This is a genomic window from Streptomyces sp. NPDC016459 (assembly GCF_040632845.1).
Classification (GTDB): domain Bacteria; phylum Actinomycetota; class Actinomycetes; order Streptomycetales; family Streptomycetaceae; genus Streptomyces.
Genome location: NZ_JBEYCR010000010.1, coordinates 113,025 through 170,252, shown reverse-complemented (window position 1 = coordinate 170,252; position 57,228 = coordinate 113,025). Strand labels below are relative to the sequence as shown.

Sequence of the window (57,228 nt, the reverse complement as noted above, 5' to 3'; positions counted from 1 at the left end):
CGGCCGGTCGTCCTGGTGCAGGTCGAGGGCCTCGATGGCGCTCGTGTACTCGTGGGCCAGCGCGAGGTGGCTCATCATCGCGCCCTTGGGGAGGGCGGTGGTGCCCGAGGTGTAGAGCAGTTGGGCGATGTCGCGGGCGTCGCGGTCGGTGAGGTACGTCTCCGGTTCGACGAGCGCGTCGAGCAGTGAACCGGGCGCGTCACGCAGGGCCTTGACCGCGTAGCCGTCGGGGACGCGGTCCGCGAGGGCCGGGTCGGCGAGGACGAGCGAGCTGTCCGACTGCTCCAGGACGTACGCGAGGTCCTCACCCGTCAGGTGGTGGTTGACCGGCACGTGGATCAGCCCGGACCGGGCGCATGCGAGGAACGCGATGAGGTAGGCGTCCGAGTTGTGGCCGTACGTCGCCACCCGGGCGTACTCCGGCAGGGCGAGGCCGTGCCGCCGCTCGCGCAGGACCGCGGCGGCGGTGGAGACGGCCGCGTCCAGCTCCGCGTACGTCCAGGTCCTGTCGGCGTACCGGACGGCGATCCGGTCGGGGACGCGCCGGGCGCTCGCGCGCAGGAAACCGTCGACGGTACGGCTGAGGAGTCGGTCCATGCGGTGATCCTCGGCGTGGCGGGACCGAGGGTCAAGTACCGCTCGGCGTGCCGCACTTGCTGAGGCCTCGGATACCGAACGGGATGTTGACACGGGGGCGCGTGGCTGGGTGCATGGGGCAACCAGCAGTGCACATCCGTCCGTCGGGAGACACGTTGCATCTCCGCACCCGTCTGAAACACCTGGCGCTCACCGGCGCCGCCCTCGCCGTCGTCACCGCCTCGCTGCCGGGCGCGGCGTCCGCGGACTCCGGCGGCCGGGGCCACCACCCCTCCGACCGGGGCCTGTCGGCCGTCATCCGGTACACCGAGTACGGCGTCCCGCACATCCTGGCCAAGGACTACGCGAACCTCGGTTTCGGGACGGGCTGGGCCCAGGCCGCCGACCAGGTCTGCACCCTCGCGGACGGCTTCCTGACCGTGAACGGTGAACGGTCCCGGTACTTCGGCCCGGACGCCGTCACGGACGGCTCGCTCTCCTCCGCCGCCACGAACCTCTCCAGCGACCTGTACTTCCGTGGGGTGAAGGACGCCGGGACGGTCGAGGAGCTGCTCGCGACCCCGGCACCGGCCGGGCCGAGCCGTGACCTCAAGGAACTGATGCGCGGCTGGGCGGCCGGGTACAACGCCTGGCTGCGGAAGAACCGGATATCGGATCCCGCCTGTGCGAAGGCCGCGTGGGTCCGTCCGGTGACCGCGCTCGACGTGGCCCGGCGGGGCTTCGCCGTGTCGGTGCTCGGCGGGCAGGGGCGGGCCGTCGACGGCATCACCGGCGCCCGGCCGCCGGCCACCTCGACGGGGGAACCCGTCCAGGCGCCCGACCCGGAGCGTGCGGCCGCGGCCGCGCGGGAGCTGTTCGCGGCCGAGAACGCCACCATGGGCTCCAACGCCGTCGCCTTCTCGGGCGCCACCACGGCGAACGGGCGCGGGCTGCTCCTCGGGAACCCGCACTATCCGTGGCAGGGCGGCCGCCGCTTCTGGCAGTCGCAGCAGACCATCCCGGGCGAACTGAACGTCTCGGGGGCCTCGCTCCTCGGCACCACCGTCGTGAACATCGGCTTCAACGACAAGGTGGCCTGGAGCCACACCGTCGCCACCGGGGTGCCGCTGAACCTGCACCAGCTGACGCTCGCGCCCGGTGACCCGACCGCGTACCTGGTGGACGGCCGGCCCGAGCGGATGACCCCGCGCACGGTGACCGTTCCGGTCAGGGACGGCGCGACCGTCACCCGCACCCAGTGGTGGACCCGGTACGGCCCGGTCGTCGGCGGCCTCGGCGCCCAGCTCCCGCTGCCGTGGTCCACCACCACGGCGTACGCGCTCAACGACCCCAACGCGGTCAACCTGCGCGGCTCCGACACCGCGCTCGGCTTCGGGAAGGCCCGGTCCACGCAGGACATCGCCGACACCCTCGAGCGCACCCAGGGCCTGCCCTGGGTCAACACGATCGCCGCGGACTCGGCGGGGCACTCCCTCTTCACCCAGGCGCAGGTACTCCCCCGCATCACGGACGAACTCGACCGGCGCTGCTCCACCCCCCTCGGCCGGGCCACCTACCCGTCCTCGGGTGTGGCGGTGCTCGACGGCTCCCGGTCGGACTGCGCGCTCGGCTCCGACCCGGACGCCGTACAGGCGGGGGTCTTCGGCCCCGCGCGGATGCCGGTCCTTCGGGACGCCCCGTACGTGGCGAACTCCAACGACAGTGCCTGGCTGACCAACGCCGACCGGCCGCTGACCGGTTACGAGCGTGTCTTCGGGACGATCGCGACCCCGCGTTCGCTGCGCACCCGGGGCGGGGTCGAGGACGTGGCGGCGATGGCGGAGCGCGGTCGGCTGACGGTGGCGGACCTCCAGCGCCAGCAGTTCGCCAACCGGGCGCCGGCCGGTGACCTGGCGGCCGCCGAGGCGGCGGAGGCCTGCGCGGGCGCGCTCCCGGGCGACCCGGAGGTCTGCCGGGTGATCGGCGCCTGGGACCGGACGGTGGACACCGGCAGCCGGGGCGCGCTGCTCTTCGACCGGTTCTGGCGGAAGTTCACCGGTACGGTGAGGCCGGCCGACCAGTGGAAGGTGCCGTTCTCGCCGACCGACCCGGTCCGTACCCCGCACACCTTGAACACGTCGGCGCCCGGGTTCGCGAAGGCGCTGACCGACGCGGCGGCGGAGCTGCGGGCCGCCGGGATCCCGCTGGACGCGCCTCTGGGCGCCCATCAGTTCGTCGTACGGAACGGGCAGCGGATCCCGGTGAGCGGCGGCACCGAGTCGCTCGGGATCTGGAACAAGACCGAGTCCGTGTGGGACGCGGCGGGCGGCGGCTACATCGAGGTCGCGCACGGGACCAGCCATGTGCAGGCGGTGGGTTGGGACGGCGGAAGGTGTCCGGTGGCCCGGACCCTGCTCTCGTACTCCCAGTCGTCGAACCCGGCCTCGCCGCACTACAGCGACCAGACCCGGCTGTACGCGGGCGAGCGCTGGGTGACCTCCCGGTTCTGCGAGAAGGACATCCTGCGCTCCCCGGCGCTGCGGGTGGTGGTCGTCAGGGGCTGATCGGTTCTTCCGGGCCCCGTCGTCACGGGCTGAACGACAGGAAGACGAAGGCGGCGAAGATCGAGAGGTGGACGCCGCCCTGGAGGAGGTTGGCACGTCCGGGCACCACGGTCAGGGCGCTCACCACACCGGTGAGGACGAGCAGGACCATGTGGAGCGGGCCGAGACCGAGCACGAGGGGCCCGGACAGCCAGATCGAGGCGAGCGCGATCGCCGGAATCGTCAGTCCGATACTGGCGATCGCCGAGCCGTACGCGAGGTTGAGGCTGGTCTGCACCCGGTCCCTGCGGGCCGCGCGGACGGCGGCGAGGGTCTCGGGCAGCAGCACCATCAGGGCGATGACGACGCCGACGACCGCCTTGGGCAGGCCCGCCGACTCGACGCCGTCCTCGATGGTCGGCGAGATCAGCTTGGCGTTGCCGACGACGGCGACGAGGGCGACCAGGAGCAGACCGAGGCTGGTCCAGGTGTCGCGCCGGGTGGGCGGCTCGGCGTGCTCGTCCGCCGAGTCGTGGCCGGGACGCGGCACCGGCAGGAAGTAGTCCCGGTGCCGCACGGTCTGGACGCCGACGAACACGCCGTACAGACAGAGGGAGGCGACGGCGGCGAAGGCGAGCTGCGCGGTGGAGAACTCGGCGCCGGGCCGGCTGGTGGTGAAGGTGGGCAGGACCAGCGTCATCGTGGCCAGGGTGCAGACGGTGGCGAGCGCGCCTCCGGACCCCTCGGCATTGAAGACCGCGACCCGGGTGCGGAGGGCGGCGACGAGGAGGGACAGGCCGACGATGCCGTTGCATGTGATCATGACGGCGGCGAAGACGGTGTCACGCGCGTACGTGGAGGTCTTCTCACCGCCTCCGGCCATCAGCGTGACGATGAGCCCGACCTCGATGACGGTGACCGCGACGGCGAGGACAAGTGAACCGTAGGGTTCGCCGACGCGGTGGGCGATGACCTCGGCGTGGTGGACCGCCGCGAGGACGGCGGCGATGAGGCAGAGCGTGATGAGCCCGACGGCGAAGCCCGGCAGATCCCGCCCCCAGGCCGCCCCGAGCGCAAGCGCCGCCACCACCGGCCCCCAGGTGGTCCACTGCCGTGCCGTCGCCGCCGTACTCGAACTCATGATCCGCATCCTGCCACAAAGGATGATTTCAGCCGTTTCGTTCCGTGGTCGCGGCCGGTGGACGAGCGGCTGGAGCGGGCGCTCCCGACCCCCCTCCCAGTACGGGTCGCGGAGGCGGCACTTGTACAGCTCGCCGTGGGGTTCGCGGGGCATGACCGGGATGAAGCCGACCGTCTTCGGGCGTGGGAAGCCCGCCAGGCGGTCCGCGCCGTGGGGCAGCATCGCGGCGACGAGCGCGGGTCCCGGCTCGTCGCCCTCGGTCGTCTCGACGACGGCCTTGGCCTCCTCGCGCCGGTCGGCGTGCGGGACGCCCAAGGCGGCGGCGTGCGGGACGCCGAAGGCGGCGGCGTCCGCGACGGCAGAGTGGGCGAGCCGCGCCGCCTCGATCTCGGCCGGGTGACAATCCTGGAAGGACTTCCGGAGCCGACCCCTTGGCCTGCGCCTGAGCCTGAGCCGGGTGCGGGGGAGATGACGGCTGCGGTCTTGAACGTGCGAAGGAGGCGTCGAGAGGGTGGCCATGGCGGAAGGCGCGGGCGGGGCCAGTGGGGCCGGCAGGGTCGGTGGGGGCGGCAGGGTCGGCGGGACCGGAAGGGTCGGGGGGAACGACAGGACCGGGCGACGCACCATCCTGCGGCCGGGCTCGGCCGAGGAGGCCGGGCTGCTCTGCCCGCACCTGGACGGGCTGGTCACGGAGGCGGAGAGGTTCCTCGCGCCCTCCCCCACGCACCCCTGGTACGCGGGCGCCGTCCTGCTCGCCGGCCGTGGCGGGATCGTCGCCCTGCACCGGGCGATCGGCTCGGCGGTGCGGTACTCGGCCTACGACCGGACGACGGACACCGGCGTCGAACTGCCGCCGGAGCGCCGGGTCCCCATGACCGAGGAGACCGTCTTCGACCTGGCGTCGGTCACCAAACTGTTCACCTCGATCCTGGCGGTGCAGCAGATCGAGCGCGGAACGCTGGACCTGGAGGCGAGGGTCACGGCGTACCTCCCGGAGTTCGGTGGCGGCGGGAAAGGGGAGGTCACGGTCCGTCAGCTGCTCACCCACACCTCGGGACTCCGGGCGTGGCTTCCGCTGTACGAGAAGCGCACGCGGGAGGGAAAGCTGCGGCTGCTGTGGGGCGAGGTCCCGGCGCACTCGCCGGGGACCGCGTACCTCTACTCCGATCTGAATCTGATCACACTTCAGCTGGTGCTGGAGGAGATCACCGGTCTCGGTCTGGATGTCCTGCTCCACGACGAGATCACCGCTCCACTCGGGATGCACCGCACTCGTTTCGCCCCACCGCTCTCCTGGCGGCCGGGAATCGCCGCCACCGAGGACGCCCGACCGCCGTGGTCCGGCCTCGACCGGGGCATGGTGCGGGGCGAGGTCCACGACGAGAACGCCCACGCCCTCGGCGGGGTCGCGGGCCACGCCGGGATCTTCTCCCGCGCCTGGGACCTCGCGATCCTCGCCCGCACCCTGCTGAACGGCGGGTCGTACGGCCCGGCCCGCATCCTCTCCCCCGCCTCGGTGGACCTCATGTTCACCGACTTCGCCGGCGCCTTCCCGGGTCACGCCCACGGCCTCGGCTTCGAGCTGCACCAGCACGGGTACATGGGCGCGATGGCCACTCCCCGTACGGCCGGGCACACCGGATTCACCGGTACCAGCATGGTTCTGGACCCGACGACCGACACGTTCCTGATCGTCCTCGGCAACTCCGTGCACCCGGTGCGCTCCTGGCGCTCGGGCTCCGCCCCGCGCGTCGCCCTCGCCAACCGGCTGGCCAGGGCCGTGCCCGTACGGTCGGCCGGGGGACGCGCGGCCTGGTTCTCCGGCATGACGAGCGGCAGCACCGGGACGCTCACCCTGCCGCCGGTGCCGGGTGCGGCGCGGTTCGAGTGCGCCCTGTGGTGGGACACCGTGCCCGACGCGGACGCGACCGCCCTGGAGGCCTCGGCGGACGGCGGCAGGACCTGGCGGCCGGTGCCCTTCACCACCGACGGGCGCACCGAGCACCCCACGGGGACGGTCGGCGGCTGGTCCGGGCGGGTATGGCACACCGTGTCCGCGCCGCTGAACGAGGCGGACGAACTCGTGCGCTGGCGGTACACCATGGACCGGCGGTACGTGGGGCGCGGCGTGTACGTGGACGGGCTCCGGCTCATCGACGGGGCGGGGCGCTCGGTGTTCGACGCCGCGCGGCCGGCGGACGAGGCACGGATCGAGGCGAACGGATGGAGCAGGTCGGTCGATTGAACACGCCGGGCGCAGCCCCCGCGGGGACCCCGGACACGTGATCACATGAGATACCGTCCCGGCGGGAGATCTCCTTCGTAGCGAGGTGTTTCCTTCGTGTCGTCCCTCCCCGAACGCCGTCCCCCGGGCGCGCGCCGCTTCCCCCTCTCCGCATGGCTGTGCGCTCTCTCCCTCGCCGTCCTGGCCACGGTCGTGCTCGCGGTCGCACCGCCGTCCCGCGCGGTGGCATCGGGGACGAGCGCCACCCCGGCGTCCACCGCACCGCTCACGCCCCAGGTGCTCAACACGCCGTTCAAGGCACGCGAGAACTACTTCTGCACGCGGATTCCCGCCCTCGTCACCAGCACCGACGGCGTCCTCCTCGCGTTCGCCGAGGGCCGCAACCGGCTGCCGACGACCGGTTGCCACGACGTCGGCGACAACGACATCGTGCTCAGGAGGTCCCTCGACGGCGGTGCGCACTGGGAGGACCTACGGGTCGTCATCGGCGCGGGAGACACGCGCGCGCACGGCAACCCCGTGCCCGTGGTGGACGCCGCCACCGGCCGGATCACCCTGCTGTACGCCAGCAGCGACTGGAACCGTGACGGGGCCAAGCCCGATCGTGACGGCTTCCCCCGTACCATCCACGCCGTCCACAGCTCGGACGGCGGCGTGACCTGGTCCGCGAGCGTCGAGCTGCCGCAGTTGAAGGCCCCCGGGTGGGGGTGGGTGTCCACCGGACCCGGCCACGGCATCCAGCTCACCCGCGGACCGCACCGGGGCCGGCCGATCGTGCCCGGCGACCACACGGCGGGGGGCAACACGACCGCGGGCGCCCACCTGTACCACAGCGACGACGGCGGCCTGACGTGGAAGCTCGGCGCCGTCACCCCGGCCGTGAGCAAGTCCGGAGCGTTCCCGGCCGAGTTGACGGTCGCGCAGACCACCGACGGCGCCGTCTACGTCAACGCGCGCAACTCCGAGCCCAGCCGCTGCGCGACCAACGAGCACCGGCTGGAGACCACGAGCGCCGACGGCGGCGCCTCCTTCGCCGCGCCCTTCACTCCCGTGGCCGGTCTGGACACCTCCCCGACGTTCGGCTCGCTGCTGCGGCTGCACGCACACGACCAGGACGGCAGGCCCGACCGGCTGCTCTACTCCGGTCCCTCCCGCCTGGGCCCGAACCCGCTGGAGGACCGGCGCGAGCTGGCCGTCCGCTCCTCGTACGACGAGGGGAAGACCTGGAAGACCGTGGGCACCCTGGTCTCGGGGGCCCGCACCGGCTACTCCGATCTGACCCTCCTGCCGGACCGCTCCCTCGGCGTCCTGTACGAGACGGCGGGCAACATCCCGCACGGCAACCTCGTCTTCGCGGCCTTCACCGAGAAGGACATGGACGACGCCGCGACCGAGCTGCGCCGCCCGCGCACCGCCGACACCCGGGTGCGGCCGCCCGGCGAGGCCGGCAACCACGCCGTCATCCACGGCGGGGCCGCACTCGGAACCCGCCTCGGCGGCAAGGCCATGGACTTCGACGGTACGGACGACTACCTGCGTCTGGTCTGCTCGCCGTCCCTGCGGGTCGACGACCGGGACTTCACCGTCACGGCCTGGTTCCGGCACTCGGCCACCACCGGCACGCTGCCGATCGTGTGGGCGTACGGCATGCCGGGCACGGACCCGCTGAAGAAGGGCCGGCACTTCTCGGTCAGGGCCGAACCCGGGGCGGGGAACGTCCTGCGCGCCACCGTCGGCACGGACATCGGCTCCACGGAGGTGACGCTCCCCTCCTCGTACAACGACGGCGCATGGCACCACGTCGTGTTCACCCGCGCCGGTCTCACCCTCGGCCTCGCGGTGGACGGCGGCGCCCCGGCCACCGCCGCCATGCCGCAGGGGGCGTCGGCGGCCGACAGGAACGTCACCCCCGCCGCCCAGTTCAACATCCACATCGGCGCCCGGCCCGACTTCCCCGACCAGCCGGCCGGGGTGGCGCAGCTCTTCCGGGGCACGCTGGACGACGTCCGGCTCTTCCGGCGCGCGCTCACCCCGGCCGAGGCCGCCCAGGTGAAGAGCGGCTCGCTCGACGTGGCCACCGCGGACGAACGTCTCCGCCTCGGCTTCTCCACCGTCTGGTAGAGCCGCTCACTCTCAGGCGCCCGGTTCCGAGGCCGTACGGAGGGCGGTGAGCACGGGGCTGATCAGGGGGTGCTCCTCCGCGCCGCGCCGGACGGCGGCGAAGACCCTGCGCGTCGGGGCCACACCGTCGATCGGGCGGACCTCCACCCCCGCGAGTTCCATGCCGCGCAGGGCCGAGCGCGGCACGAGCGCCACTCCCGCGCCCGCCGAGGCGAGGGCGACGACCGCGCGAAAGTCGTCGGACGCGTGCTCCAGGCGCAGGGTGAACCCGGCGTACTCGCAGGCCAGGACGGTGACGTCATGGCAGGGGTTGCCGGTGGACTGGCCGATCCAGGTGTCCTTGGCGAGGTCGGCGAGCGCGACCCGCTGCTCGTGCGCGAGCGGGTGGCCGGCCGGCAGGACCGCGTCGAAGGGCTCCGCGTACAGCGGGACGCGGGTGAGGCGCGCGTCGTCCTCGCCGGGAGCGCCCCGGTACTCGACCGCGACGGCCACATCCACCTGCCGGTCGAGGACCATGAGCAGGCTCTCGTCGCCCTCGGCGTCCCGGACCCGGACTCGGATGCCGGGCGCGGTGCGGGACAGGGCCGTGAGGGCGGGGGCCACCACGAGTCCGATGCCGGTGGCGAAGGCGGCGACCGTGACCGTACCGGCGTCACCGGAGCTGTAGGCGGCGAGTTCCGACTCGGCGCGCTCCAACTGGGCGAGGACGGCGTTGGCGTGGCTGAGCAGGATCTCGCCGGCCGGGGTGAGGCGGGCGCCCCGGGCGCTGCGGTCCACCAGGCGGTGACCGGTCTCCTGCTCCAGGGCGGCGAGCTGCTGGGAGACGGCGGAGGGGGTGAGATAGAGCGCGGCGGCCGCCGCCGTGACCGTGCGGTGGTCGGCCACCGCACGGAGGATGTGCAACCGCCGCGCTTCGATCATGCCCCTAGTCTCGCAGGCCGCGAGACCGGCTCTCGTCCCGGCCGCGCGGGGTCCGGGACCGGCCGGGCGCGCCGCCAGACCGCCCCCCGACCTGCCGCGCGGGCCGCGGGACCGGCCCCCGCCCCGGACGCGCGGGCGGCGGGGAACCCCTGACTCCGCACGCGAAGGGCGCGGGGAATCCCCGACCCGGACGCGCGGGTCGCGGGGCCTCGGACCCGGCGCGTGGGCCGCGGGGCCTCGGACCCGGCGCGTGGGCCGCGGGGCCTCGGACCCGGCGCGTGGGCCGCGGGGAACCCCCCGCCCCCGGACGCGCGGTCCGCCAGACCGGCGCTCGCCTCAGCCGCGCAGGGCGGTGCGGGTCTCGACGAAGGCGTCGACGGCCCGGTTCACGTCGTCCGTGGAGTGGGCGGCGGAGAGCTGCACCCGGATCCTGGCCTGACCCTGCGGCACGACCGGGTACGAGAAGCCGATCACGTACACACCGCGCTCCAGGAGCAGTTCGGCCATGCGGCCCGCCTCGGAGGCGTCGCCGATCATGACCGGGGCGATGGCGTGGTCGCCGGGGAGGACGTCGAAGCCCTCGGCCGTCATGCGGGTCCGGAACAGCTCGGTGTTGGCGCGCAGCCGCTCGCGGAGGTCACCGGCGGACTCCAGGAGGTCCAGGACCTTGAGCGAGGCGGCGGCGATCACCGGGGCGAGGGTGTTCGAGAAGAGGTAGGGGCGGGAGCGCTGGCGCAGCAGGGCGACGATCTCGGCGCGGGCGGCGACGTAACCGCCCGAGGCACCGCCGAGGGCCTTGCCGAGGGTGCCGGTGATGATGTCGACGCGGTCCATGACGCCGTGCAGCTCGGGGGTCCCCCGGCCGCCGGGGCCGACGAAGCCGACGGCGTGCGAGTCGTCGACCATGACCATGGCGTCGTAGCGCTCGGCGAGGTCGCAGATCTCGTCGAGCGGGGCGACGTAACCGTCCATGGAGAAGACGCCGTCGGTGACGATGAGCTTGCGCCGGGCGCCGCCCTCCGTGGCCTCCTTCAGCTGCTGCTCCAGGTCGGCCATGTCGCGGTTGGCGTAGCGGAAGCGGCGGGCCTTGGAGAGGCGGATGCCGTCGATGATCGACGCGTGGTTGAGGGCGTCGGAGATGACGGCGTCCTCGGCGCCGAGGATCGTCTCGAAGACTCCGCCGTTGGCGTCGAAGCAGGAGGAGTAGAGGATCGTGTCCTCCTGGCCGAGGAAGGCCGAGAGGCGCGCCTCCAGCTCCTTGTGCACCTCCTGGGTGCCGCAGATGAAGCGGACGGACGCCATGCCGTAGCCCCAGCGGTCCAGCGCCTCGTGGGCGGCGGCGATCACCTCGGGGTGGTCGGCGAGGCCCAGGTAGTTGTTGGCGCAGAAGTTGAGCACCTCGCCGGGGCGCCCTTCCCCAAGCTCTCGGCTTCGCTCGAGCAGGGGAGACCCCATCGCGGTCACGGAGACGGTGGCCGACTGGGGCGTGCCGATGACCCGCTCGGGCTTGTGAAGCCCGGCCTGCCGGATCTCGTCGAGGGTGGCGCGGATGTCGTCGCGTACGGAATCGAACATGGGTCAGGCTCCCGCAGTCCAGTCGAGGATGATCTTGCCGCTCTTGCCGGAGGCCGCGTCGTCGAAGGCGGTCTCGAAGTCGGTGTACGCGTAACGCCCGGTGATGACGGGGGCGAGGTCGAGGCCGCCCTCCAGGAGCACCGACATCGCGTACCAGGTCTCGAACATCTCGCGGCCGTAGATGCCCTTGACGGTGATCATGGAGGTGACGATCTTCGCCCAGTCGACGGCGAAGTCCTCGCTGGGCAGGCCCAGCATGGCGATCCTGCCGCCGTGGGTCATGTTGGCGACCATGTCGCGCATGGCGTGCGGGTTGCCGGACATCTCCAGGCCGACGTCGAAGCCCTCCTTGAGTCCGAGGGTGCGCTGGCCGTCGGCGATGGTCTGCTCGGTGACGTTGAGGGCGAGGGTGACGCCCGTCTTGCGGGCGAGGGCGAGACGCTCCTCGCTGACGTCGGTGATCATCACGCTGCGGGCGCCGGCGTGCTTGGCGACGGCGGCGGCCATGATGCCGATCGGGCCCGCGCCGGTGACGAGGACGTCCTCGCCGACGAGCGGGAAGGAGAGCGCCGTGTGCACGGCGTTGCCGAACGGGTCGAAGATCGCGGCGATGTCGAGGTCGACGGCGACGCGGTGCACCCACACGTTGGACGCGGGCAGCGCCACGTACTCGGCGAAGGCCCCGTCCCGGCCGACGCCGAGGCCGACGGTGGCGCGGCAGAGGTGACGACGTCCGGCCAGGCAGTTGCGGCACTTGCCGCAGACGAGGTGGCCCTCGCCGCTGACCAGGTCGCCGACGGCGATGTCGGCGACGTCACGGCCGACGGAGACGACCTCGCCGACGAACTCGTGGCCGATGGTCAGGGGCGTGGCGATCGTCTTCTGCGCCCAACCGTCCCAGGAGCGGATGTGCAGGTCGGTCCCGCAGATACCGGTCCGCTTGACCTTGATCAGTACGTCTCCGGGGCCGGTCTCCGGCTCGGGCACGTCCGTGAGCCAGAGTCCCGGCTCCGCCTTCAGCTTGACCAGCGCCTTCAATGCATCGGCTCCCGACGTGCGTGTCCTGTGATGTGGGGGCGCGGGCACGACTGAGTGCCCAAGATCCCTGGAAGAGAATCTTCCGTACGGAGCGCTCGCGGTCCATCGAGGATTTCTTAAGCGCGCTCGCAGATCAGCTTCACACCCCAGGCGGGGGCCCGGCGACGTCGACGCGCCCGAACGGCGGGGCCCCGTGCGGGGAGGCTCCGGGGGCCACCGTGGGACGGAACTCCCTCACCGGCCCAGGGCCGCCATCGCCGCGTTGTGGCCGGGGATGCCGCTCACTCCCCCGCCTCTGATCGCGCCCGCCCCGCACAGCAGCACGTTGGCGTGCCGGGTCTCGACGCCCCAGCGGCCCGTGCCGTCCTCCGCGTACGGGAAGGAGAGGTCGCGGTGGAAGATGTGGCCGCCGGGCAGGCGCAGTTCGCGTTCGAGGTCGAGCGGGGTCTTCGCCTCGACGCAGGGGCGGCCGTCCGCGTCGAGGGCGAGGCAGTCGGTGATCGGTTCGTCCAGATGGGCGTCGAGCTGGTCGAGGGTCGCCGCGAGGAGGGCGGCCCGGGTGCCCTCGTTGTCGGCGGTGAACAGGCGTGCGGGGGTGTGAAGCCCGAACAGGGTGAGCGTCTGGTGGCCCGTGGCGGCGAGGTCGCGGCCGAGGATCGTCGGGTCGGTGAGCGAGTGGCAGTAGATCTCGGAAGGCGGGGCGGAGGGCAGCCGTCCGGCGGCGGCCTCGGCGTGTGCGGTGGCCAGTTGCCCGTACCCCTCGGCGATGTGGAAGGTGCCGGCGAAGGCCTCGTGCGGGTCGACGGACCGGTCGCGGAGTCTCGGCAGCCGGGTGAGCAGCATGTTGACCTTGAGCTGGGCGCCTTCCGGGGCCGGCGGCGGCGTCTCGCGGAGCAGGGCGGCGAGGTCGCGCGGGGAGGCGTTGACGAGGACGTGGTCCGCCTCGACGGTGTCCTCGCGGTCGGCGGTGCGGTAAGTGATCGCGGCGCGGCTGCCGTCGGTCTCGATCCGGGTGACCTCGTGGCCGGTGCGGAGGTCGGCGCCCGCGGCGCGAGCCGCGTCGGCGAGGGCGTCGGTGAGGGCGCCCATGCCGCCGACGGGCACGTCCCAGTCGCCCGTGCCGCCGCCGATGACGTGGTAGAGGAAGCAGCGGTTCTGCGGGAGCGACGGGTCGTGGGCGTCGGCGAAGGTGCCGATGAGGGCGTCGGTGAGCACGACGCCGCGGACGAGGTCGTCGGCGAAGGTCCGTTCGACGCTGACGCCGAGGGGTTCCTCGAAGAGGATCCGCCAGGTCTCGGCGTCGTCGACGCGGTCCCGGAGCACGGCGCGGGTCGGGAGCGGCTCGGTCAGGGTGGGGAAGATCCGGCGGGCGGCCCGGCCGGTGCGGGCGTAGAAGTCCTGCCACGCCTCGTACTCGCGGTCGGAGCCGGTGAGCGCGGCGAAGGAGGCACGGGTGCGGTCGGGGCCGCCACCGACGAGGAGGCCCCCGTCGCCCTTCGGGGTGTACGAGGAGACGGACCGCTTCCGCACCGCGAACCGCAGCCCCAGCTCGCGCACGATCTTCTCGGGGAGGAGCGAGACGAGGTACGAGTACCGGGAGAGCCGCGCGTCGACCCCGGCGAAGGGCCGGGTGGAGACGGCGGCGCCACCGGTGGATCCGAGCCGCTCCAGGACGAGCACGGAGCGTCCGGCGCGGGCCAGGTAGGCGGCGGCCACCAGGCCGTTGTGGCCGCCGCCCACGACGACGGCGTCGTAGGAACGGGCGGCGGCGGACGGTGGGGAAGCGGTCATGGCTCATGCTCACACGGGGCGCCGGGCCGGGAAAGAGGGCGGTGGAGTGGGGCGGGGGGCCGGTCGCTCCAGTGAAGGATCAGGGCGGTGCGGGCGGCCGCTCCCAGGAGGACCAGGGCATGGGGCCGCTCTCGGTGGGATCGCAGTGGGGTGGGGCGGCCGCTCGCAGGAAGACCAGAGCCGGTGGTCGCTCTCTCGGGCGGATCACAGCGGGGCGGGGTGGCCGCTCGCAGGAAGACGAGGGCCGGGGGCGGATCACGGCGGGGGCGGGGTGGCCGCTCTCAGGAGGAGGGCCGCCGCTTCGGTGTGACGGCCCAGGCGGTCCAGACAGTGGGCCTCGTCGTCGAGCGCGGCGACGGTGTCGGGGTGGGCGGGACCGAGGAGGCGGGCCCGGGCGGCGGCGACCGCGCGGTGCGCCTCCAGCGCCTCCGCCCAGCGGCCGAGCCGGCCGAGGGCGACGCCCGCCTCACGGCGGCTCAGCAGGGTGTCCGGGTGGTCCGGTCCGAGGACCCCCTCCCGGTCCGCGTGGACGCCCTCGGACTCCGCGAGCGCCTCCGGCCAGCGGCCGAGGCGGCCGAGGTTGACCGCGAGGGCGTGGCGGGCGCGCAGGGTCTCGGGATCGTCGGCGCCCTGCGCGCGGGCGCGGGCCTCGACGAGGTCGTGGCAGACGGCCAGGGCGTCGGCGGCCTGGCCGAGCCGGCCGAGGCAGACTCCGGTCTCGTAGCGGGCGGCGAGGGTGTCCGGGTGATCGGGGCCGAGGGCGGCGGCACGCGCGTCGGCGACCGCGCGGTACTCGGCGAGCGACTCCCGCCCCCGGCCGAGGCGCCCGAGGGTGTACGCCACCTCGTGCCGGGTCAGGAGCGTGTCGGGATGGTCCTCGCCGAGCAGCCGAGCCCGTGCCTCCGCGACCTCGTGCGCCGTGCGGTACGACTCCTCCAGGCGACCGAGGCGGCCCAGCGTGAACGCCAGGTTGTGACGGCAGCGCAGGGTGTCGGGGTGGTCGGGGCCCACGGTGCGCTCGCGTGCGGCGAGGACGGTGACGTACACCTCGTACGCCTCGGGGTGCCGTCCGAGGCGCCCGAGGGCGTACGCCCGCTCCTGCCGGGCGGCCAAGGTGTCGGGGTGGTCCTCTCCGAGGACGCGGGCGCGGGTCGTGGCGACCCGGTCGAAGACGCTCAGGGCGTCGGCGGGACGGTCGAGCCGGGCGAGGGCGAAGCCCACCTCGTAGTGGCTGGCGAGGGTGTCGGGGTGGTCCTCGCCGAGGGCCGCCGCGCGGTGCTCCGCGACCGACCGGTGCACGGCCTCGGCCTCGTCCCAGCGGCCGAGTCGGCCGAGGCCCATCCCCGCCCGGTACCGGCCGGCGAGCACGGCGATCAGCTCGGCGGAGGGGGTGACGCGCGCGGGCACGCGCGCGTCCGGCGCGGGGCCGGCGGTGGTCCATTCGGTGGTGAGCACGGCCGCGGCGGGATCGTGGGCGATCGGGCGCGGCGCGGCTCCCGCGTCGGCGGGCCGGTGCCCGGGCGTGATCCCCCGTGCCCATGCGGGCGCGGCAGCCGGGTCGGGAGCGCCGGGGGCGGCGACGACGGCGACGGCAGGGCCGGGCCGCATGTCCGGACCGAGGACCGGCGCAGGTCCGGGCCCTGGACCAGGAGTCGGATCCGGACTCCCTCCCGGACCATGCCAAGGTCCCGGACCCGGACCCCCCGGATCCACACCGGGACCGGGCCACGGCCCCGGCCCCGGCCCCGGCCCCGGTCCCGGCACAACGATCCCCCCTGGAAGGGACATGCCGGCCGTGGTCCCGGGAAGAGACGGCGAGATCCGCCCCGAGACGATTCGGCGGCGCAGGTCACCCGCGTCGGCCGGTCGTTCCTCGGGCACCTTGGCGAGGAGGTCGACGACGATCCGGTCGAAGTAGTCGGGCAGCTCGGCGCGGTGCGCCCGCGGCGGGCTCGGCACCGTGTCCCGGTGTCCGATGAGGATGGCCCAGGAGTCGCCGAGGTCGAAGGGCGGGGCGCCGGTGGCCAGTTCGTACAGCACGCACCCCAACGAGTAGAGATCGCTGCGGTGGTCGATCTCGCCGCCGCCGATCTGCTCGGGGGACATGTAGTGGGGTGTGCCCATGGCGATGCCGGTCCCGGTGAGGCGGGAGGTGAAGCCCATGTCGGCGCCGAGGCGCGCTATTCCGAAGTCGCAGATCTTCACCGTCCCGTCCCGCAGCCGCATGATGTTCGCGGGCTTCAGGTCGCGGTGCACGATGCCGTGGCCGTGGGTGTACGCGAGGGCGTCGGCGACCTGGTCGGCGATCTCGACGACGTCCTGGACGGGCAGCGGATGCTGGGCGTTGGCGGTGAGGAGCTGGCTGAGGTTGCGCCCCTCCAGGAGCTCCATGACGAGGAAGAGCACGCCGTCGTCCTCGCCGAAGTCGTGCACGACGGTGATGCCGCGGTGCTGGAGCGCGGCGGCCACCCGCGCCTCGCGCCGGAACCGCTCGCGCACGATGGTGAGGACCTGGGGGTCCTGCTGCGGTCCGAGTGGTTTGAGGCACTTCACGGCGACCCCGCGGCCGAGCGCCTCGTCGGTGGCGCGCCACACCTCGCCCATGCCTCCGCGGCCGATGACCTCGTGCAGGCGGTACCGGCCCTGGATCAGTCTGGAGTCCCCCATCGTGTGCTGCCGCCCCCGTCGGTTTCCTACGCCTTCTCCGGCTGCTCCAGTATGGACGCCGGTTCGGACACTGGGTACGGGGCGGGGTACGCGTAAGGGTCGGGTCGCGTCTGCGGGCCGGGCCGGTCGGGGGCGCGGACGACGTGTCCCGGCGGGAAGGGCCCGGCGAGGCTCGCGGTCCGTGTGAGCCGGCCCCCGGGTCCCGGAAGCTGCTGTTGATCATGACGCCGCGCACGGCACCCCATCGAGCGTCACAGCCCGCGCGTCGGCCGGCGAGCCGACACGCGTAGGCGAGATCGGGCCGCCCCCGGACTGACGAGTTCTCGCCAACCACGTGAAGGCGGGAGCCCCGGACAGGGTGTTCCGGCGGCCGACGACGACCTGCCGGGGACCGCACCGCAGGACTCTCCGTATACATCGGCCGGTCACCGCCCGGCCTCGAAGTCGGGCCCAAGCCGTCCATCCACGGCAAAAGGACAGGCACCAACGCGCCACCTGGCTCATTTAATTCGTCCGAAACAACAGCGAAACGAATCACTCTTTACGAAAGAAATCAGCCTCGACCTGACGGCAATTCATGGTCACGCTTGATTGCCCGTACGAGGGAGTCCTAGGGTTCACTCCTGCTCAAGATCACCGGAGCTGAAGCGCCACCGTCGGCACCGTTCACCCATGCGCAGCCGACAGAAGAAGCCCGCGAATGGACGCCACAGAGGAGGTCGAGACATGAATACGGTCCGAATTCCTGACAGTGAAAAACAGGCACTCATGGCGCTCATTCCCACCGACGCGACACAACGCGTCGCGATCGGGACATTGGGCCCAAAGGGGACCAGTAGCGAGCACATCGCGCGACTGATGTTGCAGTGCGTCGGCGATCCCGAATCCTGCCGGATCGTCCTGAAGGACACCTTCGAGCAGTGCATGGACGCACTCGTCGGTACTCACATCGATCTGGCCCTGGTCCCGCACGCCTATGCCGATATCAACGCTTTCTACATGCATCCGGGTCTGGAGCCGGTGAGCGTCTTTCACGGGAGTACGCCGGAGTACGGCCTCGCGGCGCGGGCCGACTTCGCCTTCCACGAAGAACTGCTCAGCACCGAGACCGTAGCCACTCACCCGGCTCCCGTCCCGATGCTGCGGCACCACTTCGACCATCCCGTGAAGCTGGCCACCGTCAGCTCCACGAGCCAGGCGGCCGATCACGTCGCCAGCGGCCGCTACAACATCGCTCTCACGAACGAGCAGGCGGTCGAGGAATACAACCTGAAGTTCGTCTACAGGTTTTCACGGATCCCCATGACCTGGACGGTCTTCTCAAGGAGGAAGGATCTCCATGTCCGCTGAAGTGCGTGAGCACCCCTACTTCCCGGCTCCCGGAGTCACCCGACACGACGACGGGGTCCGAATCGAGTCCTACCGACGCGAGGACACGGAAGTCCGGCTCCTCTATATCGCCCCCGGAGCTGCCGTACGGAGCGATGAATCCCGGCAGGAAGCACACGTCGGAATGGTCATCCGCGGTGAGCTCTCCGCGACGGTCGGAGACGTGACGAGGCTGATGAAGCCCGAGCACGACGTGTACGTCGCGCCTCCCGGCATCGAGCTGTCGGCCGTGAACACGGACTCGGCCGAATCCATTCTCCTGGAGATCAGGCGCCGCAAGGCGGGCGAGTCCTACCCCGCGCCGAGCGGCTACTTCCTCGAACCGCTCGAATCGCGCAAGTTCGTCAAGATGGACGTCACGTTCTTCCTGGCCGACTGGATCGAGCTGATGATCGCCGACATTCCCGGCGGCGGCGAGATGCCGTACCACAAGCACTCCCACGAGCAGATCGGGACGTGCCTGGACGGTCGGTACGAGATGACGGTCGAGGGCTCGCGCCACGAGCTGCAGTTCGGCGCCACCTACTTCTGCGGGAGCCAGGAGGGCCACGGCGCCGCGAACCCGAACGAGGGCCTGGCCCGCTCCCTCAACATCTTCATCCCGCCGCGCTACCACCGGGTCCCCCAGCAGGAAGCCGAGCAGGAGTCCCGGTGACCCGGGTAGCGATCATCCTGGGCGCCGGCCGCGGCATCGGGAGGGCGACCGCACTGCACCTGAGCGCCAAGGGGTACGCGACCGTCCTGTGCGCGCGCAGCTCCCCCGACCTGGAGAAGGTCGCCGCGGAATCGAGGGCGGTGACGGCCGACGGCGGGCGGGCCACGTACGTCCTTCCGGGCGACGTCACCTCGCGGGCCTTCCGCGAGGAGCTGGTGCGGGACGTCGAACGCCGTTTCGGCAGGATCGACGTCCTGGTCAACAACGCCCCCGGACCGCCGCCCGGACACTTCGACGACATCATGGTCGACGACGTGCGTTCCGCGATGGATCAGAAACTCGTCCCGTACCTGGATCTGATCAAGTCCGTCGCCCCCGTGATGGTCCGCAACGAATTCGGCCGGATCGTCAACATCGTCGGCAACATCGGCAGGGAGCCGGCCGCCGGCATGTTTCTCTCCGGTCTGGTCAACGCGGCGGTCGCGAATGCCAGCAAGTACCTGGCGGGTCAGTACGCCAGACACCACGTGACCGTGAACTGTGTGCACCCCGGGGTCATCCGGACGCAGCGCTACGACAACGCCGTCGCCCATATGAGCCGGTCCGGCGCCATGTCACGACAGGAGGCGGAGGACCGCCTGCGCAGGGCCATCCCGATGGACAGACCGGGAGAGGCCGACGAGGTCGCCGCCCTCATCGGCTTTCTGGCATCCGATGAATCGTCCTACGTCACCGGTCAGCAGATCTCGGTCGACGGCGGTCAATTGACATGCGTGTGAGAGGAGACCTGCTCATGTTCGAGGACAAGGTGGTCATCGTCACCGGTGCCGCGTCGGGGATCGGCAGGCAGACCGCGATCGAGTTCGCGCGACAGGCCGCGAAGGTCGTCGTCGCGGACATCGACGAGAAGGGCGGGACCGAGGTCGTCGCCGCGCTCAGGAGCGACGGACACGACGCCGTCTTCGTGCCGACGGACCTGACGGTCGAGGCGGACTGCAGGAACCTCGTCGCCGCCGCCGTCGACGGTTTCGGGCGACTCGACGTGCTGGTCAACAACGCCGGCATAGAGATAACCACTCCTTTCCACGAGATGTCGGAGCACGAGTGGGACAGGTTGGTCGACACCAACCTGAAGAGCATGTTCCTGTGCTCCAAGCACGCGCTGCGCGAGATGATCACGAGGACGAGCGGAGTCATCGTCAACGTCTGCTCCGTGAGCGGTCTGGTGGCCTGGCCCGGCATCGCCGCGTACAACTCGACCAAGGGAGGTGTGATGATGCTGACGAAATCACTCGCCGTCGACTACGCGCGGTACAACATCAGGGCGAACTGCGTCTGCCCCAGCATCATCGACACCCCGATGACGGACGTGTCCAACGGACACGACGCGGACATCAAGGCCGAAAAGGCGAAACTGAACCCGATCGGGCGGCTGGGCACGCCGGAGGACGTCGCGAACGCGATTCTGTTCCTCGCCTCGGAGAAGTCGTCGTTCATCACGGGCAGCGCGCTCACCGTCGACGGCGGTTACACGGCGATCTAGCCGTCTCGTTCCACCTGCACGAATTGAAAGGTTGGCTGGAGTGTCGGACCGATCGACCGACGAGGAACACCCCGGTGGGTTCCCCGTCCTGACCGTCCTCGCACTGATGGCGGGAATCTTCGCCGTCGGTTCGGAAGAGCTGGTGGTCTCACCGCTGCTCGTGAACATGGCCGACTCCTTCGGCGCGACGGTGGCCCTGATGGCGCTGTCCGTCAGCGTCTACGGCATCGGTACGGCGGTCGGCGCGTTGCTCTTCGCTCCGCTCGGGGACAGGGTGTCGCGCCGCCTCAGCCTGGTCGTCGGGATGGTGATGTTCGTCCTGGGAACCATCCTGTGCGCGTCCGCCACCGGGCCGGGGATGTTCTTCGCGGGCAGGGTGCTGGCCGGCCTGGCGACGGGCGCCTTCGTCCCCACGGCCTATGCCTTCGTCGGTGACCGGATTCCGTACCGGCACCGCGCCAAGGCCATGGGCATCCTCGTGTCGAGCTGGTCGCTCTCCCTCGTCCTCGGTGTGCCCATGGGGTCCTTCGTCGGGGAATGGGCGGGCTGGCGCTGGACCTTCGGACTGCTCGCGATCCTGGGCGCCCTCGTCGTCCTCGTGCTGCTCCTGGTCGGAGGCGGGAAGCCCGCCGGGGGCGGTGCGACGGCGTCGGAGGAGGTCGCGGAGCCGGCGGAGCGGGGCTGGGTGCGCTCGACCGCCCAGGCGTTCCGCGCCCCGAAGGTGTCCGTCTACGTCCTGGCGACCTTCCTGAACATGTTCGCCTTCTACGGGATGTACACCTTCCTCGGCAGCGCTCTGCAGTACCGGTTCGGCTCGGGCAGCTCCTTGACCGGCGTCATGATCCTGCTCTACGGGCTGGGGTTCGCGACCAGTTTCGTCACCGGCAGGTGGGCCGACGAACTCGGCAAGGAGAAGGTGCTGGTCGCCCTTCTCGCGGGGCTGGTCCCGGCCCTGGTGGCCATCCCGCTCGTCACCGGGTGGACGGCGCTCCTCGTCGTCTGCCTCTTCCTGTGGGGCGCGATGCAGAGTCTGGTCGTCACGCTGCTCAGCACGCTGCTGAGCGAGTGTTCACCCCAGCACCGCGGCGCCATCCTGGCGTTCTACAGCCTCGCGACCAACCTCGGCGTGGCCCTCGGGGCGGCCCTGCTCGGCCCCCTGTTCACCGCGTACGGATTCTCCGCCGTGGGCTGGGTCTGCGCCGGGATCACGCTCATCGCATTCGGTCTGAGCGGATGGGTGTACCGGCGCCGCCACGAGGGATCCCCCGGCGCCCGGGGCGCGGGCAAGGACGGCGCGGGCAAGGACAAGGCTCACGAGACGAGGGTCGCGGCACATGAAGACTGAGTTCGCGCGACGGCTCCTCGACCTGCCCAGGAGTTCCTTCGCGACGACCGTGGGCAGGATCGACCAGCTCGTCGGAGCGGGTGAGGACGTCGTCAACCTGTGCCAGGGGAATCCTGACCTGCCCACCCCGCCGCACATCGTGGAGGCGCTGCGCCGTGAGGTGCTGGACCCCGACACCCACCGCTATCCGTCCTTCTCCGGACTGCTCGAACTCAAGGCGGCCATCGCCCAGTGGTACGAGGCGAACCACCAGGTCCGGCTGGACCCGGAGACGGAGGTCGCGATCCTGTTCGGAGCGAAGGCCGGTCTCGTGGAGATCAGTCAGTGCTTCCTCAACCCGGGCGACGTCTGCCTGATGCCGGACCCGGCCTTCCCCGACTACTGGGCGGGCGTAGTCCTCGCCAGGGCCCGCATGCACACCCTCCCGCTCCTCAGGGAGAACGGCTTCCTGCCGGACTACGCCGCGCTCGACCCGGCGACGTGTGACCAGGCCAAGCTGATGTTCCTCAACTACCCCAACAACCCCACCTCGGTGACGGCGCCGCCGGAGTTCTACGAGGACACGGTCCGCTTCGCGGCCGAGCACGACGTGATCGTGGCGTCCGACTTCGCGTACGGGGCCCTGGGCTTCGACGGCCAAGTCCCCGTCTCGTTCCTCGCGACGGAAGGCGCCAAGGACGTGGGCGTCGAGTTCATCTCGCTGTCGAAGATGTTCAACATGGCGGGATGGCGGATCGGTGCCGTGGTCGGCAACCGTGACGTCGTCGCCGCGATCAACCTCATCCAGGAGCACTACTACGTCTCGCTCCCGCCGTTCATCCAGCGGGCCGGCGTCGCGGCCCTGTCCGGACCGCAGGACTGCGTCCGGGAGCTCACGGGGATATACGAGCGCCGCAGGGACGTCTTCGTGTCCGGGATGCGCGAGACCGGCTGGCGGATCGACACCCCACGGTCGATCTTCGCCTGGCTGCCGATACCCGGCGGCACAGACTCCGTCGCGTTCGCCGACGAGCTGCTGACACGGGCGAAGGTCGCGGTGGCACCCGGCCGTTGGTTCGGGGCGTACGGCGAGGGTTACGTGCGGGTCAGCCTGCTCGCACCGGAGGAACGACTCCGGGAGGCCGTCGTCCGACTGTCCGAGTTCCGTAACGCCGAGGGAGAAGGAACCCCCCATGACTGACACGACCGCGAGCACGAACGGGATCGACCAGGAACGCCTGGCTATCGACGAGCTCGACGGGCACATCATCGAGCTGCTCTCCCGACGCGCCCGGATCTCCGACCGCATCCAGCGGAGCCGCATGGGCTCCGGCGGCCCACGGACGGAGCTGAACCGGGAGATGGACGTCCTCGCGCACTACCGGGACGGCCTCGGGCCGTACGGCACCCAGGTCGCCATGAGCGTGCTCAAGCTGTGCCGGGGTGCCGGTCCGCGGGAGCTTCTCGCGCTGGCCGGGGAAGCGAACGACCGGTCCGCCTGAGCCACATCCCCCTCGATCCGCAGGAGATCCACCGTGATACGTCATGTCGTGCTGTTCAAGTTCAAGCCCGGGATCGACTGGAACGACCCGCGCGCCGTGGAGGCGGAACGTTCCACCGCCAAGGTGGGCGGCGAGGTGCCCGAGCTGCGTGCCTGGCGCTACGGGCGCAACGTCTCCACCCGGCCGATCGCCTACGACTTCCTCGCCGAGGGGCTCCTGGACGACATGGAGGCGGTCGACCGGTACATCGTGCACCCGTTCCATCAGGAATCGGTCCGTCTGTGGCGTGAGATCAGCGAATGGGTCGTCGTCGACGTCGAGGACTGAGACATACCGGTCGAGGTCCCCTCGGGCATCGAGCCCCTGTCCGGTCCCACCGCCGACCCGTGGGCCCGCATGCGGGGCCCTGTCACCCCCGCCGGGCAGCTCCGGGCCGCCCGCGGCCGGCACCGTCTCCTCCGGTCGTTCCCGGCGGAGGCCGACGCCCGTCGGGCGCGGACCGTCCCTGATCCGGCCGGCTGCCTGGCCCTGCGCCGGGAGACCATGGCGATGCACGTCTCCCTGGACGTCGCGGAACGGACCGGCCGCTACGAGGTGCCCGACCGGTCCTCACCGACGAGATGATCTCGGATGAGGTGTCAGTCCTTCTTCTTCATCCATGCGGAAGCCTGGGGACGGCTCGGTTCACGTCGGCTCCGCTCGCTCTGCTCGGCTCCGGGCGGTCCTCGGCCCCGGTGCGGGGCTGCCGAACCGGGGCCGAGGGGGTAGGGAGGAGCAGGGGAGGGGGGTACGGAGAGGGATGCCGCGGGCGAGTACGGGCGCGGGCCGATGCCCCGGGCCCGGCCGGCCTACGGCAGGAGCTCGTCCATGGAGGCGCGACCCTTCTCCGCCATACGGCGTTCCGCCCAGGCGAGGCTCTTCGGATTCACGTCACGGCCGGAGGCGAGGACCAGGTCCTCGGCCGTGAACTCGCCCTCCGACCCGGCGTGGAGCAGCCGGTCGGGCGTCGGGAAGTCCCCCAGGGACGTCTTGTCGGGCTCAGCGTTCATGCCGCCTCCTACGTGTTCTTCCGGCACTGGCCATTCTCGTGTCCGGCCCCCGGGACCGCATCCGGGCGAGGCCGGGGCGGGCGGTGGGGGGCGGGCGGTGGTGCGGGGCGCGGGGGCACCCGGGCGCACCCCGGGATCCCTGAGACCCCTGGAGCACCTGGGGTCCCTGGGGTGCCTTTCCGGCTCCCGCTTCCCTACGCGTCCGCCCCGGCGCGGCGAACTCGCGCCACGCCGTGTCATCGCCATGGCGTCGGCGGGGTGCGGGTTCGACAATGGGGGGGATGACCGAGGAAGACCGGCATACGCGCAATGGCGAGATCGGGCCCGCCGAGTGGCTCGCCATGAACCGGACCGGCAGCTTCGACTGGGATCTCGACACGGGCACCATCGATGTCGACCCGTCCGGGCTGCTGGTCTTCGGGCTGTCGCCGGACGCCTTCGACGGGCGTCCTGAGACCATCGTCGCGCGGCTCGCTCCCGAGGAGCGGGCCCGGCTCGACGACGTCGTACGGCAGGCGGTCACCGGCGGCGAGGTCTCGTACACCGCGCACTTCCCCATTCCGCAGGACGACGGGCCACCCCATTGGACCCATGTGCAGGCCCGGATCCTCCGCTCGCCGAGCGGCTGGGCCCGGCGGATCGTCGGCTTCGTGCGGGACACCACCGCCGAGGTCACCCGCTTCGCCTTCGTCCAGGAGCTGGAGAAGCGGCGCGAGGTCCAGACGAGCATCGTCGAGCGGACGACGAACGCCCTGTCGCGCGCGGTGACCGTGGACGACGTGACGGCGGCGCTGACAGGCCCCGGCGGGCTCGCCAGGCTCGGTGCGGACGGGCTCGCCCTCGGCCTCGTCGAGAACGGCTCGCTCAACATCATCGCGCTGAGCGGCGAGTCCCTCGACGTGCTCGACGACCTCCGCGTCCGCCGCCTCGACCGGGGGTTTCCACTGGCCGAGGCCGTACTGAGCGGGCGGCCCCGATTCGTCTCCTCGTTCCCCTCGCTCGGGCGGGACTTCCCCCAGCTCGCCCCCTACCTGGAGCGTCTCGAGTTCCGGGCCGCGTGCTACCTGCCACTGGTGGCGCAGGCCCGCTCCCTCGGCGGCATGGTCCTCTTCTACCGGGGCCGCACCTCCTTCAACGCCGACGAGCGCAATCTCGCCCTCGGTCTCGCGGCGATCGTCGCCCAGTCGCTCCAGCGGGCGATCCTCTTCGACGAGGAACGGGAGCTGGCGACCGGACTCCAGGCCACGATGCTGCCGCGCCGCATCCCGGCGATCACCGGCGGAGAGATCGCCGTGCGCTACCACGCGGCGTGGAGCGGCCGGCAGGTCGGAGGCGACTGGTACGACGTGATCCCGCTGCCCCGGGGCCGGGTCGGGATCGTCGTGGGAGACGTACAGGGGCACGACACCCACGCCGCCGCCATCATGGGCCAGCTGCGGATCGCCCTGCGGGCGTACGCGGGCGAGGGCCACGCCCCTTCGACGGTCCTGGCCCGGGCCTCCCGGTTTCTGGCCGAACTGGACACCAACCGCTTCGCCACCTGCACCTACGCCCAGGTGGACCTGGGGAGCGGCACCCTGCGCGCGGTGCGGGCCGGACATCTGGGGCCGCTGATCCGGCACAACGACGGCCGGGTCGGACAGCCCAATCTCCGGGGCGGGCTGCCGCTGGGGCTCGCGACGGTGTTCGGGGACGAGGAGTTCCCGGAGACACGGCTCGACCTCGTGCCCGGAGAGACCCTCGTTCTGTGCACGGACGGTCTCGTCGAGCAGCCCGGCTCGGACATCGAAGCGGGTCTCGCCGCGCTGTCGGAGGCCATCGCGAGCGGTCCGCCGCAGGCCGAGGCGCTCGCCGACCACCTCTCCGAGCGGCTGTGGGAGCGCTGGGGCTCGGGCGACGACGTGGCGCTGCTCGTGCTGCAGCGCAGCCCGGACCCGGGCACACCGAAGGCCCCGCGCATCCACCAGTACATCCACCAGGCCGATCCGCAGGGCCTCTCGGACGCGCGCGCGGCCGTGGGACAGGCGCTGCGGGACTGGGGCATGCCGGAACTCGCCGACGACGCCGAGCTGATGACGGGCGAGCTGCTCGTCAACGTGCTGCTCCACACCGAGGGCGGTGCCGTGCTCACCCTCGAAGTGCTGCCCGAGCCGGTGCGCCGGGTGCGGCTCTCGGTCCAGGACCGGTCGAGTGCCTGGCCCCGGCGGCGTACCCCCGGGGAGGCCGCCACCTCGGGGCGTGGACTGATGCTGCTCGACGCGCTGGCCTCCCGGTGGGGGGTCGAGCCGCGCGGCGAGGGCAAGGCGGTGTGGTGCGAGATCGGTCCGGCGACGGTGCCGACCGGCACCACGGCGAACGGCGCCTGAGGAGGAACGTCATGGACCCTGTGGCCGCCCTGAACCGGATCGCGTTCCTCCTTGAGCGGGCTCAGGCGCCGGGATACCGGGCGAAGGCCTTCCGTACGGCCGCCGCCGCGGTCGCCTCCCTGCCGGAGGGCGACGCGGCGCGGCGCGCGGCCGCGGGATCCCTTGAGGCGGTGAAGGGTCTCGGGCCGAAGACGGGGGCGGTGGTGCGCGAGGCGCTGGCGGGGCAGGTGCCGGAGTACCTCGCCCGTCTGGAGGGGGAGCTGCGGGAGTCCCTGCGGACCGCGGAGCCGGGGACCGGCGGCGAGGCGCTGCGGGCGGCGCTGCGCGGGGACTGCCATCTGCACTCGGACTGGTCCGACGGCGGCGCCACGATCGAGGACATGGGCCGGGCGGCGGCGGAGTTGGGTCACGAGTGGGCGGTGCTCACGGACCACTCGCCCAGGCTCACGGTGGCGCGCGGTCTGTCGCCGGAGCGGCTGCGGGAGCAACTGGACGTGGTGGCGCGACTGAACGAGGAGTGGGCGCCGTTCCGTCTGCTGACCGGGATCGAGTGCGACATCCTGGACGACGGCTCGCTGGACCAGGAGCCGGAGCTGCTCGACCGGCTGGACCTGGTGGTGGGTTCGGTCCACTCGAAGCTCCGGATGGACGCGAGGTCGATGACCCGGCGCCTCGAACGGGCGGTGCGCGATCCGCTGATGGACGTGCTCGGTCACTGCACGGGCCGTCTGGTGGCGGGTGGGCGACTGCGGCCGGAGTCCGAGTTCGACGCGGAGCGGGTGTTCGCCGCGTGCGCGGAGGCAGGAACGGCCGTGGAGATCAACAGCCGCCCGGAGCGGCTCGATCCGCCCCGGCGACTGCTGCGGCTCGCGGTGGCGGCGGGTGCGTACGTCGCGGTGGACACGGACGCGCACGCGCCGGGTCAGCTGGAGTGGCAGATCCTCGGCTGCGCGCGGGCGGAGGAGTGCGGGGTGCCGGAGGACCGGGTGATCAACACCTGGCCGGCGGAACGGCTGCTGGAGTGGACGCGGGCCTGAGCGAGAAAGGCGGGCGGGGCTGGGGGGGGGAAGGCGCGGTGGGTGGTCAGGCGCGCTGCCAGACGGTGGTCGCGTTGCAGAACTCGCGGATGCCGTGGCCGGCGAGCTCACGTCCGTATCCGGAGCGCTTGATCCCGCCGAAGGGCAGCGCCGGGTGCGAGGCGGTCATGCCGTTGACGAAGACGCCGCCGGCCTCCAGGTCCCGGACGAAGAAGGCGATGTCCTCGGGGGACCGGGTCCAGACGTTGGAACTGAGTCCGAACGGGGAGTCGTTGGCGACGGCCACGGCCTCCTCGATGTCGCTGACCGGGTAGACCGTGGCGACGGGCCCGAAGGTCTCCTCCTGGTGGATCCGCATGTCGGGGGTGATGCCGGTGAGGACGGTGGGCCGGTAGTACCAGCCGTTGCGGAGTTGCGGCATGTCGGGACGGTGGCCGCCGCACAGGACGGCGGCGCCGTGGCGTACCGCGTCGTCGACGAGTTCCTCCAGGTCGGTCCTGCCCTGTTCGGTGGCGAGGGGGCCGACGTCGGTGGACTCGTCGAGGGGGTCGCCCACGGTCAGGGCGTTCATGGCGGCCGTGAAGCGTTCGGAGAAGTCGTCGTAGACGTCCCGGTGGACGATGAACCGCTTGGCGGCGATGCAGGACTGCCCGTTGTTCTGTACGCGCGCGGTGACGGCGGTCTTCACCGCTCCGACGATGTCGGCGGAGGGCATGACGATGTACGGGTCGCTGCCGCCGAGCTCCAGGACGGTCTTCTTCACCTCGTCGCCCGCGACGGCGGCGACGGCCCGGCCGGCCGGTTCGCTGCCGGTGAGGGTGGCGGCGGCCACCCGGGGGTCGCGCAGCACGGCCTCGACGTCGCCGGAACCGATGAGGAGGGTCTGGAAGCAGCCTTCGGGGTACCCGGCGCGGCGGAAGAGGTCACCGAGGTAGAGCGCGGTCTGCGGCACGTTGGAGGCGTGCTTGAGGAGGCCGGTGTTGCCCGCCATGAGGGCGGGCGCGGCGAACCGCATCACCTGCCAGAGCGGGAAGTTCCACGGCATCACGGCGAGGATCGGGCCGAGGGGCCGGTAGTGGACGCGTGCCATGTCCGCGCCGGAGTCCTGCACGTCGCTCTCGGCCGGGTGCTCGTCCGCGAGCAGCTCCTCCGCGTGGCGGGCGTACCAGCGCATGGCCTTGGCGCACTTGGCGGTCTCGGCGCGGGCGGCGACGATCGGCTTGCCCATCTCGACGGTCATCGTGCGGGCGATGTCCTGGGTGTCCTCGTCGAGCAGGTTCGCGGCGGCGCGCAGGAGGCGGGCGCGTTCGGCGAAGGATGTGGTGCGGTACTGGCGGTACGCCTCGTGGGCGGCGCTGATCCGCCGCTCGACCTCCTCGGGCCCGTGGGCCTCGTAGGTGCGCAGCGTCTCGCCGCTCGCGGGGTTCACGGTGGCGATGCCCATGCCCAGCCTCCTCCTGCCATCGGCCCCCGTCTGCAACCTTGCGCCTGGCACGGCGGAACGCAACAGGGGCGGGGCGGTGGGGTGACCGGTACCCGCCGGGGGCGCGTCGGTCAGGAGGTCAGCCAGACGAGGGCGCCGGAGAGGTGGGCGCGGAAGACGGGGTCGCGGTACGCCTCAGGGGCGTGCCCGAGGGCGGTGAAGAAGACGCGGCCCCGGTCCACGTCCCGGCACCAGACGAGCGGGTGGTCGTCGCCGTGGGTGCCGCCGCGGTAGGTGGACTCGTCGGCGCGGGCGAGGATCCGTACGCGGTCCGCGCCGGTGCCCCTCGGGTCGGAGGTGAAGTTGTACCACTCGTCGGTCCAGGCCCAGCGGTCCGGGAGCGGGGAGGTCGCCGGATGGTCGTGGCCGTCGACGAGGACGATTCCGGGCTGGACCTCGGGGTGGCCGTCGAAGCGGGTGCCGAGCAGCTCCCCGTAGAAGGGCCAGTCCGGTTCGGCGTTCGCCGCGGCGTGGAGGGCGAGGAGGGCGCCGCCGCCTCGCAGGTACGTCTCGAAGGCGGCACGTCCCTCGGGGGTCAGGACGTTCCCCGTCGTGGACAGCAGGACGACGACGGCGCACCGGGCCAGGCGCCCGGGGGTGAAGACGTCGGGATCCTCCGTGACCTCGGCCGTACGCCCTAGGTGACGGGCCAGCTCCGTGAGCGCGGCGGCGCCGTGAGGGATGGAGTCGTGGCGGTAGCCCGTGGTGCGGGTGTAGATCAGGACGTCGGGGGTGGGCACGGGGTGGGCTCCTAGGGACGACCGGACGGCGGAGACGAGGGGGGTAAGCGCTTTCCGTCCAGCGCCGACCGTAGCCACCGAAAACCCCGAGCCGCAACCCCGGCCGCTGCGGCGCACCGCCCGCGCACCGCCCGCGTGCCGCCGGCCGAAACGCCCCCCGCTCGCCCCGTCGAGAAGGCCGGGGGCTACCCGGCCCCGTGAGGGGCGGACGCCGGCTCACCCGCCGGTCGGGCGATCTCCCTCGTCGACGCCGCCAGGAGCGGGGCGAGGAACTGCCGCTCCAGACTGCCGGGCGGCAGCACGTCCGGTTCCACGTAGCTCTGCGCGAGACCGCCCTCGCGCAGGGCGATGAGGAGCCGCGCGAACCGGTCGGCGTCCACGGTCAGTTCGCGTCCCGCACGCCGAAGGACGAGGGTGAGGCCGCGGGCTATCTCGGCCCGCAGTCGCTCGTCGTGGCGGGCGAGGACCCAGGCGGCCTGCGGGTCCCGGATGGCGTGCAGGGTGAACTCCGTGGTCACCAGGTACCAGTCCCGCTCGTCCGGGTCGACGCGGGCGGCGAGCTCCGCGATCCGCGTCAGGGTGCACTCGTCCGCCGACAGCGCGTCGATCGCCTCGGCCAGCCTCCGCACGGTCCGGTCGCTGTGCTCGTCGAAGAGAGCGAGGAACAGCTCCTCCTTGCTCGCGAAGTTCGAGTAGTACGCGCCTCGCGTGTAGCCGGCCCGCTCGCAGATCTGCTCGATCGTCGTCGCGTGGAACCCGTGTTCGGCGAAGGTCTCCAGGGCGGCCTTCAGGAGCGCAGCGCGAGTACGGGGCCGCCGCCCGGTGACACCTTTCGGCACGGGTGCATCCTCCTTCGTCGGGCGCCGCGCCCGCGGCGGACGCCCACCCTACCGGCGCCCCATCCCGGGCACGGATGAGCACCGGCGGATAAAATTCACCCATGGGAGAGCGACCCGTCGCGCCCGCGGCGCCAGATCTGGTCCTCGAGATCGACGGGGACACCACACGCTTGGACCCGGGGCGCGTCTACCGCGTCGGACGGGACCCCACCTGCGACATCGTGCTCGCGGACGCACGCGCGTCCTGGCACCACGCCGTGCTCTCGGCCGCCGACGGCCACTGGTCCCTGGCGGACGAGGGCAGCACGAACGGCACCTTCACGGACGGCCTGCGGATGGCGGGGCCCCGGGCGGTGCGCCCCGGGACGGTCGTGCGCTTCGGGCATCCGGAGGACGGGCCGCGTGCGGTGTTCTGGGCGGTGGCGCGGGCGGTGCGGGCGGAAGAGGCGGTCCCGGCGGAGCCGCCGGCCCTGGCGGAGCCCCCGTCTGCCGCTTCGGAGCCCCCGGCCGTTCCGGAGCCCTCACCTGGCCCACCGGAGCCCCCCGCTCCCGTTACTGAACCCCCCGTCGCACCCGACCCCCCGGCCGTGCCCGAACCGCCCGCAGTACCGGAAGCGCCTGTCGTACCGGTGCCCCTGGCCGTACCGGATCCCCCGCCGGCCCCATCGCAATCCCAGCCCGAGCCCGAACCCCCGCCACAGGCCCAGCCCCCGCAGGCGCCCCGGCCGGAGCCCACTCCCCCGGCCCCGGTCGCCCCCGACCCCGTACGCCCGTCCGGGGCGCCGCCCCGGCCCCCGTCCGTCGCCCACCCCGCCGCCACCGGCACCTTCCGGCGGCCGACCTCCGTGCGACCGCTGCCCGCCCACACCATCCGTATCGGCCGCGCGCCCGAGAACGACGTCGTCGTCTCCGACCTCATCGTCTCCCGGCAGCACGCCGAGCTGCGGGCCCATCCCGACGGCACCTACTGGATCCATGACCTGGGCAGCCACAACGGCACCTTCCTCAACGGCGCTCCCGTCGTCGACGCCCGGGTGACCCCTGAGGACATCGTCGGCATCGGCCGTTGCGCGTTCTGTCTGATCGGCGGGCAGCTCGTCGAGTTCACCGACACCGGCGAGGTCTCCCTCGACGTCCAGCAGCTCGCCGTCACCATCGACCACGGACGCCGGACCCTCCTCGACGAGGTGTCCTTCCCGGTGGGCCAGAAGTGCCTGCTCGGGGTCGTCGGCCCGTCCGGCGCGGGCAAGTCGACGCTCCTCGGCGCGCTCACCGGCCAGCGCCCCGCAGACCGGGGCACGGTGCTCTACGACGGCCGCGACCTGTACCGGGACTACGCCGAGCTACGCCAGCGCATCGGGCTCGTGCCGCAGGACGACATCCTGCACCTCCAGCTGACGGTGCGCCGGGCCCTCGGTTACGCCGCCGAGCTGCGCTTCCCCGAGGACACCGTTCCCGCCGAGCGGCGGGCCCGGGTGGACGAGGTGATCCGCGAGCTGGGTCTGGTGGAGCGCGCGAAGCAGCCGATCCACAGTCTCTCGGGCGGCCAGCGCAAGCGGGTGAGCGTCGCCCTGGAACTCCTCACCAAGCCGTCGCTCCTCTTCCTGGACGAGCCGACCTCCGGCCTCGATCCGGGCATGGACCGGTCCGTGATGCACATGCTGCGCGGGCTCGCGGACGACGGGCGTACGGTCGTCGTGGTCACGCACAGCGTGCTCAGTCTGGACGTGTGCGACCGGTTGCTCGTGCTGGCACCCGGTGGTCGGGTCGCCTACTACGGGCCGCCCGGGGACGCTCTGGGCTTCTTCGGTTTCGAGCAGTGGCCGGAGGCGTTCGAGGCCTTCGAGAACGACCGGGACCGCGACTGGGCCGGCCAGTACCGGTCCTCGCGCTTCCACCGCCGGTACATCGAGGACTCCACGGCCCGCCCGGACGTTCCCGTACCCCTCGCCGGGGACGGAGTCAGGACCGGGGACGGCGCCTCCCCTTCGGAGCCGGCCCCGCCCCCGAAGGCGCAGAGCTGGGGTTCCCAGCTGCGGACGCTCGTACGCCGGTACGCGGCGGCGCTCGCCGCGGACCGCACCTTCCTCGCCATCATGATCGCCCTGCCGTTCGTGATGGGCGCGATGGCCAGGGCCCTGTCCGAAGGCAGCCTCAATCCCGAGTCGACGCTGAACGTGCTGCTCATCCTGTGTGTGGGCGGAGTCCTCACGGGCGCGGCGAACGCCGTGCGCGAACTCGTCAAGGAGCGCACGATCTACCGGCGCGAGAGAGCCGTGGGTCTGTCCCGCTCCGCGTACCTCGCCTCCAAAGTGGTGGTCCTCGGCCTGATCACCGTGGTGCAGGCCGTCGTGCTGACCCTGGTCGCCCTGATCGGCGTGCCGTTGAACGTGCCCGGCGGCAAGGGGGTCCTCCTGCCTCCGCTCGTGGAGATCACACTGGCCGTCGCGCTGCTCTCGTTCACGGCGATGATGCTCGGCCTGCTCGTCTCGGCGCTGGTACGCAAGGAGGAGGTGACGATGCCGCTGCTCGTCCTCCTCGCCATCGTGCAGGTGGTGTTCTGCGGGGCGCTCCTGACCGTACGGGGCACCCTCGTCCTGGAGCAGCTGGCCTGGCTGGTCCCCTCCCGCTGGGCGTTCGCGGCGATGGGCGCGACGATCGACATCGGGAAGGTCGCGCCGAGCGACAAGACGACGGATCCGCTGATGCGCCACACGGCGGAGGCCTGGTTGTTCGACATGGGCATGATGGTGCTGCTCTGTCTCGTCCTCGGCCTGGTCGTGGCCCGGCTGCTGCGCCGCCACGAGCCGGTCGTCATGCGGAGGTAGGCCGTGAGCGTCCCCGTACCCGAGTACCTGCCCGACTTCCGGCCCACCCATGTCGTTCCGCGTGGCGGTCTCGCCGCGTGGGAGACGCCGGACCCGGCGCTGCCCACGGTGCCGCTCGACGCGTTCCTGCCGGTGCGTCTGGAGGAACGGGCCGGGGACTGGGGGCGGATCCAGTGCTCCAACGGCTGGGCTGCGTGGGTCGACGCACGCCTCCTCGTCGCCGTTCCCGACGACCCTCCGGCGGCGGGCCGGCCGCTCACCAGGACCGCCGATCCGCGTCCGCTGATCGCCCGCGCGGAGGACGCGCTCGGCCGCTACCGGCGCGCCGCCGACGAGCTGGGGTCGGGCCGCCTCGACCGCGAGCACTTCCGGCTGCGGACCCGTGGCCTGCGGGTCGGCATGGTGGTCGACGGCGAGTCGGTGTGGCTGTACGACGCGGAGCACGAGCGTTGGGTCTACTGCGACGGCGTCGGGCTCAGTACGTACGCCGCGTCGGCCGCGCCCTCGGTCGCCTCTTCCTCCCCCGCCGCGCCCTCCCCCACCTCTCCCGCCGCCGGTTCCACGCCACCGGACGAACCCCGGAAGGAACGGCCCGGTCCCGCGCCCCCGGCGCACGAGCCGACGCAGGTGGTGGTGCGGGGCGATCCGTCCGCCGCCGCGGGGCCGCCGCCGACGCAGGTGGTGCGGCGCCCGTCCTCCGGACCGGCCGGTGAGGGCTGATGACCGGCGTGCCGCACGACGACCCCGAGCTTCCCGCGGGCCGCCCCTCGGGGCTCATCGGCAGGGACGTCGCGGGCTACCGCGTGGAGGGCGAGATCGGGCGCGGCGGGATGGCGGTCGTCTACCGGGCGCGGGACCTGCGGCTCGGCCGGACGGTGGCGCTGAAGCTGCTCGCCCCCGAGCTGGCCCGTAACGACACGTTCCGCAGGCGCTTCGCGCACGAGTCGCGGGTGGCGGCGTCGATCGACCACCCGCACATCGTGCCGGTCTTCGAGGCGGGCGAGACGGAGGGCGTGCTGTACATCGCGATGCGGTACGTGGCCGGACAGGACCTGGTGGCGCTGCTCGACCGCGAGGGGCCGCTGCCGCCCGTGAAGGCGGGGCGGATCGCCGTCCAGATCGCCTCGGCCCTGGACGCGGCGCACGCGCACGACCTGGTGCACCGACGTGAAGCCCGGCAACATCCTGGTCGCCGAGGGCACCGACCGCGACCACCCTGAGCACGTGTACCTCACGGACTTCGGGCTGACGAAGAAGTCACTGTCCCTCACCGGCTTCACCACGGTGGGCGAGTTCGTCGGCACCCTCGACTACGTGGCGCCCGAGCAGATCTCGGGGAAGCCGGTGGACGGCCGTTGCGACGTGTACAGCCTGGCGTGCGTGGTGTTCGAGACCCTGGTGGGAGCGCCGCCCTTCCGTCGTGACACCGACTGGGCGGTCCTGTGGGCGCAGCAGTACGATCCGCCGCCGCCGCTCTCCGAGGTCCGTCCGGGCCTGCCGGAGGCGGCTGACCCGGTGTTCGCGAAGGCGCTGGCGAAGACGCCGGAGGAGCGGTACGGGACGTGCCTGGAGTTCGTCGCGGAGCTGCGGGCCGCGCTGGTCTCGGGGGGCGGCGGCGGGGCGGGGCCGGTGGTGGCGAAGGGTCCCGAGCCGCTCGGTCCGCCGGTGGACCCGCCGGCGTGGGCACGGCCGGTGTTCCGCGACCTGGGTTCCGGGAGGTGATCGGGCTCCCGCCGGGGACGGGCGTGCTCCGGACGGAGCCCGCCGACGCGGGGAGCGTGTCCGGTCACTAGAGTCCTCCACATGGCAGCACCAGTGCTTCAGGCGATCGAGGCGGACGGGACCACCTGGGACGACCCGTCCGAGGACCGGCTGCACGACCTGCTGGCCGACATGAGCCTCACCTGGCGGTTCGTCGTCGTGCGACGGCTCGATGTGGAACCCGTCGACCAGCACTACATGCAGGTGTACCTCAACGACGACTTGAGCTACCGGGTGGAGTACCGCGAGGGAGGGCCGGACCGGCACTTCCAGGCCTGGGTGCCCCGCACCCACGAGGTCTTCGCCGTGGAACCCGTGGCCGAGGTGGTCCAGAACTGGGCCTTCGGCCGACCCGGTTGGCGTGAGGCGCTTTCCTGGACGCTCTGGTCCCCCACAGAGGCATGCGCCCGCCCCCTCACGGACACGCGCTGACGACCTGCCCTTCGGCGTGCCGCGGGAGAGTCGTCGAGAAGCGGCCTGTACGCGTCCCGCAGGCCCCGGGGTCACCCTCGGGACGGCGGTCGCGGGTCCTCGATCTCGCCCTTGCGGTGCACCCGGGTGGCGAGGAGTCCGCCGAGGAAGCCGAAGAACAGGCCCCAGAGGAGGGCGAGTCCCGCGGTCTTCCAGATGTGCGGGCGCAGGAGCACCTGTCCGCCGAGGGAGTCGAGGTCGCCGATGCCGAGGACGGAGAGGCCGAAGCGGGCCTCGACCAGGGTGAGCGGGGCGACGACCAGCATGGTCAGGGCGAACGCGATGCCCAGGTGCAGGGCGTGTTGCCAGAGCCTCATGCGGGCCGGGGAGCGGACCGCCGCCGCGAAGGCGACGGCGAGGACGAGGACGGCGGCGACGGGGAGCAGCCACCAGGCCCGTCCGTCCTGCTCGGCGAGCGAGTTCAGGTCGACGGTCGAGAGGTCCGGGGTGTCGCCCGTGCCGCTGCCCCGGCGCAGTACGGCGTCCAGGATCTGCGGCATGGGGAGGCCGAAGGGGCCTTCGGCGCGGCCCTCCCACGAGCCGCCGATGCCCACGCCGAGGGCGAGCCAGGTGACGTTGGGCAGGCCGAGCAGCAGGACGGCGAGGGTTTCGGCGGCGTGTCCCCTGGTCGCCGCCACGACCAGGCCGATGACGAGGCCGGCGGCCACGTAGGCGAGGAGCAGCAGGAGCATCGCGTGGGCGGCCGGCCGGACGGGTTCCTGGTAGCGGACGAGCCGGGGCGGCAGCGGGGTCCTGCGGGAGACGAGGAGGGCGACGACGAGCACGCCGAGGATCCACAGGAGGCCGTAGAACAGGGTGGGACCCAGGTCGGTGCGGAAGCCGACGGTGGGGTTCACGGCGTCGAGGAGCTCTCCGAAGATGTCCGCGAGGTCTCCCGTCGGGTCTCCGCCGCCGAGGGTGATGCGGAAGTCGTGCCGGGCGAGCGCGGAGAGCCCCGCGAGGGCGACCAGCCAGAGGACGACGGTGCTCGCGGCGCGCAGCAGGAGTTCACGGGTGCGCGCCACGGCGTGGTGGCGCAGCGGACGCAGGAAGCAGAAACCCGTGACCAGTGCGCCCACCAGGGTGACGGGGAGGGGCATGGCGGTTAGTTCGCCTTGGGTTCCGGCGAGTGCTCCGGCGTCGCCGGAGAGCTCGACCTTGCCGCCCACGGCCATGACGACGACCGCGGCGAGGACGGCGGTGAAGCCGCCGGGCAGGTCGTCCGCGCCCGCGGCCCAGAGGCCGAGACCGGCCGTGACACCCATCGCGAGGTATCCGGCGACCACAGCCGCCAGGGCGTGGAGGCCGATGTGGGCCAGGGGCGCGGTGGAGGTCGCGGCGGGCCGCGTGGAGGTGGGGGGCGGGCTGCTCACGCTGACCACGCTAGTACCGGTGCCGGACGGGCGCTTGCGGACGGCGGTGCAGCCGCCGGGCGGGGGGCGGGGGGCGGGGGGTGCGTACTCCGCCGTGGGTGCCTCCGCTTGCGGGCGGGCACTGTTCGGCGCACACAATGGGCCCGGAACGGAAGAAAGGGAAAAACGTGACTTCCCACCCGCCGTCCGGCCCCCCGTCCGGCCCCCCGTCGGTCCCTCCCGCAGGTCCCCCCTCGGGCCCCCTCTCGGGCCGGAGCACCCGCCCCGGGACCGCCGGCCCGCCGCCACCCCCCGGACCTCCCCACGACGGTTCGGGGGGAGGCTCGGGCGGCGGCGGTTCCTCCGGCGGCTCAGGGAGCGGCGGCGGAAGCGGCGGCTCGGGCGCTTCCCGCAGGGGCGGCTCCGGCAAGGGCCCGTGGTGGCGCTCCGTCCCGAAGGTCGCCTCGGTCACCGCTGTCGTGGTGGCGGCCGCCGCCCTGGCCGTCGTCCTCAGCAACAGCCCCGACGGCGGCGGCTCGGGGGGATCCGGTGGCGGCGAGGTGTTCCTCCAGAACGCGGCCGCCTCGGGGCCCGACCCGTTCACCCGGTCGACGGCCCGTACCGGCGGCGCCTCCGCCTCGCCGGCATCGCTGCCGCCCCGTACCGCCTCGGCGACCCCCGAGGTGTCGGGGGCGACGCCCGGCCTCTACGGCGGGACGCGGTCGGTGCCGAGCTGCGACGTGGAACAGCAGGTGCGCTACCTCTCCGGTGAGCCCTCGAAGAACACCGCCTTCGCCTCGGTCGCGGGTGTCGCCCCGAACCGGGTACCGGCCTATCTGCGCTCCCTGACCCCCCTTCAGCTCCGTGCCGACACCCGGGTGACGAACCACGGCTACCGGGACGGGGCCGCCACCCCCTACCAGGCGGTCCTCCAGGCCGGGACGGCGGTCCTGGTCGACGGCCGTGGCGTACCGCGGGTGCGCTGCGCCTGCGGGAATCCGCTGACCGATCCGGTGCCGCAGAAGGCACCGCGCACGACGGGGACGCCGTGGCAGGGGTTCAGCACCTCCCAGGTCGTCGTCGTGGCGCCCTCGGTGACGGTCGTGAACGTCTTCGTCGTGTACGACCCCGAGGACGACGAGTGGTTCGCGCGCAAGCACGGCGACACGGGCCGGCAGGACAAGCCGACCACGCCGCCTCCGCCGCCCACCGCGCCCCCCTCGACGTCGGCGTCCCCCTCGCCCTCCGCGTCGACCTCCTCGTCCCCGCCCGTCTCCCCGTCGACGTCCACGTCATCGCCGCCGACGTCCCCGTCGGACACGCCACCGTCGACCGACACACCCCCGTCGACCGACACGCCCCCGCCCGACACGTCGCCGTCGACCGAGTCGCCGGAGCCGGAGTCGTCGCCCGCCACGGACGGTCCGGCGGATCTGACCACCACCGGCGAGTCGACCGACCGGTCGGCCTCGGTCGGCTCTCCGGCGACCGTGTCCCCGCTGTCGCCCCCGGCCGACTCGGCCACGACCTCGGTCCCGGGGCCTCCCCCGGCTCCTCTGCCCGGCCTCCCGGCCGGCCGGACGTCCTGACGCCGGACGCCCGGTCCGGCGCCTTATTCGGATGCCGGCTCGCGAAGGTCGGTGTACGGTCCACCGAGTGGAACCATTGACCGACCGACAGATCCGCTCGTCCTTCGTGAACTGCACCAAGGGCGAGGCGGCACGCCTCAAGCTGCCGCTCCACTTCGCCGAACTCCCCTGGGACGACCTGGACTTCCTGGGCTGGGTGGACCCGGGTGCGCCGCTGCGCGCGCATCTGGTCGTGCCCCGCGCGGACGGGCCGGTCGGTGTGACCCTGCGCGTGCCGGCCGCGGGCCGGACCAGCGCCGTGAAGTCGAGCATGTGCCAGGTCTGCCTGACCGGACACGCCTCGTCGGGCGTCACGCTCCTCGTCGCGCCCCTCGCGGGCACCCGCGGCCGCGAGGGGAACACGGTCGGCATCTACCTCTGCGCCGACCTCGCCTGCTCCCTGTACGTACGGGGCAGGCGTCTGCCGAAGCTGCGCGGCCGGCGCCACGAGGAGTCCCTCACGCTCGACGAGCAGGTCGCCCGTCTGACGGGCAACCTGGACGCGTTCGTCGACCGGGTGACGGCGGGCTGAAACCGGCCGGGCCGGGACCGGCTCAGCGGAAGGCCTGCTCGCCGGTGAGCGCCTTGCCGATGACCAGGGAGTGGACCTCGCTCGTGCCCTCGTAGGTCAGCACCGACTCCAGGTTGTTGGCGTGGCGCAGCACCGGGTACTCCAGGGTGATGCCGTTGGCGCCCAGGATCGTGCGGCACTCGCGGGCGATGGCGATGGCCTCGCGGACGTTGTTCAGCTTGCCGACGCTGACCTGCTCGGGGGTGAGCGTGCCCGCGTCCTTGAGTCGTCCCAGGTGGAGGGCGAGCAGCATGCCCTTGCCGAGTTCGACGGACATGTCGGCGAGCTTCGCCTGCGTCAGCTGGTACGAGGCGAGGGAGCGGTCGAAGACGATCCGGTCGCGGGCGTACGAGATCGCCGTCTCCAGGCAGTCGCGGGCGGCGCCGAGGGCGCCGAAGACGATGCCGAAGCGGGCCTCGTTGAGGCAGCCGAGGGGGCCGGAGAGGCCGCGGGCCTCCGGCAGCATCGCGTCGGCCGGGAGGCGTACGTCCTCCAGGACCAGTTCGCTGGTGACGCTCGCCCGCAGGGACAGCTTCTGCTTGATCTCCGGGGCGCTGAAACCGGGCGTGCCGGCCGGGACGAGGAATCCGCGCACGCCTTCCTCGGTGCGGGCCCAGACAACGGCCACGTCGGCCACGGAGCCGTTGGTGATCCACATCTTGGTGCCGTTGAGGACCCAGTCGGAGCCGTCGCGCTTGGCGTTCGTCCGCATGGCGCCCGGGTCGGAGCCGGCGTCGGGCTCGGTGAGGCCGAAGCAGCCGATGTACTCGCCCGCCGCCATCCTCGGCAGCCAGCGCTGCTTCTGCTCCTCGGAGCCGTACTTCCAGATCGCGTACATGGCGAGGGAGCCCTGCACGGACACCAGGGAGCGCAGGCCCGAGTCCACGGCCTCCAGTTCCAGACAGGCGAGGCCGTACGCGACGGAGTTCGTGCCCGCGCAGCCGTAGCCCTCCAGGTGCATGCCGAGGACACCGACGGAGCCGAGGGTGCGGGCCAGTTCGCGGGCGGGGATCTCACCCTTCTCGAACCAGCCGGCGACATGGGGGCGCAGGTCGCGGTCGGCGACGGCGCGCACGGTACGGCGGATCTCGCGCTCCTCGTCGGTGAGCAGTCCGTCGACGGCGAGCAGGTCGAAGGGGTGGACGGGGGCGGAGCTGGACTGCGGCGACTTCACGGACGGCCTCCTGGCGGCTGTGGCGACTCGGCGTGCCGAGCGTAGCGGCAGATCGGATATTGGATCCAGTATTGAAAATCCCGAATCCGGCCCGTACGGTCCGACCGGATCCGATCGCCAGCGAGGGAGAGCGGAATGCGCGCAGATCAGCCGGGTACGCCGGGAGCGCCGGAGTCTCCGGGAGCGTCCGGCACGATGGTGGCCGGCGCCCTCTCCGGGATCGTCGTCGCCGACTTCGGCCGGGTCCTGGCCGGTCCGTACATGACGATGCTCCTCGCCGACCTGGGCGCCGACGTCATCAAGATCGAGCGTCCGGGTTCCGGCGACGACACGCGCGCGTGGGGACCGCCGTTCGCCGCCGGGGAGGCCACGTACTTCCTCGGGGTGAACCGGAACAAGCGCTCCGTCGCCCTCGACCTCACGGACCCCGACGACCTGGCGGCGGCGCGCGCGATCGTGGACCGCGCGGACGTCCTGGTGGAGAACTTCCGCCCCGGCACCATGGAGAGGCTCGGCCTCGGCTACGAGGACGTCCGGGCGGCCAACCCCGGGCTCGTCTACTGCTCCGTGACCGGTTTCGGCACCGCCGAGGGCGCCCGGCTGCCCGGCTACGACCTGCTCGTCCAGGCCATGGGCGGCCTCATGAGCGTGACGGGTGAACCGGGTGGTCAGGGGACGAAGGCCGGGGTCGCGCTGGTCGACGTCATCACCGGGCTCCACGCGGGCCTCGGCGTCCTCGCCGCCCTCCGGCACCGGGAGCGCACCGGCGAGGGCCAGCGGGTCGAGGTCTCCCTCCTGACCTCCCTCCTCTCCGCGCTCACCAACCAGGCCGCCGCCCACCTCGGCGCCGGTGTCGTGCCCCGCGCGATGGGCAACAGGCACCCGAGCATCGCCCCGTACGAGGTGTTCGAGGCGCAGGACCGGCCGCTGGTCCTGGCCGTGGGCAACGACCGGCAGTTCGGGGTCCTCTGCGAGCGGCTCGGCCTTCCGGGACTCGCCGGGGACCCCCGCTTCGCCACCAACTCCGCCCGGGTCGCCCACCGGGAGGAGCTGGTCGCGGCGCTCGCCGGACCGCTCGGCGCCCGTACCGCCGACAGCTGGTTCGAGGAGCTCACCGCGGCGGGCGTGCCGTGCGGGCCGATCAACGACCTGGCCGCCGCCTTCGACCTCGCCGACCGGCTGGGGCTCGCCCCCCGGGTCCCGGAGTCCGCCGCGGGCCCCGGTCAGGTCGCCCACCCGATCCGGTTCGACGCCACCCCGCCCACCTACCGCGCCGCTCCCCCGCGGCTCGGCGAGCACACGGAGGACCTGCTGGCGGAGCTGGGACGGTCCGTCCACAGGGGCTCAGCAGCGAACGACCGCGCGTAGGAAGATGGTCGCCACCGGTGCGGGGACGCGCGGGTGGGCGGCACGAGGGAACGGAAGGTCACAGGCGATGAGCAGCGCGGTGCAGAAGAGGCGGCCGCAGACCGCCCAGCAGTTCGTCCTCGAGGAGCTGCGGCGCGCCATCACCAGCGGGGAGCTCAGGCCCGGGGGGCAGATCCGCCAGGACGCCCTCGCGGCCCGGTTCGAGGTGAGCCGGGTGCCGCTGCGGGAGGCCCTGAAGTCCCTGGAGGCGGAGGGCCTGGTCGTCCATCACATCCACCGGGGGTACTTCGTCGCGGAGCTTTCACTCGCCGACCTGGAGGAGATCTACCGGATCCGTGAGCTCCTGGAGACGGAGGCCGTACGCAGGGCGGTCCGGCGCATGCCGGAGGGCACGGTCGACACCCTGGAGCGCGTCCAGGGCGAGGTGGAGCGGGCCGCGGACGAGGGTGACGTGCCGGGGATGGCCGCGGCGAACCGGCGCTTCCACTTCACCCTGATCGAGGCGTCGGGCATGCCGCGCCTGGTCCGCCTCATCGCGACCCTGTGGGACTCCACCGACGCGTACCGCTCGCTCTACTACGCCGAGGGACCGCACCGGAAGCAGGCGGTCCGCGAGCACCGCGCCGTCATCTCCGCCCTCCGCCACGGCGACGAGGAGGCCGCGATCCGGTGGCTCGACGAGCACCGCGCCCACGCGGTGGCGGCGCTGCGCCGGGTCCTGGACCTGGAGCGGGGCTGAGACACGGCCGCGCCCTTCATTGGATGAGCGGGCCCCGGGACACCGGTCACCGGGAAGTCGGCGCCCTCGCGCGCGCGGCGGGCGGCGCTCGTGGTGTCACCGGCCGGGGCTCTCGCCTACCCTGGCGCCGGACGCGAGGAGGAACCAACCATGGGACGGATGCCGTCGGCCCAACGACGCAGGCAGCTGGTCGAGGCGGCGATCAGGGCGATGACGAGGGACGGTGTCGCCCGGACCACGACCCGGTCGATCTGCGCGGAGGCCGGGGTGTCGCTGAGCGTCTTCCACTACTGCTTCGAGTCCAAGCAGGCGCTCCTGGAGGCCGCGATCGAGACGATCACCGGCAACTACGTGGCGCGGGTGATGTCGGCCGTCGAGCCGGGCGCCACCCTGCGGGAGACCGTGCGGGGCGCGCTCCAGACGTACTGGGACCATGTCACGGCCCACCCCGGTGAGCACATGCTGACGTACGACCTCACCCAGTACGCCCTGCGGGAGCCGGGGTTCGAGCATCTGGCGCGCGCCCAGTACGAGCAGTACGTGGTCGCGGCGGCTGCTCTGGTCGAGCAGGTCCGCGCGCCCCGGGGCCTTGCGCCGAGCGTGTCGGTGGAGACGATCGCGCGGTATCTGGCGGCGGTGATCGACGGGCTCACCGTGCAGTTCCTCGTCCTCGGCGACGACAAGGCGGCTGCCGCCCAACTCGACCTGACGGCTGATCAGCTTGTTTACCTGATCGAGGGCTGACGGCCCCGGCGGGTCCCGGCTCCTGACCGGCCGGACGTGCTCCGCCTTCAACAGGTCATCCGTCCCGGACTCTTGACTCGGTCCATCGACACCGCGATCCTCGGGGCGCCCGGTACACCCCCACCGACCGGAGGCATCGCTGACCATGACTCGACCCCACTCGCGCGGGACGGGCGGCCGATCCGCTCTCCTGGCGCTGTTCCTCGCCCTGGCCGCCGTCCTCTTCGGCTCCGGTCCCGTGCCCGCGGCGGACGGCTCCGGTTCGTGGTGGGAGCCCACGTCCCGGCCCGCCCCCGACTCGCGCATCAACGTGACGGGCGCGCCGTTCACGGGAACGGACGCGCAGGGGAAGGTGCGCGGCTTCGTCGACGCGCACAACCACCTCATGTCCGACGAGGGCTTCGGCGGCCGGCTGATCTGCGGCCGGACGTTCGCAGCGGGCGGCGCCGCCGAGGCGCTCAAGGACTGCCCCGAGCACTATCCCGACGGTTCGGGTGCGCTGTTCGAGAACATCACCGGCGGCTCCGACGGCCATCACGACCCGGTGGGCTGGCCGACGTTCAAGGACTGGCCCGCCCACGACTCGCTGACGCACCAGCAGAACTACTACGCGTGGGTGGAGCGCGCCTGGCGCGGCGGACAGCGCGTACTCGTCAACGACCTGGTGACCAACGGCCTGATCTGCTCGATCCTGCCCCGGGACCGCAGCTGCGACGAGATGACGTCGATCCGCCTCCAGGCCCGTAGGACGTACGAACTCCAGGACTACGTCGACGGGATGTACGGCGGCCCCGGCAAGGGCTGGTTCCGTATCGTCACCTCCGCCGCGCAGGCGCGCTCGGTGGTCGAGCAGGGCAAGCTCGCGGTCGTCCTGGGCGTGGAGACCTCGGAGCCGTTCGGCTGCAAGATGATCCTCGACGTGGCCCAGTGCGACAGGGAGGACATCGACCGCGGTCTCGACGAGCTGTACGGGCTCGGGGTGCGCAGCATGTTCCTCTGCCACAAGTTCGACAACGCGTTGTGCGGTGTCCGCTTCGACTCGGGGGCCATCGGGACGGCGGTCAACATCGGCCAGTTCCTGTCGACGGGCACGTTCTGGGCCACCGAGAAGTGCACGGGCCCGCAGCACGACAACCCGATCGGGCTCGCGGCCGCCCCGGTGATGGCCTCCAAGCTGCCGCCGGGGGTGAGCGTCCCCACGTACGCCTCCGACGCCAAGTGCAACACCCGAGGCCTGAGCAGGCTCGGCGAGTACGCGCTGCGGGGCATGATGGACCGGGGCATGATGCTGGAGCTCGACCACATGAGCGTCAAGGCGGCCGGGCGGGCGCTCGACATCCTGGAGTCCGAGGAGTACCCGGGCGTTCTCTCCAGCCACAGCTGGATGGACCTGGACTGGACGGAGCGGCTCTACCGCCTCGGCGGGTTCGTCGCCCAGTACATGCACGGCGCCGAGGGCTTCATCGGGGAGGCGGGCCAGAAGGCCGCACTGCGCGAGAAGTACGGGGTCGGCCTGGGGTACGGGACCGACATGAACGGGGTAGGCGGCTGGCCGGGCCCGGTCGGCACGGGCGCGCCGAACGCCGTCACGTACCCGTTCCGCAGCTTCGACGGCGGCTCCGTGATCGACCGTCAGGTGACGGGCGAGCGCACCTGGGACCTGAACACCGACGGCGCCGCGCACCACGGGCTGGTGCCGGACTGGATCGAACAGATCCGGCTCACGCCCGGAGGCCCGGGGATCGTGGCCGAGCTGGCCGAAGGCGCCGAGTCGTATCTGACCACGTGGAAGGCGACCGAGGACCACGAGCCGGGCGTCAACCTCGCCGCGGGCGCCGCCGCTTCGGCCAGCTCCTCGGAGTGGAACCCGTTCACGAGCTACGCGCCGGGCCGCGCCGTCGACGGCGACGTGGACACGCGCTGGGCGAGCAACTGGTCGGACGACCAGTGGATGCGCGTGGACCTCGGGGCCGTACGCCGGGTCGGCCGGGTCACTCTCGACTGGGAGCGGGCGTACGCGCGGCAGTACCGGATCGACGTGTCCGAGAACGGCACGGACTGGCGGACGGTGTGGTCCACGGACGCCGGGAACGGCGGGTACGACACGGCGGAGTTCCCGTCGACGTCGGCCCGCCACGTACGGATCCACGGCGAACGGCGGGCGACGCAGTGGGGCTACTCGCTCCATGAGGTCGCGGTCCACAGGGCCTGAGAGCCGGACACGTCCGGCCGCGGGACGGCCGCGGAACAGACGCGGAACGGGGCCGGCCGGATCACGTGTTGATCCGGCCGGCGCCGCTTCCGGCTCTCAGCCCCCGGCGACTCCGGTCCAGTCGGCGGGGATGCGTGCCAGCCGCACGCGCTGGGGATGGTCGCCGACGTCCACGGAGGCCACGCCCCGACCGGTGGCGAAGTCGATCGCGGTCACCCGGTCGGCACCGCTCTCGGAGACGACACAGGACCGTCCGTCGCCGCTGACGGTCGCCCAGTACGGCTTGGACACCTCGACGAGCGGGCCCTCCTGGAGAGTGGCGCGGTCGACGACCGTGGCGTAGTCGTCCATCGTCCCGGCGACGCAGAGCTTGGTTCCGTCGGGACTCATCGAGAGGCCGTGATGGCGCGAGTCGTTGACCCAGGTGGTGCGGTCGGGATCGGTCGCCGGGTTGCCGGGGAGGGTCTTGAGACGGGTGATCCGGTCCGTGGCGATGTCGTACTCCAGGAACCCGTTGAAGAAGGAGACCTGGAGGTACAGCTTCTTCTCGTCCGGTGTGAGGGCGACCGGGCGGACGGCGTCGGAGAGGTCGCCGCGCCCGAAGGCGTCGAGGCGTCCGCGCATGTCGATGACGCGGACGGTCTCGAAGGTGCGGGCGTCGACGACGGTGATACGGCGGTCCCCCTTGGTCCAGTCGAGCCAGGGCGCGTCGAGGGCGGTGGTGACCTCGCCGATGGACATGTTCCACAGGAGTCCGTCGGAGGTGAACACGTTCTCGTGGGGCTTGTCGCCCGTCTTGAAGGAGCCGAGTTCGCGGCCGGTGGTGATGTCGAGTACGTGGACCGTGTTCGCCGTGGAGGCGGAGACGGCGACGCGGGTGCCGTCGGGCGAGACGGCCATGTGGTCGGCGCGGTAACCGGCCACGGGGAAGCGCCAGTTGATGCGTCCGGTGCGCAGGTCGAGGGAGACGACATCGGCGAAGCTGGGCCGGGAGACGACCATGGCGTCGCCGTCCGGGGTCGCGTACATGTCGTCGACGAACTGGTCGTGGCCCTCCCCCGGGCCGTTGCGGACGCCGAGGAAGAAGGCGAGTTTGACGGGGTTGAGGTAGATCTCCCGGAGGCGCTGCTCCTTGTCGGGGATCACGTTCAGACGGCCGATGCGGTGGAAGTCGCCCCGGGCGGCGATGACGTCGGCCGTTCCGTCCCAGTTGTTGCCGACGAACATCGCCTCGCGGAGACCGGCGGACGCCGGCCCCTCGGGCGCGGCCGAACCGGTGGCAGCGCCGGTGGCGACGAGGGCGAGGGCGACCGCGACGGCCGCGGTGAGGCGGCGGGGGCGGGTGACCGAGGTGCGGGGGGTCGACGTGCGCGTGCTCGACCTGCGGGGAGAGGGCATGCGGGGGTCCTTCTTCCGGCTCGCGGAGGTGGGCTTACCCGAAGTAACCATGTACATGTCAATTCTTGCAAGTCCCCCTCCGCACCTTCGTTCCGCAGGTCCCTCACCGCGCTCCGACGCCCGGTGGGAGATCATGGGATCCGGAACCCAGAAGGGACGGAACGGACGATGAGGCACCGCAGTGTCGCCGACCTGATGACGCCGACCGCGGTGGCGGTGCAGCCCGGGACGTCGTTCAAGGAGATCGCACGGCTCCTCGACGAGTACGGCATCACCGCCGTCCCCGTGGTCGACGAGGAGAACCGGCCGGTGGGCGTGGTCTCCGAGGCGGACCTGCTGCGGCGGCACACGGCGAAGGACGGACCGAGCACGGCCGAGGCCATGATGTCGAGCCCCGTCATGACGGCCCGGCCCTCGTGGACGGCCGTCGAGGCGGCGCGGCTGATGGAGCGGCACCGGGTGAAGCGGCTGCCCGTGGTGGACTCGGAGGGGCGCCTCATCGGGGTGCTGAGCCGGAGCGACCTGCTCCAGCTGTTCCTGCGCAGGGACCGCTCGATCCAGGAGGAGATCCGCGAGGACGTGGTGGTGCGCATCCTGCGCCTCTCCCCCTCCGCCGTGCACATCGACGTCGACGAGGGCCGGGTGACACTCAGCGGCACGCTGGACCGCCCGGGACTCGGCCCGATCATCGTCCGGCTGTGCGAGACGGTGGACGGGGTGGTGGAGGTCGCGGACCGGCTGACGTACGAGGAGGCCGAGGCGGCTCCGTCCTCACCGGGGGTGGAGGAGACCCAGGCGGCTCCGTCGCCTCCGGGAGTGAACGGGTCCAGGCTCTGACGTGGGCCCGCCCAGTCAGGGCTCGGGCGACGGTCAGGACCCCGGCGGCCGGTCAGGCTCGGGCGCCGCGGTCAGAGGTCGGGCGCCCCGGTCCGGGCGGGTCGCCTGTGCCCCGCCGGGCCTTCCTCGCGGGCGGCCGTCCCGTCAGGAGACCGCCTCCGGCCAGCCGTATCCGGGTCCGGTGTGCTGGGGTACGGTCCCCGCGCCCACCGCTTCCATGTCCCGGTTGGCCTCCCGCATGAGCTTGCCGGCCAGGTCCTTCATCGCCCGGCCGGCGGCGAGCTCGTCGCCGATCGCCGGCACGTCCGTGTCCGCCGGGTTGCACCGGGCGGAACCGTGTCCCGTGAGGGTCGAGTGTCCGGTGCTCAGCCGGGCCTCGGCCTTGGTCCTGCCGTCCTCCTCGACCAGTTCCACGCCGACCGTCCACTCCAGGTTGCGGGTCATGGCCTGCCTCCTCGCACACCGGACCGCGCGGAACCGGGGGCGCGGCCCCTTCCGATACCTCCAGGATCCATCCCCGGACGCCGGAACGCACGCGCACCGGCCCAGACCCCGGGACCGGCGCGCGGTCACTGCTCCCCCGGCGTCAACTGCGCAGGTACGAGGCTCCGTTGAGGTCGAGGATCGCGCCGGACGACCATTCGGCGGCGGGAGACGCCAGCCACAGGACCGCGGCCGCGATCTCGGCGGGTTCGGCCACCCGGCCCAGGGGACTCTGGGCGAGGATCGCGGCCCCCTCCGCCCCCTCCAGGCGGGGTGCGACGCGCTCCGTGGCGAAGAAGCCGGGCGCGACCGAGGCGACGGCGATCCCGTACGGGGCGAGGGAGACCGCGAGCGACTGGCCGAGCGCGTGGACGGCGGCCTTGGTCGCCCCGTAGGCCGGGTGGTCGGGTTCACCGCGGAAGGCCCCCCGGGAGCCGATGTTGACGATCCGGCCGCCCGAGCCCTGGTCGATCATCCGCCGGGCGGCGAGATGGCTGAGGTTCGCGGTGGCGAGCAGGTTCACGGACACGTGCCGCTGCCAGACGTCCACCCACTCCTCGTACGGGGTCTCGGCGAGGGGGTGGCGGAGATTCACCGCCGCGTTGTTGACCAGGACGTCGATCCCGCCGAGCGCCCCGGCCGCCGCGTCGGCCACGGCGACGGCTCCCGCCGGGTCCGCGAGGTCGCCGCCTACCAGGACATGACCCGCGCCGTCGAGGGAGTCCAGGGTCGCGCGGGCCTCGTCCGCGCGCGTACCGAAGTGGACGGCGACCCGGTCGCCGTTGGCCGCGAACGCCTGGGCGACGGCCCGCCCGAGACCCCGGGAGGCGCCACTGACGAGGACGCGACGGCCTGATGCGGGCAGGTTCATACGGGTGCCTTCCGGTCGGGTACGTCCCGCCGGGCATTCTGCCCGCCCCCGCCCCGGCCTCCCGCCCCGGGCCCGGGCGGTCGTGACCCGCGCCCGTTCTCGACGCATTCGACACGTTCGGTGCGTTCGGTGCCGGCGTTCGCGGCCACCCTGGTGCACGGGGACCGCGGCGCGTCCGGATGATGGCTGTCATGATCAATACATCCCGTGGTGCCGGCACCTCCCGGCGCAGCCTGCTCACCGCCCTCACCGCCACCGCTGCCGCGGTTCCTCTCGCGTCGCTGACCGCCGCCCCCGCGCGCGCCGCCGCGCAGACGGGTGCCCAGGCTGCCGCGCCGGCCGTGGCTCCGCTCGCCGCCCCCGTGTCCGGGCTCGGCGCGCCCAGATCCGCCGTGACGATCGCGGACCTCGGCGCCGACTGGTTCGGTCCCGTGGCTCTCGGCGCGCTCAGCACCGGCGTGCTGGCCGGCACTCCGACCCGCACCGAGGTCACCTCGGGCGGCCGACGGGTCGCGCTCCTGACGCACGGCGCCCGCACGGTGGTCCTTCCCGGCCCCGAGCGCACCTTCACCGAGGACAAGCGGCTCTTCGCCGACGACTTCCAGCGCACCCTGCCGGATCCGGCGCTGCCGGAGGCCGACCGGGTGTACTGGGGCACCGCCCCCGGCGGCGGCGGGTGGACCACGCTCGGCGGCTCCGCCACCGACTTCTCCGTGACCCCCGGCGCCGGGGTCATCAACCTCACCACGGACTTCGCCAGCCGTCACGCCAGCATCCGCGACGGCGAGATCACCGACGTCGACGTGCGCTCGGTGGCCAGGTTCGACAAGGTGCCCACCGGCCAGGCGTGCTCGTACGCCCTGTCCTTCGGCTACCAGGACTCGCACAACAACTACCGGGCCCGGCTGTCCTTCACCACCTCGGGAGCCGTCGAGCTCCGGGTCGAGAAGGAGGTCGCCGACGTCGTCACACAGCTCGCACCGGCCGTCTCCCTGGCCACCGGGGTCGCCGCAGGCACCGACTGGACCATACGGGTCCGCCGCGAGGGCACCAGGATCCAGGCCAGGGCCTGGCGCACGTCCACCGCCGAGCCCGCCGCGTGGACCGCCGAGGCCGACGACGCCACCTTCGCCAAGGGCCGGGTGGGCCTGCGCGCCCTCGCCAACGACGGCTGCACCAACCTGCCGGTCAAGCTGACGGTGAGCCGTTTCGAGGTCACCGACGCGACCTGGGAGGCGCCGCCGACGGTCACCCACCGCGACTGGGTGCGCGTCCTCGACCAACCGTTCGACGGCACCTGGACCCCGGCCGTCGAGGCCCGGATCCGCGCCTGGGCCGGTTCGACCGCGCCCGACGTGCTCGCCTACGCGGCCATGTTCCTGCCGGGCGCGCCGACGGTGAACGCGGGCGCGGGCACCGCCGCGGGCAGGCGGGTCCTCGGGCAGGCGGGCTACGGCTATCTCGACCCGCAGGGCAACCGTTACGAGGGCGCCGACTTCCACGAGTACATGAACCTCGGCTGGACCTTCCCGGACGGTACGTACACCGGCCCGTCCAGCAAGCAGGTCGGCAACCTGGACTGCTCCGGCTACACGCGGATGGTGTTCGGCTACCACCACGGGGTCCCGCTCGCGGCGGGCGCCGACACCTCCAGGACACGGCTGCCGCGCAAGTCCCGCGACATGGTGGACTTCGCGCCGGGCGTCCGCGTCGACCAGACGGCCGGCGGCACCCCGCCGGCCGCGGCGCTGCTCCAGCCGGGCGACCTCGTCCTCTTCAACGCCGACTCGGGTGACGACGGGGCGACCGTGACGGTCGACCACGTCGGCATCTACCTCGGCAAGGACGCGAACGGCAAGCGCCGCTTCCTCTCCAGCCGGAAGACCGGCAACGGCCCGACCATGTCGGACCTGGCGGGCTCCTCCACGCTGGACGGTACGGGCACGTACGCCGCGAAGCTGCACACCGTGCACCGGATCTGACGCAGGGCCCGGAACCACCCTCCGGACCCACGCGCTCCCGCGGCTCGGACCCGCAGGACGACCGGGCGCCCGCCCCCGTCCGGGTCCGTGCCGCGGGTGCGGTGCGACGGGTCATTCCCCCGGGACCCATCGGAGATCACATGGCAGCCATCGGATCGCGCATGGGAAAGATCTCCGGGACCGGAGTACGTTCGAGGACATCGCCACACCGACGGTCTCGGACCGAGGCGCCGGGCGTGCGATCCCCGTCCTTCGGCCTGAACCTGGCCCCCACCTCCCGGGAGAACCCCTATGCCCAAGATCCTTTTCGTGATGACCGGCGCCGACCACTGGACCCTGGCCGACGGTACGAAGCACCCGACCGGCTTCTGGGCCGAGGAGGCCGTCGCCCCGTACGAGGCGTTCACCGGCGCCGGGTACGAGGTCGTCGTCGCCACCCCCGGCGGCGTCGTCCCCACCGTCGACAGGAACAGCCTCGCTCCCGAGGTCAACGGCGGTCAGGACGGCGCCGACAAGGTCGCCGCCACCCTCGGTTCGATCACCGCGCTCGAGAGCCCGCTCCGCCTCGAGGACGTGGACCTGTCCGACTACGCAGCCGTCTTCTACCCGGGCGGCCACGGCCCCATGGAGGACCTCGCCGTCGACGAGACCTCCGGCAGGCTGCTGATCGACGCCCTGAACTCCGGCAAGCCGCTGGCCGTCGTCTGCCACGGTCCGGCCGCGTTCCTCGCCGCCACCGACACCGACGGCGCGAACGCCTTCGCCGGCTACCGGGTCGCCGCCTTCACCAACGACGAGGAGACCCAGTCCGGTTTCGCCGACAAGGCGAAGTGGCTCCTGGAGAGCCGGCTCGTCGAGGCCGGCGTGAACGTCCAGGTGGGCGAGCCGTGGGTGCCGAACGTGGTCGTCGACCGCAACCTCGTCACCGGCCAGAACCCCGCATCCTCTGCCCCGCTCGCCGCCCGGGTCCTCAAGACCCTGGCCGGCTGAGGCGGCGGTCGCGCCCCTACCGCCGGTCGCCCGCCAAGCCCGGGACGGGGAACCTGCCATAGAGGACCCGTAGGCTTTCCGTGTGAGGCATACGGATCCTGATGGGACTGTCGGCGCAGCGCGGTCCGCCGCGGCTCCCGTGGCGGACCTGAACCTGCTGCGTACCTTCCTCGCCGTCTACCGTTCCGGCTCGTTCACCGCGGCCGCCGGGCTCCTGGGTCTGTCGCAGCCCACGGTGACCACCCAGATCCGTGCCCTGGAGCGATGGACCGGCCGGGAGCTGTTCGAGCGGCTGCCACGGGGCGTCTCCCCCACCGCGGGCGCCCACGACCTCGCGACCCGCGTCGCCGCTCCCCTCGACGCGCTCGCGGTGGCGGCCGGCGACGGGTCCGACCCCCACGATCGGGCCTCCCCCGTCCATCTGGCGGGGCCCGCGGAGCTGCTCTGCACCCGGGTCCTCCCGGCTCTGGCCCCGTTGACGGCCGAGGGGGTACGGCTCAGTGTCACGCCGGGCCTGACCGAACCGCTCCTCGACGAACTCCGTGCGGGCCGCCACGATCTGGTGATCGCCACGTTCCGGCCGCGCGGGCGGGCCCTGGCGGCCGTTCCTCTGATGGACGAGGAGTTCGCGCTGGTCGCCGCCCCCGTCTGGGCCGACCGCGTCGAGGAGCGACTGGCCGAGGAGGGGCCGGGGGCGCTGCACGGCGTTCCTCTGATCACGTACGCGGAGGACCTGCCGATCGCCCGCCGTTACTGGCGGCACGTCTTCGGCACCCGGCTGTCCCGACCCCCCGCCGTCACCGTGCCCGACCTGCGCGGAGTCCTGGCGGCGGTCACCGCCGGAGCGGGTTTCACCGTCCTGCCGCGCTATCTGTGCGACGCCGAGCTGGCCTCCGGGGCCCTCGTCCTCCTCCACCGCCCCGACGACCCGCCCATCAACACCGCCTATCTCGTCCAGCGCCCCGGCCGCCCCGCCCACCCGGGCGTCACCCGCGTCCGCGACCTGCTGATCGAGGCCGGCCGGACCTGGTGACCGGCGCGCGACGGCTCACCCCGCGCGTACGGCGGGCGGGGTGACGGCGTCGGCGGCGGCGCGGCGCCAGGCGGACTCGCGGAGCAGCCGCAGTCCGTTGAGTCCGACGAGGACGGTCGAACCCTCGTGGCCGAGGACGCCGAGGGGTAGCGGGAGGCTCCCGAGGAGGTCCCAGAGCACCAGGACGGCGATGAAGGTTCCCGCGATGGCGAGGTTCTGCACGACCAGGCCCCGGGCGCGGCGGGAGAGCGCGACGACGGTGGGGACGGTGGCGAGTTCGTCCCTGACGATCACCGCGTCGGCGGTCTCCAGGGCGAGGTCGGAGCCGGCCCGGCCCATGGCGATGCCGGTGTGGGCGGCGGCCAGGGCGGGCGCGTCGTTGACGCCGTCGCCGATCACCATGACCCTGCGTCCTGCCCGCTCCTGGTCCTGGACGGCGGCGACCTTGTCCTGGGGCAGGAGGCCGGCCCGTACGTCGGTGATGCCGACGGCGGCCGCCAGACGGGCGGCGGCGCGCGGGTTGTCGCCGGTGAGCAGCGTCGGCGCGGTGCCGGTCAGCCCGGTCAGGGCGGCGACGGTGGCGGCGGCGTCCGGGCGGAGCCGGTCCTCGATGCCCAGGACACCGACCGGTGCTCCGTCCACGACGACCAGTACGGCGGTGTGGCCGCCCGCCTCCAGTTCGGCCGCCACGTCGGCGGCGCGGGTGGAGAGCGCGTCGTCGGCCCCGTGCAGGAGCCGGGCGGGGGCGCCGACCCGGACCTCGTGGCCGTTGACGGTGGCGGTGACGCCGATGCCGGGGGTGGAGCCGAAGTCCTCGGCGGGCGCGAGCCGGAGGCCGCGGGCGTGGGCGGCGAGGACGACCGCGTGGGCCAGCGGGTGCTCGCTGGGGTACTCGGCGGCGGCGGCGAGCGCGAGGAGCCCGTCCTCGTCCGGGTGTCCTGAGGCGATCGTCCCGTGCGGCCCGTCCGAAGCGCCCGCCCCCTCCCGGACGGCTCCTCGCTCGTGGTCGGCGGTCGCGCTCGCACGCGCCGCCGCTCCTTCCGGCGCAGTCGTCGTCCGGCCCGGTCCGGACAGGGGGCGGACAGCGGTGACGCGAGGGGTGCCCTCGGTCAGCGTGCCGGTCTTGTCGAGGGCGACCGCGTCGACCTGTCCCAGGCGCTCCATCACCACCGCGGACTTCACGAGGACGCCGTGCCGGCCGGCGTTCGCCAGGGCCGAGAGCAGCGGCGGCATGGTGGCCAGGACCACGGCGCACGGCGAGGCGACGATCATGAAGGTCATCGCGCGCAGCAGGGAGGCGGTCAGTTCGGCGCCGAACGCCAGCGGGACCAGGAAGACCGCCAGGGTGGCAGCGACCATGCCGAGCGAGTACCGCTGCTCGATCTTCTCGATGAACAGCTGCGTGGGGGCCTTGGTCTCGGAGGCTTCCTCGACCATGCGGACGATCCGGGCGATCACCGAGTCCGAGGCGTCCCGCCCGACCGCGACCCGCAGCACGCCCGTGCCGTTGAGGGTGCCCGCGAAGACCTCGTCACCGGTCTCCTTGACCACCGGCAGGGGCTCGCCGGTGATGGTGGCCTGGTCGACCTCGCTCGCCCCCGCCAGGACGCGGCCGTCGGCCCCGATCCGCTCACCGGGGCGGATGACGATGACGTCTCCGACCACCAGGTCGGCGGTCGGCACGCTTTCCTCGGCGTCGTCGTCCAGGAGCCGGGTGGCGGTGGCGGGGGCGAGGTCGAGCAGGCCGCGTACGGAGTCCTCGGTACGGGCGGTGGCGATCGCCTCCAGGGCGCCGGAGGTCGCGAAGATGACGATCAGGAGCGCTCCGTCGAGGACCTGCCCGATGGCGGCCGCGCCCAGGGCGGCGACCACCATCAGGAGGTCGACGTCCAGGGTCCTGTTCCCCAGTGCCTTCATGCCCTGCCACGCCGGTTCCCAGCCGCCGGTGAGGTACGTGGCGGCGAAGAGCGGGCCCCATGTCCAGGCCGGCGCCCCGAGGAGGTCCAGGGGGAGGCCGGTGAGGAACAGCAGCAGGGCGGCCAGGGCCCAGCGGGCCTCCGGCAGCGCCAGGACGCGGGTGCGCCGCCGGGCGTCCGCGGGGTCGGCGGACGGCGGTGCGGGCTTGGTCAGGGTGGAGGGCATGACGGAGGGAGCCCCTTCGCGGGAGGAGTCGTACGCCCACACCGTACAGGAACACTTGAACATCCATTCATGTATTCGTTTCCGTAGGATGCTGCCATGGGCCATGGAGTGAACGCACCGGACCGCAGCACGGCACCGCACACCCGTCTGACCCCGGAGAACGCTCAGCAGGTCGCCACCACGCTCCAGGCGCTGTCCACACCGTCGAGGCTTCTGATCCTGGCCCGCCTCCGCGAGGGGCCCTGCGCGGCGACGGAGCTCGCGGGTGCCGTCGGCATGGAGCAGTCGGCCTGCTCCCATCAGCTGCGCCTGCTCCGCAACCTCGGTCTCGTCACGGGCACCCGCGAAGGCCGCTCCGTCGTCTACTCGCTCCACGACGACCACGTCGCCGGCCTCCTCGACCAGGCCCTCTACCACGTGGAGCATCTCCGCCTCGGCATGCCCGACACGGCGACGGGGGCGCGCTGAGACGGCGCCCGTCTCCACGCGCGGGCGTGGACAGGGGCGCCGCCGGTCAGCGCAGGGTCGGCCCGTGCCGGCGCATCATCGCCAGGGACTCCATCCGCCTGGCGGCCGGCCGTGCGGTGCCCAGGGCGGCGCTCGCGGTGATCAGCAACGTCGTCGCACTGAGGGCGAAGCGCCCGGCCGGCCCGTCGAGCGCCAGGAGCGTGAGCACGGGGACCAGAGCCACGGCCGTCATGCAGAGTGCGGCGATCAGTCCGATCCGCACCTGGACGTACTGGATGTACTCGGCGGTCGGCCGGCCCGCAGGGATCCCGGGGATGAAGAGGCCCGCCCCCTTCAGCCGGTCGGCGAGTTCGACGGCGCCCGGCTCGATGCCCGCCCGGAGCCACGCGTGCGCGAAGACGACCAGGACGTACGGGAGGAGCAGCCACGGCCCCACCGGCGCGGGCACCAGGAGCAGCAGGGACGCCGGGACCATCACACCGAAGCCGCCCTGTCCGCCCCTCACGGGCACGTACGTGGGCGTGGCACCGTGCGTCCGGCGGCCGATCATGCGCTTGGCCCGCTGTACCGGGATGCGCCGGTCCCCCTGCTGCACGGCGATGACCACGGCGACCATGACCACGAGGGCGACGGCGACGAGAAGAAGGACGACGACGCCCCGTGTGCCTCCGGTCTCCCGGGCGGCGCTCAGCACCTGACCCGGGACGACCGCGGCGATCTGGGCGAGGAAGAGGACGGAGAAGCCCTCGCCGACGCCCCGGGCCGTGATCAGCCCGCCCAGCAGGACGACGACCGCCGTACCCGCCGTCATACAGGCCACCAGCGCGACCTGTACGAGCAGGCCGTCCGCGCGGGGATGAAGGAGGGACGAGTCGCCCGAGGCGCAGACGTCGGTGAGCGGGACGCAGCCGCCGTCGGCGACCGCGCCCACCACCACGACGGCGAACCCGGCGGCCAGGAGGACCGCCAGCCACCGCGTCACGCGCGCGAGCACGGCGGCGCCCTCCTCGCCGGCCGCCTGCAGGACCCGCACGCGCGGGACCAGCGGGCCCACGACCTCCATGACGAGACGGGCGGCGACGACGGGTGCCGTCCCGAAGACGAACACCGAGAGCCCGCCGAGCCCACCGCCGGTGAGCAACGCGACGAGGCCCTGGAGCGGACCCCCTCCCCCGGCACCCCCCGCGGCGGCCTCGTCGGGCGCCCCGCCGCGTACACCGGGCAGGGGCAGGTTCTGCCCCAGCCGGAAGACCACGACGGCGAGCACCGTCCACAGCAGTTGCCTCCGCAACTCCGGTACGCGCAGTACTCGTGCGAGCATGACCGACTCCCCCGTCCGTCCTACCGTCACCGGGGCCGGATGTTCACCCCACCGAACGCTCTCCCCTGTTGGACACGGAGTCAACTCCCTTACGGGCCAAGGGCGTCGCCGCTCGCGCCACGACCAGGAGGAAGAGCCCGCAGGCCGACACGAGCAACCACCCGGGGCGGGTCGCCGCGGCGAGGCCGGTGGGGCCGACGCCCGCGACCAGACCGCCGGCGACGGCGATGCCGACCGCCGCACCGACCTGACGGGCGGTCGACGTGATCGCTCCCGCGACTCCGGCCCGGGACGGCGGCAGTCCGCCGAC

At 72.7% G+C, this 57,228-nt stretch carries 47 protein-coding genes and 2 pseudogenes (2 of these 49 running past the window's edge); 29 read left to right on the top strand and 20 right to left on the bottom strand.

The genetic code is table 11. The annotated features are described in order from the left end of the window. Window positions 1-597: the 5' end (the start) of a fatty acyl-CoA synthetase gene (locus tag ABZ567_RS23640; RefSeq protein ID WP_360793075.1), read on the bottom strand. 918 nt of this gene lie to the left of the window's left edge; only the first 597 of its 1,515 coding nucleotides appear in the window; it begins with the start codon at window positions 595-597; its stop codon lies off the left edge, out of view. A 155-nt stretch (window positions 598-752) separates the two neighbouring features. On the opposite strand from ABZ567_RS23640, the gene ABZ567_RS23635 reads away from it, so the two are divergent. After that, window positions 753-3,140 (top strand): penicillin acylase family protein, encoded by a 2,388-nt coding sequence (locus ABZ567_RS23635; protein ID WP_360793073.1) that lies wholly within the window; start codon window positions 753-755, stop codon window positions 3,138-3,140. Window positions 3,141-3,162: 22 nt separating this feature from the next. Here ABZ567_RS23635 and ABZ567_RS23630 read toward each other — a convergent pair whose 3' ends face one another. Beyond that, the gene (locus ABZ567_RS23630; RefSeq protein WP_360793223.1) at window positions 3,163-4,260 is read right to left on the bottom strand and encodes an ionic transporter y4hA; all 1,098 of its coding nucleotides are present in this window, start codon (window positions 4,258-4,260) and stop codon (window positions 3,163-3,165) included. Window positions 4,261-4,332: 72 nt separating this feature from the next. After that, window positions 4,333-4,665: pseudogene (locus ABZ567_RS23625) on the bottom strand (acyl-CoA synthetase); the annotation flags it as partial. Window positions 4,666-4,777: 112 nt separating this feature from the next. Between ABZ567_RS23625 and ABZ567_RS23620 the strand changes: the two are divergent. Together ABZ567_RS23620 and ABZ567_RS23615 are read left to right on the top strand one after the other, a co-directional pair. Then, entirely contained in the window at window positions 4,778-6,505 is a 1,728-nt protein-coding gene (locus tag ABZ567_RS23620; protein ID WP_360793222.1) for a serine hydrolase, read from the top strand. A gap of 96 nt (window positions 6,506-6,601) precedes the next feature. Continuing rightward, entirely contained in the window at window positions 6,602-8,626 is a 2,025-nt protein-coding gene (locus tag ABZ567_RS23615; RefSeq protein ID WP_360793071.1) for a sialidase family protein, read from the top strand. A gap of 12 nt (window positions 8,627-8,638) precedes the next feature. Here ABZ567_RS23615 and ABZ567_RS23610 read toward each other — a convergent pair whose 3' ends face one another. The 5 genes from ABZ567_RS23610 to ABZ567_RS23590 form a co-directional block, all read right to left on the bottom strand. Then, the gene (locus tag ABZ567_RS23610) at window positions 8,639-9,547 is read right to left on the bottom strand and encodes a LysR family transcriptional regulator (protein WP_360793069.1); all 909 of its coding nucleotides are present in this window, start codon (window positions 9,545-9,547) and stop codon (window positions 8,639-8,641) included. Between the two features lie 336 nt (window positions 9,548-9,883). Beyond that, window positions 9,884-11,122 carry a glycine C-acetyltransferase gene (locus ABZ567_RS23605; protein WP_360793067.1) on the bottom strand — a complete coding sequence of 413 codons (1,239 nt, stop codon included), beginning with the start codon at window positions 11,120-11,122 and terminating at the stop codon, window positions 9,884-9,886. A 3-nt stretch (window positions 11,123-11,125) separates the two neighbouring features. After that, entirely contained in the window at window positions 11,126-12,160 is a 1,035-nt protein-coding gene (gene tdh, locus ABZ567_RS23600) for an L-threonine 3-dehydrogenase (RefSeq protein WP_360793065.1), read from the bottom strand. Window positions 12,161-12,394: 234 nt separating this feature from the next. Further along, on the bottom strand, window positions 12,395-13,951 hold the full coding sequence (locus ABZ567_RS23595; RefSeq protein WP_360793063.1) for an NAD(P)/FAD-dependent oxidoreductase: 1,557 nt from the start codon (window positions 13,949-13,951) through the stop codon (window positions 12,395-12,397). 255 nt (window positions 13,952-14,206) lie between these two features. Then, complete coding sequence (locus ABZ567_RS23590; protein WP_360793061.1) at window positions 14,207-16,618, bottom strand: serine/threonine-protein kinase; 2,412 nt, start codon at window positions 16,616-16,618, stop codon at window positions 14,207-14,209. A gap of 726 nt (window positions 16,619-17,344) precedes the next feature. On the opposite strand from ABZ567_RS23590, the gene ABZ567_RS23585 reads away from it, so the two are divergent. The 9 genes from ABZ567_RS23585 to ABZ567_RS23545 are packed head-to-tail and all read left to right on the top strand — an operon-like array spanning window position 17,345 to window position 23,655. Beyond that, complete coding sequence (locus ABZ567_RS23585; RefSeq protein WP_360793059.1) at window positions 17,345-17,968, top strand: hypothetical protein; 624 nt, start codon at window positions 17,345-17,347, stop codon at window positions 17,966-17,968. Further along, a complete protein-coding gene (locus tag ABZ567_RS23580; protein WP_360793057.1) occupies window positions 17,958-18,662 on the top strand; it encodes a cupin domain-containing protein in 705 nt (234 codons plus the stop codon). Before ABZ567_RS23585 ends, ABZ567_RS23580 begins: the two co-directional genes overlap by 11 nt. Then, entirely contained in the window at window positions 18,659-19,441 is a 783-nt protein-coding gene (locus ABZ567_RS23575; protein ID WP_360793055.1) for an SDR family oxidoreductase, read from the top strand. The genes ABZ567_RS23580 and ABZ567_RS23575 overlap by 4 nt, the downstream gene beginning before the upstream one ends. A 14-nt stretch (window positions 19,442-19,455) precedes the next feature. Then, entirely contained in the window at window positions 19,456-20,205 is a 750-nt protein-coding gene (locus ABZ567_RS23570) for a glucose 1-dehydrogenase (protein WP_360793053.1), read from the top strand. Window positions 20,206-20,245: 40 nt separating this feature from the next. Further along, window positions 20,246-21,550 (top strand): MFS transporter, encoded by a 1,305-nt coding sequence (locus tag ABZ567_RS23565; protein ID WP_360793051.1) that lies wholly within the window; start codon window positions 20,246-20,248, stop codon window positions 21,548-21,550. After that, window positions 21,540-22,730 carry an aminotransferase class I/II-fold pyridoxal phosphate-dependent enzyme gene (locus tag ABZ567_RS23560; protein WP_360793049.1) on the top strand — a complete coding sequence of 397 codons (1,191 nt, stop codon included), beginning with the start codon at window positions 21,540-21,542 and terminating at the stop codon, window positions 22,728-22,730. Before ABZ567_RS23565 ends, ABZ567_RS23560 begins: the two co-directional genes overlap by 11 nt. Continuing rightward, entirely contained in the window at window positions 22,723-23,031 is a 309-nt protein-coding gene (locus ABZ567_RS23555; RefSeq protein ID WP_360793047.1) for a chorismate mutase, read from the top strand. Before ABZ567_RS23560 ends, ABZ567_RS23555 begins: the two co-directional genes overlap by 8 nt. Window positions 23,032-23,064: 33 nt before the next feature. Beyond that, window positions 23,065-23,358 (top strand): Dabb family protein, encoded by a 294-nt coding sequence (locus ABZ567_RS23550; RefSeq protein WP_360793045.1) that lies wholly within the window; start codon window positions 23,065-23,067, stop codon window positions 23,356-23,358. 3 nt (window positions 23,359-23,361) lie between these two features. After that, the gene (locus ABZ567_RS23545; protein ID WP_360793220.1) at window positions 23,362-23,655 is read left to right on the top strand and encodes a hypothetical protein; all 294 of its coding nucleotides are present in this window, start codon (window positions 23,362-23,364) and stop codon (window positions 23,653-23,655) included. A 224-nt stretch (window positions 23,656-23,879) separates the two neighbouring features. Here ABZ567_RS23545 and ABZ567_RS23540 read toward each other — a convergent pair whose 3' ends face one another. Next, window positions 23,880-24,080, bottom strand: a complete 201-nt coding sequence (locus ABZ567_RS23540) for a hypothetical protein (RefSeq protein ID WP_030216321.1) — start codon at window positions 24,078-24,080, stop codon at window positions 23,880-23,882. 281 nt (window positions 24,081-24,361) lie between these two features. Between ABZ567_RS23540 and ABZ567_RS23535 the strand changes: the two genes are divergently transcribed. Together ABZ567_RS23535 and ABZ567_RS23530 are read left to right on the top strand one after the other, a co-directional pair. Next, window positions 24,362-26,446: a SpoIIE family protein phosphatase gene (locus ABZ567_RS23535; RefSeq protein WP_360793043.1), complete on the top strand. Its 2,085-nt coding sequence runs from the start codon at window positions 24,362-24,364 to the stop codon at window positions 26,444-26,446. An 11-nt stretch (window positions 26,447-26,457) separates the two neighbouring features. After that, window positions 26,458-27,483 (top strand): PHP domain-containing protein, encoded by a 1,026-nt coding sequence (locus ABZ567_RS23530; RefSeq protein WP_360793041.1) that lies wholly within the window; start codon window positions 26,458-26,460, stop codon window positions 27,481-27,483. Window positions 27,484-27,529: 46 nt separating this feature from the next. Here ABZ567_RS23530 and ABZ567_RS23525 read toward each other — a convergent pair whose 3' ends face one another. The 3 genes from ABZ567_RS23525 to ABZ567_RS23515 form a co-directional block, all read right to left on the bottom strand. Then, window positions 27,530-28,927: an NADP-dependent succinic semialdehyde dehydrogenase gene (locus ABZ567_RS23525; protein WP_360793039.1), complete on the bottom strand. Its 1,398-nt coding sequence runs from the start codon at window positions 28,925-28,927 to the stop codon at window positions 27,530-27,532. 110 nt (window positions 28,928-29,037) lie between these two features. Next, complete coding sequence (locus ABZ567_RS23520) at window positions 29,038-29,706, bottom strand: ThuA domain-containing protein (protein ID WP_360793037.1); 669 nt, start codon at window positions 29,704-29,706, stop codon at window positions 29,038-29,040. 185 nt (window positions 29,707-29,891) lie between these two features. Further along, on the bottom strand, window positions 29,892-30,545 hold the full coding sequence (locus tag ABZ567_RS23515) for a TetR/AcrR family transcriptional regulator (RefSeq protein ID WP_360793035.1): 654 nt from the start codon (window positions 30,543-30,545) through the stop codon (window positions 29,892-29,894). Window positions 30,546-30,646: 101 nt separating this feature from the next. On the opposite strand from ABZ567_RS23515, the gene ABZ567_RS23510 reads away from it, so the two are divergent. From ABZ567_RS23510 to ABZ567_RS23495, 4 genes and pseudogenes are all read left to right on the top strand, one after another. Next, complete coding sequence (locus tag ABZ567_RS23510; protein WP_360793033.1) at window positions 30,647-33,373, top strand: FHA domain-containing protein; 2,727 nt, start codon at window positions 30,647-30,649, stop codon at window positions 33,371-33,373. Window positions 33,374-33,376: 3 nt separating this feature from the next. After that, on the top strand, window positions 33,377-34,093 hold the full coding sequence (locus ABZ567_RS23505; RefSeq protein WP_360793031.1) for a hypothetical protein: 717 nt from the start codon (window positions 33,377-33,379) through the stop codon (window positions 34,091-34,093). Continuing rightward, window positions 34,093-35,095, top strand: a pseudogene (locus tag ABZ567_RS23500) (serine/threonine-protein kinase). Before ABZ567_RS23505 ends, ABZ567_RS23500 begins: the two are co-directional and overlap by 1 nt. A gap of 81 nt (window positions 35,096-35,176) precedes the next feature. Next, complete coding sequence (locus ABZ567_RS23495) at window positions 35,177-35,566, top strand: hypothetical protein (protein ID WP_360793029.1); 390 nt, start codon at window positions 35,177-35,179, stop codon at window positions 35,564-35,566. A 71-nt stretch (window positions 35,567-35,637) separates the two neighbouring features. On the opposite strand, the gene ABZ567_RS23490 is transcribed toward ABZ567_RS23495, so the two are convergent. Further along, on the bottom strand, window positions 35,638-36,987 hold the full coding sequence (locus ABZ567_RS23490) for a streptophobe family protein (RefSeq protein ID WP_360793027.1): 1,350 nt from the start codon (window positions 36,985-36,987) through the stop codon (window positions 35,638-35,640). Window positions 36,988-37,439: 452 nt separating this feature from the next. On the opposite strand from ABZ567_RS23490, the gene ABZ567_RS23485 reads away from it, so the two are divergent. Together ABZ567_RS23485 and ABZ567_RS23480 are read left to right on the top strand one after the other, a co-directional pair. Then, window positions 37,440-38,546: a DUF6777 domain-containing protein gene (locus ABZ567_RS23485; protein ID WP_360793026.1), complete on the top strand. Its 1,107-nt coding sequence runs from the start codon at window positions 37,440-37,442 to the stop codon at window positions 38,544-38,546. Window positions 38,547-38,613: 67 nt separating this feature from the next. Then, window positions 38,614-39,117, top strand: a complete 504-nt coding sequence (locus tag ABZ567_RS23480; protein ID WP_360793024.1) for an FBP domain-containing protein — start codon at window positions 38,614-38,616, stop codon at window positions 39,115-39,117. Between the two features lie 22 nt (window positions 39,118-39,139). Here the strand turns inward: ABZ567_RS23480 and ABZ567_RS23475 are convergent, their stop codons facing one another. Continuing rightward, on the bottom strand, window positions 39,140-40,330 hold the full coding sequence (locus ABZ567_RS23475; protein WP_360793022.1) for an acyl-CoA dehydrogenase family protein: 1,191 nt from the start codon (window positions 40,328-40,330) through the stop codon (window positions 39,140-39,142). 135 nt (window positions 40,331-40,465) lie between these two features. Here ABZ567_RS23475 and ABZ567_RS23470 point away from each other — a divergent pair, with 135 nt between their 5' ends. The 4 genes from ABZ567_RS23470 to ABZ567_RS23455 all read left to right on the top strand — a co-directional run bounded on the left by ABZ567_RS23470 (window position 40,466) and on the right by ABZ567_RS23455 (window position 45,393). After that, window positions 40,466-41,698, top strand: a complete 1,233-nt coding sequence (locus ABZ567_RS23470; protein ID WP_360793020.1) for a CoA transferase — start codon at window positions 40,466-40,468, stop codon at window positions 41,696-41,698. 67 nt (window positions 41,699-41,765) lie between these two features. Then, window positions 41,766-42,437, top strand: a complete 672-nt coding sequence (locus ABZ567_RS23465; protein WP_360793018.1) for a GntR family transcriptional regulator — start codon at window positions 41,766-41,768, stop codon at window positions 42,435-42,437. Between the two features lie 150 nt (window positions 42,438-42,587). Continuing rightward, on the top strand, window positions 42,588-43,181 hold the full coding sequence (locus ABZ567_RS23460) for a TetR/AcrR family transcriptional regulator (protein ID WP_360793016.1): 594 nt from the start codon (window positions 42,588-42,590) through the stop codon (window positions 43,179-43,181). Window positions 43,182-43,326: 145 nt separating this feature from the next. After that, window positions 43,327-45,393, top strand: coding sequence for a discoidin domain-containing protein (locus ABZ567_RS23455; RefSeq protein WP_360793014.1), 2,067 nt, complete (start codon window positions 43,327-43,329; stop codon window positions 45,391-45,393). 96 nt (window positions 45,394-45,489) lie between these two features. On the opposite strand, the gene ABZ567_RS23450 is transcribed toward ABZ567_RS23455, so the two are convergent. Beyond that, complete coding sequence (locus ABZ567_RS23450; protein ID WP_360793012.1) at window positions 45,490-46,791, bottom strand: YncE family protein; 1,302 nt, start codon at window positions 46,789-46,791, stop codon at window positions 45,490-45,492. Between the two features lie 168 nt (window positions 46,792-46,959). Between ABZ567_RS23450 and ABZ567_RS23445 the strand changes: the two genes are divergently transcribed. Next, the gene (locus ABZ567_RS23445) at window positions 46,960-47,628 is read left to right on the top strand and encodes a CBS domain-containing protein (RefSeq protein WP_360793010.1); all 669 of its coding nucleotides are present in this window, start codon (window positions 46,960-46,962) and stop codon (window positions 47,626-47,628) included. 144 nt (window positions 47,629-47,772) lie between these two features. Here ABZ567_RS23445 and ABZ567_RS23440 read toward each other — a convergent pair whose 3' ends face one another. Next, window positions 47,773-48,072: a DUF1876 domain-containing protein gene (locus ABZ567_RS23440; RefSeq protein ID WP_360793008.1), complete on the bottom strand. Its 300-nt coding sequence runs from the start codon at window positions 48,070-48,072 to the stop codon at window positions 47,773-47,775. A 142-nt stretch (window positions 48,073-48,214) separates the two neighbouring features. Continuing rightward, window positions 48,215-48,982 carry an SDR family oxidoreductase gene (locus ABZ567_RS23435; protein ID WP_360793006.1) on the bottom strand — a complete coding sequence of 256 codons (768 nt, stop codon included), beginning with the start codon at window positions 48,980-48,982 and terminating at the stop codon, window positions 48,215-48,217. 191 nt (window positions 48,983-49,173) lie between these two features. Between ABZ567_RS23435 and ABZ567_RS23430 the strand changes: the two genes are divergently transcribed. From ABZ567_RS23430 to ABZ567_RS23420, 3 genes are all read left to right on the top strand, one after another. Further along, on the top strand, window positions 49,174-50,964 hold the full coding sequence (locus ABZ567_RS23430; RefSeq protein WP_360793004.1) for an NlpC/P60 family protein: 1,791 nt from the start codon (window positions 49,174-49,176) through the stop codon (window positions 50,962-50,964). A gap of 291 nt (window positions 50,965-51,255) precedes the next feature. After that, on the top strand, window positions 51,256-51,954 hold the full coding sequence (locus ABZ567_RS23425) for a type 1 glutamine amidotransferase domain-containing protein (protein ID WP_360793002.1): 699 nt from the start codon (window positions 51,256-51,258) through the stop codon (window positions 51,952-51,954). Between the two features lie 82 nt (window positions 51,955-52,036). After that, on the top strand, window positions 52,037-52,987 hold the full coding sequence (locus ABZ567_RS23420) for a LysR family transcriptional regulator (protein WP_360793000.1): 951 nt from the start codon (window positions 52,037-52,039) through the stop codon (window positions 52,985-52,987). Window positions 52,988-53,002: 15 nt separating this feature from the next. Here ABZ567_RS23420 and ABZ567_RS23415 read toward each other — a convergent pair whose 3' ends face one another. Then, window positions 53,003-55,129, bottom strand: a complete 2,127-nt coding sequence (locus tag ABZ567_RS23415) for an HAD-IC family P-type ATPase (RefSeq protein ID WP_360792998.1) — start codon at window positions 55,127-55,129, stop codon at window positions 53,003-53,005. 96 nt (window positions 55,130-55,225) lie between these two features. Here ABZ567_RS23415 and ABZ567_RS23410 point away from each other — a divergent pair, with 96 nt between their 5' ends. Beyond that, a complete protein-coding gene (locus tag ABZ567_RS23410; protein WP_360792996.1) occupies window positions 55,226-55,597 on the top strand; it encodes a metalloregulator ArsR/SmtB family transcription factor in 372 nt (123 codons plus the stop codon). Between the two features lie 46 nt (window positions 55,598-55,643). Here ABZ567_RS23410 and ABZ567_RS23405 read toward each other — a convergent pair whose 3' ends face one another. Together ABZ567_RS23405 and ABZ567_RS23400 are read right to left on the bottom strand one after the other, a co-directional pair. Beyond that, entirely contained in the window at window positions 55,644-56,918 is a 1,275-nt protein-coding gene (locus ABZ567_RS23405) for a hypothetical protein (protein WP_360792995.1), read from the bottom strand. Between the two features lie 43 nt (window positions 56,919-56,961). Further along, a protein-coding gene (locus tag ABZ567_RS23400; RefSeq protein ID WP_360792993.1) for an MFS transporter crosses the window boundary here: on the bottom strand, window positions 56,962-57,228 show its 3' portion. The gene runs 1,170 nt beyond the window's last position; only the last 267 of its 1,437 coding nucleotides appear in the window; the start codon falls outside the window, past its right edge; it ends in the stop codon at window positions 56,962-56,964.

What these genes read in the sequence shown, in the direction of transcription:
- ABZ567_RS23630 (WP_360793223.1), bottom strand. Translation starts at nt 4,260, where the DNA reads ATGAGTTCGAGTACGGCGGCGACGGCACGGCAGTGGACCACCTGGGGG.
- ABZ567_RS23450 (WP_360793012.1), bottom strand. Translation starts at nt 46,791, where the DNA reads ATGCCCTCTCCCCGCAGGTCGAGCACGCGCACGTCGACCCCCCGCACC.
- ABZ567_RS23440 (WP_360793008.1), bottom strand. Translation starts at nt 48,072, where the DNA reads ATGACCCGCAACCTGGAGTGGACGGTCGGCGTGGAACTGGTCGAGGAG.
- ABZ567_RS23555 (WP_360793047.1), top strand. Translation starts at nt 22,723, where the DNA reads ATGACTGACACGACCGCGAGCACGAACGGGATCGACCAGGAACGCCTG.
- ABZ567_RS23585 (WP_360793059.1), top strand. Translation starts at nt 17,345, where the DNA reads ATGAATACGGTCCGAATTCCTGACAGTGAAAAACAGGCACTCATGGCG.
- ABZ567_RS23620 (WP_360793222.1), top strand. Translation starts at nt 4,778, where the DNA reads ATGGCGGAAGGCGCGGGCGGGGCCAGTGGGGCCGGCAGGGTCGGTGGG.
- ABZ567_RS23525 (WP_360793039.1), bottom strand. Translation starts at nt 28,927, where the DNA reads ATGGGCATCGCCACCGTGAACCCCGCGAGCGGCGAGACGCTGCGCACC.
- ABZ567_RS23540 (WP_030216321.1), bottom strand. Translation starts at nt 24,080, where the DNA reads ATGAACGCTGAGCCCGACAAGACGTCCCTGGGGGACTTCCCGACGCCC.
- ABZ567_RS23430 (WP_360793004.1), top strand. Translation starts at nt 49,174, where the DNA reads ATGATCAATACATCCCGTGGTGCCGGCACCTCCCGGCGCAGCCTGCTC.
- ABZ567_RS23570 (WP_360793053.1), top strand. Translation starts at nt 19,456, where the DNA reads ATGTTCGAGGACAAGGTGGTCATCGTCACCGGTGCCGCGTCGGGGATC.
- ABZ567_RS23535 (WP_360793043.1), top strand. Translation starts at nt 24,362, where the DNA reads ATGACCGAGGAAGACCGGCATACGCGCAATGGCGAGATCGGGCCCGCC.
- ABZ567_RS23530 (WP_360793041.1), top strand. Translation starts at nt 26,458, where the DNA reads ATGGACCCTGTGGCCGCCCTGAACCGGATCGCGTTCCTCCTTGAGCGG.
- ABZ567_RS23610 (WP_360793069.1), bottom strand. Translation starts at nt 9,547, where the DNA reads ATGATCGAAGCGCGGCGGTTGCACATCCTCCGTGCGGTGGCCGACCAC.
- ABZ567_RS23510 (WP_360793033.1), top strand. Translation starts at nt 30,647, where the DNA reads ATGGGAGAGCGACCCGTCGCGCCCGCGGCGCCAGATCTGGTCCTCGAG.
- ABZ567_RS23405 (WP_360792995.1), bottom strand. Translation starts at nt 56,918, where the DNA reads ATGCTCGCACGAGTACTGCGCGTACCGGAGTTGCGGAGGCAACTGCTG.
- ABZ567_RS23470 (WP_360793020.1), top strand. Translation starts at nt 40,466, where the DNA reads ATGCGCGCAGATCAGCCGGGTACGCCGGGAGCGCCGGAGTCTCCGGGA.
- ABZ567_RS23605 (WP_360793067.1), bottom strand. Translation starts at nt 11,122, where the DNA reads ATGTTCGATTCCGTACGCGACGACATCCGCGCCACCCTCGACGAGATC.
- ABZ567_RS23415 (WP_360792998.1), bottom strand. Translation starts at nt 55,129, where the DNA reads ATGCCCTCCACCCTGACCAAGCCCGCACCGCCGTCCGCCGACCCCGCG.
- ABZ567_RS23460 (WP_360793016.1), top strand. Translation starts at nt 42,588, where the DNA reads ATGGGACGGATGCCGTCGGCCCAACGACGCAGGCAGCTGGTCGAGGCG.
- ABZ567_RS23425 (WP_360793002.1), top strand. Translation starts at nt 51,256, where the DNA reads ATGCCCAAGATCCTTTTCGTGATGACCGGCGCCGACCACTGGACCCTG.
- ABZ567_RS23560 (WP_360793049.1), top strand. Translation starts at nt 21,540, where the DNA reads ATGAAGACTGAGTTCGCGCGACGGCTCCTCGACCTGCCCAGGAGTTCC.
- ABZ567_RS23435 (WP_360793006.1), bottom strand. Translation starts at nt 48,982, where the DNA reads ATGAACCTGCCCGCATCAGGCCGTCGCGTCCTCGTCAGTGGCGCCTCC.
- ABZ567_RS23495 (WP_360793029.1), top strand. Translation starts at nt 35,177, where the DNA reads ATGGCAGCACCAGTGCTTCAGGCGATCGAGGCGGACGGGACCACCTGG.
- ABZ567_RS23580 (WP_360793057.1), top strand. Translation starts at nt 17,958, where the DNA reads ATGTCCGCTGAAGTGCGTGAGCACCCCTACTTCCCGGCTCCCGGAGTC.
- ABZ567_RS23465 (WP_360793018.1), top strand. Translation starts at nt 41,766, where the DNA reads ATGAGCAGCGCGGTGCAGAAGAGGCGGCCGCAGACCGCCCAGCAGTTC.
- ABZ567_RS23410 (WP_360792996.1), top strand. Translation starts at nt 55,226, where the DNA reads ATGGGCCATGGAGTGAACGCACCGGACCGCAGCACGGCACCGCACACC.
- ABZ567_RS23455 (WP_360793014.1), top strand. Translation starts at nt 43,327, where the DNA reads ATGACTCGACCCCACTCGCGCGGGACGGGCGGCCGATCCGCTCTCCTG.
- ABZ567_RS23590 (WP_360793061.1), bottom strand. Translation starts at nt 16,618, where the DNA reads ATGGGGGACTCCAGACTGATCCAGGGCCGGTACCGCCTGCACGAGGTC.
- ABZ567_RS23445 (WP_360793010.1), top strand. Translation starts at nt 46,960, where the DNA reads ATGAGGCACCGCAGTGTCGCCGACCTGATGACGCCGACCGCGGTGGCG.
- ABZ567_RS23595 (WP_360793063.1), bottom strand. Translation starts at nt 13,951, where the DNA reads ATGACCGCTTCCCCACCGTCCGCCGCCGCCCGTTCCTACGACGCCGTC.